Source organism: Pseudomonas sp. S2_B07 (genome assembly GCF_054668435.1).
This window is the reverse complement of sequence record NZ_CP162769.1, coordinates 5,526,796-5,584,141: the sequence shown is the minus strand read 5'-3', so window position 1 is coordinate 5,584,141 and position 57,346 is coordinate 5,526,796. Positions and strand designations below refer to the sequence as shown.

The 57,346-nt window shown below is 59.1% G+C and carries 55 protein-coding genes (1 of these 55 cut by a window edge); 32 read left to right on the top strand and 23 right to left on the bottom strand.

Features of this window, described 5'->3' with window-relative positions; genetic code table 11:
• From AB4N43_RS25800 to AB4N43_RS25790, 3 genes are all read right to left on the bottom strand, one after another.
• Positions 1–476, bottom strand: the start of a protein-coding gene (locus AB4N43_RS25800; RefSeq protein ID WP_027925769.1) for a GNAT family N-acetyltransferase. Its footprint begins 538 nt before the window's first position; 476 of the gene's 1,014 nt are visible here — the first part of the coding sequence; the start codon lies at positions 474–476; its stop codon lies beyond the left edge, outside the window.
• 94 nt (positions 477–570) lie between these two features.
• On the bottom strand, positions 571–1,365 hold the full coding sequence (locus tag AB4N43_RS25795) for a substrate-binding periplasmic protein (protein WP_027925768.1): 795 nt from the start codon (positions 1,363–1,365) through the stop codon (positions 571–573).
• Between the two features lie 92 nt (positions 1,366–1,457).
• Complete coding sequence (locus AB4N43_RS25790) at positions 1,458–2,084, bottom strand: TetR/AcrR family transcriptional regulator (protein ID WP_027925767.1); 627 nt, start codon at positions 2,082–2,084, stop codon at positions 1,458–1,460.
• A gap of 191 nt (positions 2,085–2,275) precedes the next feature.
• Here AB4N43_RS25790 and AB4N43_RS25785 point away from each other — a divergent pair, with 191 nt between their 5' ends.
• From AB4N43_RS25785 to ppnP, 8 genes are all read left to right on the top strand, one after another.
• Entirely contained in the window at positions 2,276–4,066 is a 1,791-nt protein-coding gene (locus tag AB4N43_RS25785; protein ID WP_460154234.1) for an acyclic terpene utilization AtuA family protein, read from the top strand.
• Positions 4,067–4,078: 12 nt separating this feature from the next.
• On the top strand, positions 4,079–4,948 hold the full coding sequence (locus AB4N43_RS25780; protein ID WP_059182418.1) for an SDR family oxidoreductase: 870 nt from the start codon (positions 4,079–4,081) through the stop codon (positions 4,946–4,948).
• A gap of 3 nt (positions 4,949–4,951) precedes the next feature.
• A complete protein-coding gene (gene atuC, locus AB4N43_RS25775) occupies positions 4,952–6,568 on the top strand; it encodes a geranyl-CoA carboxylase subunit beta (RefSeq protein ID WP_059182417.1) in 1,617 nt (538 codons plus the stop codon).
• Positions 6,569–6,593: 25 nt separating this feature from the next.
• Positions 6,594–7,751, top strand: coding sequence for a citronellyl-CoA dehydrogenase (atuD, locus tag AB4N43_RS25770; RefSeq protein ID WP_027925763.1), 1,158 nt, complete (start codon positions 6,594–6,596; stop codon positions 7,749–7,751).
• Entirely contained in the window at positions 7,748–8,545 is a 798-nt protein-coding gene (locus AB4N43_RS25765; RefSeq protein ID WP_460152161.1) for an enoyl-CoA hydratase/isomerase family protein, read from the top strand. Before atuD ends, AB4N43_RS25765 begins: the two co-directional genes overlap by 4 nt.
• 109 nt (positions 8,546–8,654) lie before the next feature.
• On the top strand, positions 8,655–10,616 hold the full coding sequence (locus AB4N43_RS25760) for an acetyl/propionyl/methylcrotonyl-CoA carboxylase subunit alpha (protein WP_460152159.1): 1,962 nt from the start codon (positions 8,655–8,657) through the stop codon (positions 10,614–10,616).
• A 71-nt stretch (positions 10,617–10,687) separates the two neighbouring features.
• Complete coding sequence (locus AB4N43_RS25755; RefSeq protein WP_460152158.1) at positions 10,688–11,230, top strand: 3'-5' exonuclease; 543 nt, start codon at positions 10,688–10,690, stop codon at positions 11,228–11,230.
• Between the two features lie 69 nt (positions 11,231–11,299).
• Positions 11,300–11,584, top strand: a complete 285-nt coding sequence (gene ppnP / locus AB4N43_RS25750; RefSeq protein ID WP_007940055.1) for a pyrimidine/purine nucleoside phosphorylase — start codon at positions 11,300–11,302, stop codon at positions 11,582–11,584.
• A gap of 72 nt (positions 11,585–11,656) precedes the next feature.
• On the opposite strand, the gene AB4N43_RS25745 is transcribed toward ppnP, so the two are convergent.
• Both AB4N43_RS25745 and AB4N43_RS25740 read right to left on the bottom strand, forming a co-directional pair.
• A complete protein-coding gene (locus AB4N43_RS25745; protein WP_059182415.1) occupies positions 11,657–12,463 on the bottom strand; it encodes an MOSC domain-containing protein in 807 nt (268 codons plus the stop codon).
• A 149-nt stretch (positions 12,464–12,612) separates the two neighbouring features.
• Entirely contained in the window at positions 12,613–13,548 is a 936-nt protein-coding gene (locus AB4N43_RS25740) for a chemotaxis protein CheV (protein WP_027925758.1), read from the bottom strand.
• A gap of 462 nt (positions 13,549–14,010) precedes the next feature.
• On the opposite strand from AB4N43_RS25740, the gene AB4N43_RS25735 reads away from it, so the two are divergent.
• The 3 genes from AB4N43_RS25735 (at position 14,011) to AB4N43_RS25725 (ending at position 16,447) form a co-directional block, all read left to right on the top strand.
• On the top strand, positions 14,011–14,481 hold the full coding sequence (locus AB4N43_RS25735; protein WP_027925757.1) for a hypothetical protein: 471 nt from the start codon (positions 14,011–14,013) through the stop codon (positions 14,479–14,481).
• Between the two features lie 416 nt (positions 14,482–14,897).
• Positions 14,898–15,791: a sensor histidine kinase gene (locus AB4N43_RS25730; protein ID WP_460154233.1), complete on the top strand. Its 894-nt coding sequence runs from the start codon at positions 14,898–14,900 to the stop codon at positions 15,789–15,791.
• Positions 15,788–16,447, top strand: coding sequence for a response regulator transcription factor (locus AB4N43_RS25725; RefSeq protein WP_027925755.1), 660 nt, complete (start codon positions 15,788–15,790; stop codon positions 16,445–16,447). The genes AB4N43_RS25730 and AB4N43_RS25725 overlap by 4 nt, the downstream gene beginning before the upstream one ends.
• Here AB4N43_RS25725 and yegS read toward each other — a convergent pair.
• Positions 16,431–17,348: a lipid kinase YegS gene (gene yegS, locus AB4N43_RS25720; RefSeq protein ID WP_027925754.1), complete on the bottom strand. Its 918-nt coding sequence runs from the start codon at positions 17,346–17,348 to the stop codon at positions 16,431–16,433. The genes AB4N43_RS25725 and yegS overlap by 17 nt on opposite strands.
• Before the next feature lie 319 nt (positions 17,349–17,667).
• On the opposite strand from yegS, the gene AB4N43_RS25715 reads away from it, so the two are divergent.
• Positions 17,668–17,976 carry a hypothetical protein gene (locus AB4N43_RS25715; RefSeq protein ID WP_027925753.1) on the top strand — a complete coding sequence of 103 codons (309 nt, stop codon included), beginning with the start codon at positions 17,668–17,670 and terminating at the stop codon, positions 17,974–17,976.
• A gap of 62 nt (positions 17,977–18,038) precedes the next feature.
• Here the strand turns inward: AB4N43_RS25715 and AB4N43_RS25710 are convergent, their stop codons facing one another.
• Together AB4N43_RS25710 and moaB are read right to left on the bottom strand one after the other, a co-directional pair.
• Positions 18,039–19,226: a molybdopterin molybdotransferase MoeA gene (locus AB4N43_RS25710; RefSeq protein WP_460154232.1), complete on the bottom strand. Its 1,188-nt coding sequence runs from the start codon at positions 19,224–19,226 to the stop codon at positions 18,039–18,041.
• A 22-nt stretch (positions 19,227–19,248) separates the two neighbouring features.
• The gene (moaB, locus tag AB4N43_RS25705) at positions 19,249–19,788 is read right to left on the bottom strand and encodes a molybdenum cofactor biosynthesis protein B (RefSeq protein WP_027925751.1); all 540 of its coding nucleotides are present in this window, start codon (positions 19,786–19,788) and stop codon (positions 19,249–19,251) included.
• 81 nt (positions 19,789–19,869) lie between these two features.
• Here moaB and mobA point away from each other — a divergent pair, with 81 nt between their 5' ends.
• Positions 19,870–20,469: a molybdenum cofactor guanylyltransferase MobA gene (gene mobA, locus AB4N43_RS25700; protein ID WP_027925750.1), complete on the top strand. Its 600-nt coding sequence runs from the start codon at positions 19,870–19,872 to the stop codon at positions 20,467–20,469.
• Positions 20,470–20,548: 79 nt separating this feature from the next.
• Entirely contained in the window at positions 20,549–20,770 is a 222-nt protein-coding gene (locus AB4N43_RS25695) for a YgdI/YgdR family lipoprotein (RefSeq protein WP_027925749.1), read from the top strand.
• 67 nt (positions 20,771–20,837) lie between these two features.
• Here AB4N43_RS25695 and AB4N43_RS25690 read toward each other — a convergent pair whose 3' ends face one another.
• The 3 genes from AB4N43_RS25690 to AB4N43_RS25680 form a co-directional block, all read right to left on the bottom strand.
• Positions 20,838–21,728, bottom strand: a complete 891-nt coding sequence (locus tag AB4N43_RS25690; RefSeq protein ID WP_027925748.1) for a pseudouridine synthase — start codon at positions 21,726–21,728, stop codon at positions 20,838–20,840.
• Between the two features lie 71 nt (positions 21,729–21,799).
• Positions 21,800–22,117 (bottom strand): transcriptional regulator, encoded by a 318-nt coding sequence (locus tag AB4N43_RS25685; RefSeq protein ID WP_027925747.1) that lies wholly within the window; start codon positions 22,115–22,117, stop codon positions 21,800–21,802.
• Between the two features lie 170 nt (positions 22,118–22,287).
• Complete coding sequence (locus AB4N43_RS25680) at positions 22,288–22,524, bottom strand: glutaredoxin family protein (RefSeq protein ID WP_027925746.1); 237 nt, start codon at positions 22,522–22,524, stop codon at positions 22,288–22,290.
• Between the two features lie 207 nt (positions 22,525–22,731).
• On the opposite strand from AB4N43_RS25680, the gene AB4N43_RS25675 reads away from it, so the two are divergent.
• A complete protein-coding gene (locus tag AB4N43_RS25675; protein WP_460152154.1) occupies positions 22,732–24,444 on the top strand; it encodes a cation:proton antiporter in 1,713 nt (570 codons plus the stop codon).
• Between the two features lies 1 nt (position 24,445).
• On the opposite strand, the gene AB4N43_RS25670 is transcribed toward AB4N43_RS25675, so the two are convergent.
• A complete protein-coding gene (locus tag AB4N43_RS25670; RefSeq protein ID WP_194940717.1) occupies positions 24,446–25,654 on the bottom strand; it encodes an ammonium transporter in 1,209 nt (402 codons plus the stop codon).
• Positions 25,655–25,959: 305 nt separating this feature from the next.
• On the opposite strand from AB4N43_RS25670, the gene AB4N43_RS25665 reads away from it, so the two are divergent.
• From AB4N43_RS25665 to AB4N43_RS25630, 8 genes are all read left to right on the top strand, one after another.
• Positions 25,960–26,274 carry an ElaB/YgaM/YqjD family protein gene (locus AB4N43_RS25665; RefSeq protein ID WP_007943326.1) on the top strand — a complete coding sequence of 105 codons (315 nt, stop codon included), beginning with the start codon at positions 25,960–25,962 and terminating at the stop codon, positions 26,272–26,274.
• 1 nt (position 26,275) lies between these two features.
• Entirely contained in the window at positions 26,276–26,665 is a 390-nt protein-coding gene (locus AB4N43_RS25660) for a phage holin family protein (RefSeq protein WP_027925743.1), read from the top strand.
• Positions 26,662–27,003 carry a hypothetical protein gene (locus AB4N43_RS25655; RefSeq protein ID WP_027925742.1) on the top strand — a complete coding sequence of 114 codons (342 nt, stop codon included), beginning with the start codon at positions 26,662–26,664 and terminating at the stop codon, positions 27,001–27,003. The genes AB4N43_RS25660 and AB4N43_RS25655 overlap by 4 nt, the downstream gene beginning before the upstream one ends.
• Before the next feature lie 125 nt (positions 27,004–27,128).
• Positions 27,129–28,292 (top strand): EAL domain-containing protein, encoded by a 1,164-nt coding sequence (locus AB4N43_RS25650; RefSeq protein ID WP_027925741.1) that lies wholly within the window; start codon positions 27,129–27,131, stop codon positions 28,290–28,292.
• Positions 28,293–28,327: 35 nt separating this feature from the next.
• The gene (locus AB4N43_RS25645; RefSeq protein ID WP_027925740.1) at positions 28,328–29,656 is read left to right on the top strand and encodes a deoxyguanosinetriphosphate triphosphohydrolase; all 1,329 of its coding nucleotides are present in this window, start codon (positions 28,328–28,330) and stop codon (positions 29,654–29,656) included.
• 406 nt (positions 29,657–30,062) lie between these two features.
• The gene (locus AB4N43_RS25640; RefSeq protein ID WP_027925739.1) at positions 30,063–30,689 is read left to right on the top strand and encodes a response regulator transcription factor; all 627 of its coding nucleotides are present in this window, start codon (positions 30,063–30,065) and stop codon (positions 30,687–30,689) included.
• Between the two features lie 8 nt (positions 30,690–30,697).
• Entirely contained in the window at positions 30,698–34,339 is a 3,642-nt protein-coding gene (locus AB4N43_RS25635; protein WP_460152152.1) for a transporter substrate-binding domain-containing protein, read from the top strand.
• 50 nt (positions 34,340–34,389) lie between these two features.
• Positions 34,390–37,338: an HD domain-containing phosphohydrolase gene (locus AB4N43_RS25630; RefSeq protein ID WP_460152150.1), complete on the top strand. Its 2,949-nt coding sequence runs from the start codon at positions 34,390–34,392 to the stop codon at positions 37,336–37,338.
• On the opposite strand, the gene AB4N43_RS25625 is transcribed toward AB4N43_RS25630, so the two are convergent.
• Together AB4N43_RS25625 and AB4N43_RS25620 are read right to left on the bottom strand one after the other, a co-directional pair.
• Positions 37,339–37,821 (bottom strand): GAF domain-containing protein, encoded by a 483-nt coding sequence (locus tag AB4N43_RS25625; RefSeq protein ID WP_460152148.1) that lies wholly within the window; start codon positions 37,819–37,821, stop codon positions 37,339–37,341. It lies immediately after the preceding gene.
• Positions 37,818–38,708: an ATP-binding protein gene (locus tag AB4N43_RS25620; RefSeq protein ID WP_059182408.1), complete on the bottom strand. Its 891-nt coding sequence runs from the start codon at positions 38,706–38,708 to the stop codon at positions 37,818–37,820. Before AB4N43_RS25620 ends, AB4N43_RS25625 begins: the two co-directional genes overlap by 4 nt.
• A gap of 166 nt (positions 38,709–38,874) precedes the next feature.
• Between AB4N43_RS25620 and AB4N43_RS25615 the strand changes: the two genes are divergently transcribed.
• On the top strand, positions 38,875–41,196 hold the full coding sequence (locus AB4N43_RS25615) for a hybrid sensor histidine kinase/response regulator (protein ID WP_460154231.1): 2,322 nt from the start codon (positions 38,875–38,877) through the stop codon (positions 41,194–41,196).
• On the opposite strand, the gene AB4N43_RS25610 is transcribed toward AB4N43_RS25615, so the two are convergent.
• From AB4N43_RS25610 to msrB, 3 genes are all read right to left on the bottom strand, one after another.
• Positions 41,180–41,641, bottom strand: a complete 462-nt coding sequence (locus AB4N43_RS25610; RefSeq protein ID WP_059182407.1) for a MarR family winged helix-turn-helix transcriptional regulator — start codon at positions 41,639–41,641, stop codon at positions 41,180–41,182. The genes AB4N43_RS25615 and AB4N43_RS25610 overlap by 17 nt on opposite strands.
• Positions 41,638–42,123 carry a glutathione peroxidase gene (locus AB4N43_RS25605; protein ID WP_027925732.1) on the bottom strand — a complete coding sequence of 162 codons (486 nt, stop codon included), beginning with the start codon at positions 42,121–42,123 and terminating at the stop codon, positions 41,638–41,640. Before AB4N43_RS25605 ends, AB4N43_RS25610 begins: the two co-directional genes overlap by 4 nt.
• A gap of 163 nt (positions 42,124–42,286) precedes the next feature.
• Positions 42,287–42,685, bottom strand: a complete 399-nt coding sequence (gene msrB, locus AB4N43_RS25600) for a peptide-methionine (R)-S-oxide reductase MsrB (protein WP_027925731.1) — start codon at positions 42,683–42,685, stop codon at positions 42,287–42,289.
• Between the two features lie 226 nt (positions 42,686–42,911).
• Here msrB and AB4N43_RS25595 point away from each other — a divergent pair, with 226 nt between their 5' ends.
• Together AB4N43_RS25595 and htpX are read left to right on the top strand one after the other, a co-directional pair.
• On the top strand, positions 42,912–44,123 hold the full coding sequence (locus tag AB4N43_RS25595) for a pyridoxal phosphate-dependent aminotransferase (protein WP_027925730.1): 1,212 nt from the start codon (positions 42,912–42,914) through the stop codon (positions 44,121–44,123).
• Positions 44,124–44,441: 318 nt separating this feature from the next.
• Positions 44,442–45,332, top strand: coding sequence for a protease HtpX (gene htpX / locus AB4N43_RS25590; protein WP_027925729.1), 891 nt, complete (start codon positions 44,442–44,444; stop codon positions 45,330–45,332).
• Between the two features lie 170 nt (positions 45,333–45,502).
• Here the strand turns inward: htpX and AB4N43_RS25585 are convergent, their stop codons facing one another.
• On the bottom strand, positions 45,503–46,159 hold the full coding sequence (locus AB4N43_RS25585; RefSeq protein WP_027925728.1) for a thiopurine S-methyltransferase: 657 nt from the start codon (positions 46,157–46,159) through the stop codon (positions 45,503–45,505).
• 103 nt (positions 46,160–46,262) lie between these two features.
• Between AB4N43_RS25585 and AB4N43_RS25580 the strand changes: the two genes are divergently transcribed.
• Positions 46,263–47,030 carry a DODA-type extradiol aromatic ring-opening family dioxygenase gene (locus tag AB4N43_RS25580; RefSeq protein ID WP_027925727.1) on the top strand — a complete coding sequence of 256 codons (768 nt, stop codon included), beginning with the start codon at positions 46,263–46,265 and terminating at the stop codon, positions 47,028–47,030.
• A gap of 117 nt (positions 47,031–47,147) precedes the next feature.
• On the opposite strand, the gene AB4N43_RS25575 is transcribed toward AB4N43_RS25580, so the two are convergent.
• Positions 47,148–48,821 (bottom strand): DEAD/DEAH box helicase, encoded by a 1,674-nt coding sequence (locus AB4N43_RS25575; RefSeq protein WP_007943712.1) that lies wholly within the window; start codon positions 48,819–48,821, stop codon positions 47,148–47,150.
• Positions 48,822–49,242: 421 nt separating this feature from the next.
• Between AB4N43_RS25575 and AB4N43_RS25570 the strand changes: the two genes are divergently transcribed.
• The gene (locus AB4N43_RS25570; RefSeq protein WP_027925726.1) at positions 49,243–50,034 is read left to right on the top strand and encodes a crotonase/enoyl-CoA hydratase family protein; all 792 of its coding nucleotides are present in this window, start codon (positions 49,243–49,245) and stop codon (positions 50,032–50,034) included.
• Between the two features lie 112 nt (positions 50,035–50,146).
• Here AB4N43_RS25570 and AB4N43_RS25565 read toward each other — a convergent pair whose 3' ends face one another.
• Entirely contained in the window at positions 50,147–50,902 is a 756-nt protein-coding gene (locus tag AB4N43_RS25565) for a spermidine synthase (protein WP_027925725.1), read from the bottom strand.
• Between the two features lie 162 nt (positions 50,903–51,064).
• On the opposite strand from AB4N43_RS25565, the gene AB4N43_RS25560 reads away from it, so the two are divergent.
• The gene (locus tag AB4N43_RS25560) at positions 51,065–52,411 is read left to right on the top strand and encodes a class II 3-deoxy-7-phosphoheptulonate synthase (RefSeq protein WP_027925724.1); all 1,347 of its coding nucleotides are present in this window, start codon (positions 51,065–51,067) and stop codon (positions 52,409–52,411) included.
• A 106-nt stretch (positions 52,412–52,517) separates the two neighbouring features.
• On the opposite strand, the gene AB4N43_RS25555 is transcribed toward AB4N43_RS25560, so the two are convergent.
• A complete protein-coding gene (locus tag AB4N43_RS25555; protein ID WP_194940716.1) occupies positions 52,518–53,747 on the bottom strand; it encodes a winged helix-turn-helix domain-containing protein in 1,230 nt (409 codons plus the stop codon).
• Positions 53,748–53,811: 64 nt separating this feature from the next.
• Positions 53,812–54,027, bottom strand: coding sequence for a DUF1127 domain-containing protein (locus AB4N43_RS25550; protein WP_027925722.1), 216 nt, complete (start codon positions 54,025–54,027; stop codon positions 53,812–53,814).
• Positions 54,028–54,123: 96 nt separating this feature from the next.
• On the opposite strand from AB4N43_RS25550, the gene AB4N43_RS25545 reads away from it, so the two are divergent.
• A complete protein-coding gene (locus AB4N43_RS25545; RefSeq protein WP_027925721.1) occupies positions 54,124–54,978 on the top strand; it encodes a LysR substrate-binding domain-containing protein in 855 nt (284 codons plus the stop codon).
• On the opposite strand, the gene AB4N43_RS25540 is transcribed toward AB4N43_RS25545, so the two are convergent.
• Positions 54,968–55,717, bottom strand: a complete 750-nt coding sequence (locus AB4N43_RS25540; protein ID WP_027925720.1) for a sulfite exporter TauE/SafE family protein — start codon at positions 55,715–55,717, stop codon at positions 54,968–54,970. The genes AB4N43_RS25545 and AB4N43_RS25540 overlap by 11 nt on opposite strands.
• 107 nt (positions 55,718–55,824) lie before the next feature.
• Here AB4N43_RS25540 and AB4N43_RS25535 point away from each other — a divergent pair, with 107 nt between their 5' ends.
• Positions 55,825–56,781, top strand: a complete 957-nt coding sequence (locus AB4N43_RS25535) for a LysR family transcriptional regulator (RefSeq protein ID WP_027925719.1) — start codon at positions 55,825–55,827, stop codon at positions 56,779–56,781.
• 70 nt (positions 56,782–56,851) lie between these two features.
• On the top strand, positions 56,852–57,313 hold the full coding sequence (locus AB4N43_RS25530) for a MarR family winged helix-turn-helix transcriptional regulator (RefSeq protein WP_027925718.1): 462 nt from the start codon (positions 56,852–56,854) through the stop codon (positions 57,311–57,313).
• Positions 57,314–57,346 lie beyond the last annotated feature (33 nt).

Genomic DNA, 57,346 nt, shown 5'->3' with positions numbered 1-57,346 from the left:
CGCGCATCAAAACGCCGATAGACTTCGCCCCGCGGCTTCGGTGGGCGCAGCGGATGACGCTTGCCGTTGCTGATGACCCTATGCTGCGGATAACTGACGACCAGCGATTCACCCAGCCATGGCTGAGGTATTTGCCAGAACAGGGTGCGCAAACAGTGATATTGGCCGGCGATTTCGGTGGGAATCAGCAATCCGCTGAGCAGTACATCGGTGGGCACTTCATCGAGTTGCCAGGTCAGGCACTGGCAAGCGGGATCACGAGCAAACAGCCAATAACACGCCGCCCGGATGCCGTGTTCGAGCGGTTGGCCAAAATGCTCTTCCACTTGCACCTGTAACTCGGGCTCGCGGGTCAGGCGCAGCTGGATCAACGGCTGACCTTGCAGGCTGAGGTGCAGGCGGTTTTCGCTTTCATCCGCTACAAGCGGCCCTTCGGCAGGCAGGGCCAGGCCAGTCAGGTCATTCAAATCGGGCATGGGTCGGGCTCACGTTAGTCGTCGACAGTTCAACGATGTGACGTGAGCCGGGCCCGGAAATTTAAGACACGTGCGTAAATACTGTGGCGCGATATCAGTTTCGCGGTACCGGCACTACGGCGATTTTGTACGGATCAAAAATCTTCAGCATCTGGCCGTTGTCGCGCAACCCTTGCAGCAATTTGCCGAACGCTTCGCCAGTGATCGGCGCGGAGGGGCGGAGGATGGCGTAGTGGTGATAGACCTGATCGATGCGCTGGGACACCAGCAGTTGATCGCCGACCTTCTCATTACGCAGCAGGTAATCGCTCAGGTACGAGCGCGTCACCAAGGCAATGTCCGCCCGCCCGCGCAACACCATCAACAAGTTGCTGTCGTGGGAATAGGTCAGCGTCGCGTTGTAGTTTTGCGCGAGGAATTTCGGGTCGGCATTGAAATTGGCGAATTCGTAGTGATAGCCGCTGAACAGGGCCAGGCGCTTGCCGGTGAGGTCGACAAAATAGTTCTGCAGTCGTTCCGGCAGGCGTTGCGCGACGAAAATCTCGGCGTCTTCAAGCCCCATGTCAACGCTGGTGTGGGGAATGTCCTGCCAGCCCCAATCCGGGTTTTCGAAAATCGCCATGTCGACCCGGCCCTGTTTGAAATCACCGAAGCGCCGGGGAATGGAGGTGGGCACCAGGACAAACTGGTAATCGCTTTGCTCGCGATTCAACGCCTCGACCAGCTGAGGCAGCAGGCCGGTGTCGACACCGGTTTCCGGGCGAATGGTGTAGGGCGGAAAATGCGCCGCCCCCACTCGCACCAGTTGTGCAGCGTGGGACGGCAATACCCAGAGCGCCGCAAGCGACGCCAGCAAAAGCCGCGAAGCCGTCCTGATTGGCGAAGACATCAAAACAACCCACTCCCCAAAAAAATACGCATCAATGCATTCAAGCTAGGCGGTTTCGGCCACTTAGCCAGTTTCCTTAGATTGGCACAACCTTATTGTTTTTCTTCCAGCACGAGAATCAAGGCTTCCTCGGCCAATTGATCGAGGCTCATGCTGCCGTCAGCGCGAAACCAGGTGGTGGTCCACGACAATGCACCCGTCAGGAAACGCCGCGTGATGAACACATCGCCGCGAATGAAACCCGCCTCTTTGGCTTCGCCCAACACCTGCAGCCAGAGTTCTTCATAAATATCACGCAGTGCCAATACCTGCGCCTGCCCGTCTTCGGACAACGAGCGCCATTCATACACCAGCACCGCCATGGCTTCGCCGCTGCCACCCATGATCGACTGCAATTCACAACGAATCAGCGCCAGCACTCGCTCGCGGACGTTGCTGGACTCGGCCAGGGCCGCCCGCATCAACGCAGTGTTGTAGCGGATGGTCTCTTCCATCACGGCGCGAAGGATTTCGTCCTTGCTTTTGAAGTGATGAAAAATGCTGCCTGACTGGATGCCCACGGCGCCCGCCAGATCGCGCACCGTGGTGCGTTCATAACCTTTGTTGCGGAACAGGTGAGCCGCCACTTGCAGCAGTTTGCCGCGGGCGCTGTCCGGGTCGGTCAACTGGCCGTTGTCGACCAATTCGCGCATGACCCTCAGGGCTTTTTGCTCGTCCACCCGTTCTCTCCTACAGTCGATCAATCAAATACGCCGCTCGCCGCTGAAACAACGGGGGTTGCGCGGGCAATTTAAGCTGGCAACGACCACCAAGCAAGCGCTCGGGCAGAAGATATTTCAGGCGTTTACAAACCAAGCGCTTGCTTGGTAGTCTCGATGCACTTCACTGGGAGGTGGCTATGCAGTTGACTGTGCCTAAAACGATTCGCATCGGCTGCGCCAGCGCCTTCTGGGGCGACACCTCGACCGCTGCCGCGCAACTGGTGGAAGGTGGACGCCTGGACTACCTGGTCTTCGACTACCTGGCCGAAATAACCCTGTCGATCATGGCCGGCGCACGGATGAAAGACCCGCAGGCCGGCTATGCGGGGGACTTCATCGAAGTCCTCAGCCCATTGCTGGGGCAACTTGCCGAACAGAAGATTCGTGTCATCAGCAACGCTGGCGGCGTCAATCCACTCGCCTGCGCCGCCGCCCTGCAAGCCGCCTGCGACAAGGCCGGTGTGGCGCTGAAAATCGCCGTGTTGCTGGGCGATGACCTGCAACCGCAATTCAAACAGCTGAGTAGCCTCGGCCTTCATGAAATGTTCAGCGGCGCGCCGTTACCGCCCCTGTGCGTATCGACCAACGCCTACCTCGGCGCGCCGGGCATCGTTGAAGCCTTGCGCCTGGGTGCGGACATCGTGATCACCGGGCGCGTGGTCGACAGCGCCGTGGTCAGCGCGGCACTGGTGCATGAATTCGGCTGGTCCTGGCACGACTACGACAAACTCGCCCAAGCGGCGCTGGCCGGCCACATCATCGAATGCGGCGCCCAGTGCACCGGCGGCAATTTCACCGACTGGCGCGAAGTGCCCGACTACGAACACATCGGCTTCCCTATCGTCGAGGTCAGCGCCGACAGCCAGTTCATCGTCAGCAAACCGGAAGGCTCCGGCGGCCTGGTCACGCCACTGACCGTCGGCGAGCAGATGCTTTATGAAATCGGCGATCCACGGGCTTACCTGCTGCCGGATGTGGTCTGCGATTTCACTCAGGTCAAACTTCAGCAACAGGGCAAAAACGCGGTTCAGGTGCATGGCGCGAAGGGCTTGCCGCCAACCGATCAGTACAAGGTCAGCGCGACGTACCCGGACGGTTTCCGCTGCACCGCCAGTTGCTTGATTGCAGGCATCGATGCGGTGGACAAGGCGCGACGGGTCAGCGAAGCGATCATCAACAAGACCTCGGATATTTTCCGCCAGCGCGGCTGGGCGCCCTACAGCGAAGTGAACATCGAACTGCTCGGCAGCGAGGCCACCTACGGCCCCCACGGCCAGCGCACGGACAGCCGCGAAGTGGTGATCAAACTCGCTGTGCGTCACCCGAGCAAACAGGCCTTGATCGTGTTCTCCCGGGAAATCGCCCAGGCTGCAACCGGTATGGCGCCGGGGCTGACCGGGATCGTCGGCGGGCGGCCAACGGTGTATCCGCTGATCCGGCTGTTCTCCTTCCTTATCGACAAAACCGCCTGCACGCTGGACATTGATTTCAACGGCCGGCGCCACCCCTGCGCGCTGCCCGCCGTCGATGTGCTCGACCCGGATGACTTGCCTGTCCCGTTCGACCCACCGCAGCCCAGCGACCGCGCCGACGCCAGCGTGGCCCTGATCAGACTCGCGGTCGCGCGCTCCGGCGACAAGGGCAATCACAGTAACATCGGCGTCATGGCCCGCGAGCCCGAGTACCTGCCGTGGATCGCCGAAGCGCTGACGCCGGAGGTCATGGTCGACTGGATGAGCCACGTCCTCGACCCCGTTCACGGGCGCGTGGAGCGCTGGTATTTGCCGGGCACCCACAGCCTGAATTTTCTACTGGAGAACGCCCTCGGCGGCGGTGGCGTGGCCAGCCTGCGGATCGACCCGCAAGGCAAGGCCTTCGCCCAGCAGCTGCTGGAAATCCAGATTCCGGTGCCGCAGCGCATCGCCGACCAGGTCAACTAGAGGACTGCCGCCATGGCTTACGATTCGATCTTCAAAACCGATCTGTTTGCGGGCCAAACCATTCTTGTCACCGGTGGCGGCAGCGGCATCGGCCGTTGCACCGCCCATGAACTGGCAGCGCTGGGCGCGCATGTGCTGCTGGTCGGGCGCAAGGCCGACAAGTTGAAAAGCGTTGCCGCCGAGATTGCCGAAGACGGCGGCAAGGCGGATTGGGCCGTGTGCGATATTCGCGAGGAAGATGCAGTCAAGCATCTGGTCAGCGAACTGATTCGCAAATACGGGCCGATCCACGGTCTGGTCAACAACGCCGGCGGGCAATTCCCGTCACCGTTGGCCTCAATCAATCAGAAAGGTTTCGAAACCGTGGTCCGCACTAATCTGGTCGGCGGTTTCCTGATGGCCCGGGAAGTGTTCAATCAATCCATGAGCAAGCATGGCGGCGCCATCGTCAACATGCTTGCCGACATGTGGGGCGGCATGCCCGGCATGGGCCATTCAGGCGCGGCGCGCGCGGGCATGGATAACCTGACCAAGACTGCCGCCTTCGAATGGGGTTACGCCGGGGTGCGGGTCAACGCGGTGGCGCCGGGGTGGGTCGCGTCCAGCGGCATGGACACTTACGAAGGCGCTTTCAAAGCGGTAATACCGACCTTGCGCGAACACGTGCCGCTGAAACGCATCGGCACCGAATCGGAAGTCAGCGCTGCAATTGTGTTCCTGCTCAGCCCGGCCGCGGCGTTTGTCAGCGGCAGCACCTTGCGCATCGACGGTGCCGCCAGCCTCGGCGGGCGCGCGTGGCCGATCCACAAGGCTACGAACAGCGAGTCGTACAACGGTTTTCACCGCGCGTACTTACCTGACGTGCTCAAGGACAAGGAATAAGCCATGCCGGTGATTCAATCGCAAGTGGACCCGTTCAGCGCGCAGTTCGCCCAGAACCGCGACGCGATGCTGGCCGTGATCGAACACGTGCGCCAGCTCGAACAGAACCTGTTGAACAAGGCAGCCGAAGCCAAGCCGAAATTCGACAAGCGTGGCCAACTGCTGCCGCGTGAACGCCTCAACCTGCTGCTCGACCCCGGCGCGCCGTTCCTCGAACTGGCGAGCCTGGCGGGCTACAAGCTGCACGACGACAAGGACGGCAGCGCGGCCGGTGGTGGTTTGATCGCCGGGATCGGTTACGTGTCCGGCGTCCGCGTGCTCGTGGTGGCAAACAACAGCGCGATCAAGGGCGGGACCATTTCCCCCAGCGGATTGAAAAAGTCCCTGCGCCTGCAGCAGATCGCCATGGAGAACAAACTGCCGGTGATCACCCTCGCCGAAAGCGGTGGCGCCAACCTGAATTACGCCGCGGACATTTTCGTCGAAGGCGCGCGCAGCTTTGCCAATCAGGCGCGGATGTCGGCCATGGGATTACCGCAGATTACCGTGGTGCATGGCTCGGCCACTGCGGGCGGCGCTTATCAGCCGGGATTGTCGGATTACGTGGTGGTCGTGCGCGGCAAGGCCAAGCTGTTTCTCGCCGGCCCGCCACTGCTGAAAGCGGCAACCGGGGAAGTCGCCACCGACGAAGAACTCGGCGGCGCCGAGATGCATGCGCAAACCGCTGGCACCGCCGAGTACCTGGCCGAGAACGATGCCGACGGCGTGCGCCAGGTGCGCGAGATCGTCGGCCTGTTGCCCTGGAACGATCAGTTGCCCTGGCGTCCGGTACATCGCTGGGAAGAACCGCTCTACCCCATCGACGAGCTGCTGGGCCTGATCCCGGACGACCCGAAAAAACCCTATGACGTGCGCGAGATCATCGCCCGTATCGCCGACGGTTCGAACTTCCTCGAATTCAAGGCTGAGTTTGATCAGCAGACCGTCTGCGGCCACCTGAAAATCCAGGGCCGTGCCTGCGGCTTCATCGGCAACAACGGCCCGATCACGCCCAAGGGTGCGAGCAAGGCCGCGCAGTTCATTCAGCTGTGCGACCAGAGCCAGACGCCGCTGCTGTTTTTCCACAACACCACCGGGTTCATGGTCGGCACCGAATCGGAACAGCAAGGCGTGATCAAACATGGCGCGAAGATGATTCAAGCAGTGGCAAATGCCCGGGTGCCGAAACTGACGATTGTCGTCGGCGGCTCTTATGGTGCCGGCAACTATGCGATGTGCGGGCGCGGCCTCGACCCGCGTTTCATCTTCGCCTGGCCCAACAGCCGCACGGCCGTGATGGGCGGTGCCCAGGCCGGCAAGGTGCTGCGGATTGTCACCGAAGCCAAACAGCTCAAGGACGGTCTGGTGCCGGACCCGAAAATGCTCGACATGCTGGAACAGGTCACCGCACAGAAACTCGACAGCCAGTCCACCGCCCTCTACGGCAGTGCCAACCTGTGGGACGACGGGCTGATCGATCCGCGGGACACGCGGACGTTGCTCGGTTACGTGCTGGATATCTGTCACGAGGCCGAGGTGCGGCCGCTGCAAACCAACAGTTTTGGCGTCGCCAGGTTCTAGACCGGCCTTTAGGAGAACAATAAAAATGATCTTCACCCAGGAACACGAAGCACTGCGCCGCACCGTCCGCCAGTTCGTCGATCACGAGATCAACCCCCACGTCGAGGAATGGGAAAAGGCCGGTCGTTTCCCCATCCATGAAATCTTCCGCAAAGCCGGTGACCTCGGCCTGCTGGGAATTTCCAAACCGGAAAAATTCGGTGGCATGGGGCTGGATTACAGCTATTCGATTGCCGCGGCCGAAGAGTTCGGCACCATCCATTGCGGCGGCATTCCGATGTCCATCGGCGTGCAGACCGACATGTGCACGCCCGCCCTCGCCCGCTTCGGCTCCGATGAATTGCGTGAAGAATTCCTGCGCCCGGCGATTACCGGCGAACAGGTCGGTTGCATCGGCGTTTCCGAAGTCGGTGCCGGCTCCGACGTCGCCGGGCTGAAAACCACTGCCCGCAAGGATGGCGACGATTACGTGATCAACGGCAGCAAGATGTGGATCACCAACTCGCCCAGCGCCGATTTCATCTGCCTGCTGGCCAACACCTCGGACGACAAACCGCACATCAACAAGTCGCTGATCATGGTGCCGATGAACACCCCCGGCATCAGCCTCAGCTCGCACCTGGACAAACTCGGCATGCGCAGCTCGGAAACCGCCCAGGTGTTTTTCGACAATGTGCGTGTGCCGCAACGCAACCGCATCGGCCATGAAGGCGCCGGGTTCATGATGCAAATGCTGCAATTCCAGGAGGAACGGCTGTTCGGCGCGGCGAACATGATCAAGGGCCTGGAGTATTGCGTCGACAGCACCATCGAGTACTGCAAGGAGCGCAAAACCTTCGGCAATGCGCTGATCGACAACCAGGTGATCCACTTCCGTCTGGCCGAGCTGCAAACCGAAATCGAATGCCTGCGGGCGCTGGTCTATCAGGCCACCGAGCAATACATCAAAGGCCAGGATGTCACTCGCCTGGCCTCCATGGCCAAGCTCAAGGCCGGGCGTCTGGGCCGTGAAGTCAGCGACAGTTGCCTGCAATATTGGGGCGGCATGGGTTTCATGTGGGACAACCCGGTGGCCCGCGCTTACCGCGATGTGCGGCTGGTGTCGATTGGCGGTGGCGCCGATGAAATCATGCTGGGGATCATCTGCAAACTCATGGGTATTCTGCCGGGGAAAAAGAAATGAGCACCCTGCCCGATTGCCAGGCGCTGCTGTTGGAGTCGCATAACGGCGTGCTCCACATCACCCTCAATCGTCCGCAAAGCCGCAATGCGATGAGTCTGCACATGGTCGCCGAACTGCGCGCGGTCCTTGCGGCGGTGCGTGATGATCGTGCGGTTCGGGCCTTGGTGATTGGCGGTGCCGGGGGACATTTCTGTGCCGGTGGCGACATCAAGGACATGGCCAACGCACGCGCTCAAGGTTCGGACGCCTATCGCGAGTTGAACCGGGCCTTTGGCGCACTGCTGCAAGAGGTGCAACACGCGCCGCAAGTGGTGATTACGGTGCTGCAAGGCGCCGTGTTAGGCGGTGGCCTGGGGCTGGCGTGTGTCAGTGATGTCGCCCTGGCCGATCACCTGGCGCAGTTCGGATTACCGGAAACCAGCCTTGGCTTGCTGCCCGCGCAAATCGCCCCGTTTGTGGTCCAGCGCATCGGCCTGACCCAGGCCCGGCGCCTGGCGCTGACCGCCGCGCGTTTCGACGGTACTCAGGCGCGGCGCATGGGCCTGGTGCACTTTGTCGAGCATGACGCGCAAGCGCTGGCCGAACGCCTCGATGAAGTCCTCGCCCATGTGCTGTGCTGCGCGCCGGGGGCGAATGCGACGACTAAAAAACTGTTGCTGGCGAGTGCCGGGCAACCGTCGGATGCACTGTTGGATGACGCGGCGCAGTGGTTTAGCGAAGCGGTGACGGGCGCAGAAGGCATCGAAGGGACGATGGCTTTTGTGCAAAAAAGAAAACCGGGGTGGGCCTCTTAAAAGCATCGCGAGCAGGCTCACTCCTACAGGGGAATGCATTCCAAATGTGGGAGCGGGTTTACTCGCGATGAGGCCATCACATTCACCGCACATATCAAGGAAAGCCTTCATGCCCGCACTCAGAAAAATCCTGATCGCCAACCGCGGTGAAATCGCCTGCCGCCTCCAGCGCACTGCCCAGGCGCTGGGCTATCGCACTGTCGCCATCTTCAGCGACGCCGACGCCGATGCCCTGCACGTACAAATGGCCGACGAAGCCGTCAACATCGGCGCGGCCCCGGTGCAGCAGTCTTACCTGAACATCCCGGCCATCATCGACGCGGCCCGGCGCACCCGTGCCGATGCGATCCACCCCGGCTACGGCTTCCTCTCGGAAAACGCTGGCTTCGCCCTTGCCTGCCGTGACGCGGGTATTACCTTCATCGGCCCCAGCCCCGAAGCCATTGAGCTGATGGGCAGCAAACGCCTGTCGAAAATCGCCATGATCGATGCCGGAGTGCCCTGCGTTAAAGGCTATCAAGGCGCCGAACAGGACGATGCAACCCTGAGTCGTGAAGCTGAACGCATCGGATACCCACTGATGATCAAAGCCAGTGCGGGCGGGGGCGGACGAGGCATGCGCCTGGTACAGGATGCCAGCCAGTTACTGGAACAACTGCGTACTGCACGCTCCGAAGCGCAGCATGGTTTCGGCAGCGACGAACTGATTCTCGAACAAGCCTTGATCGACCCGCGCCACGTCGAGATTCAATTGTTCGGCGATCAGCACGGCAACCTGATCTACCTCGGCGAACGCGACTGTTCGATCCAGCGCCGCCATCAAAAAGTCATCGAAGAAGCGCCCTGCCCGGTGATGACCGACGAGTTGCGTCAGGCCATGGGCGAGGCTGCGCTCAAGGCCGGCCGGGCGGTGAATTACGTCGGCGCCGGCACGGTGGAATTTCTGCTGGATGCACACGGGCAGTTCTACTTTCTGGAGATGAACACCCGGCTGCAGGTGGAACATCCGGTGACCGAACTGATCACCGGGCTGGACCTCGTGGCCTGGCAACTGCTCGTCGCCGAAGGACAACCGCTGCCATTGCGACAGGAGCAGGTTCAGCTCAGCGGGCATGCCATGGAAGTACGTTTGTACGCCGAAGATCCCGCTCACGACTTTCTGCCGCAAACCGGTCAAGTCAAGGCGTGGGAGCCGGCGTTGCACAATGGTGTGCGGATCGATCATGGCCTGATTGAAGGCCAGGACATCAGTCCGTTCTATGACCCGATGCTGGGCAAAATCATCGCCCACGGTGCAACCCGCGAAGAGGCCCGACGCAAGTTGTTGCGGGCGGTGCAGGACAGCGTGCTGCTGGGCGTACAGAGCAATCAGCGCCTGCTTGCCAGTCTGCTGCAACACCCGCAATTCATCAGCGGCGAGTTCAACACCGGGTTCATCCCGACTTGCTTTGCTGACGATCCGTGCTTGCAGGCGCATGTCCCGAGCGCTGCGGAGCTGGCCATCGCTGCGGCGCTGTTCTATCAAGCGTCGGCACAGGCTCACGCGGCACCGCTGAAGGGCTGGCGCAACAATGCCAGCGTGCCCTTGCATTACCGCATCGGCCTGAATGACCAGGATTGGCCGGTGGAATTGAACGCCTCGCCTGACGGGGCGTTTCGGATTCAAGTCGCCGGGCAACTGCTCACATTGAAGATCATCCGTAGCGATGGGCGCTGGGCAATGCTGGAGATTGACGGTATCCACCAGCGTCATGCCTATCGACTCGAAGCCGGGCACCTGTGGTTGTTCGCGCGGCCCGGCAGTTTGAAACTGCTGGATCGGACCCAGGCGCTGGTCAGCAGTCAGGCCAGCGTCAGTTCCGGCACGCTCAAGGCACCGATGGACGGCGCCATCGTCGACGTACTGGTCAGTGAGGGCAGCACGGTCAGCAAAGGCCAGCTATTGGTGGTGCTCGAAGCCATGAAAATGGAGCATCCGCTCAAGTCGGGCATCGACGGCGTGCTCAAACGCTTGCAGGTTCAGGTCGGCGATCAGGTCAAAAATCGTCAGATTTTGTTGGAGGTCGAATAAGCCGCTAGGCGGATCCGCCGGGTTTGGCTACGCTCAAGCCCTATCAGGACGCGGATACCAGGAAACCTGCGATGCCTCACTGGCTGGTGATAGATCTGGAAGCCACCACCGATGAAGGTGGCTGGCCAGTTACGGAAATGGAAATCATCGAAATCGGTGCCACCCTGGTGGACCGCAAAGGTCGCGAACTGGACCACTTCCAGCGTTTCGTGCGGCCACAGCGGCGGCCCTTGCTGACACCGTTTTGCCGGGAGCTGACGCACATCACCCAAGGCAATATCGATACTGCGCAACTGCTGACCGAGGTCTGGCCGGCGTTCGAGCGTTGGCTGGGCCAGCATCATTCACGCCTGGAAGGTTGGGCGAGCTGGGGCGACTACGATCGCAAACAGTTGGTTCAGGAGTGGGAGCGCCTGCAACTCGACAGCGCCTTGAGCCGCGTGCCGCACATGAACCTCAAGCAGCGCTTTGCCAAGGCCAGGCGCCTGGAACGCCCGCTGGGGCTCAATGGCGCCCTGCAACTGGCAGGCATGCAGTTCACCGGACAGCAACACCGGGCACTGGAAGATGCGCGCAATACCGCTCGCTTATTACCGCTGGTTCTCCCCTCCTAGAGAGGTGACGACGCTCAAGGCCTTGTGCATACTGGCCGGCCCTTTTTAGCCCTTTTCGAGGAATCGCCCATGTTTAAAGTCAACGAGTACTTCGACGGCACCGTCAAGTCGATCGCCTTTGGCACCGCTGAAGGTCCTGCGACTATTGGCGTCATGGCTCCGGGCGAATACGAATTCGGCACCAGCCAACGTGAAATCATGCACGTGGTCAGCGGCGCCCTGACCGTCAAACTGCCTGACAGCAGCGACTGGGAAACCTTCGCCGCCGGTAGCCAGTTCAACGTGCCCGCCAACAGCAAATTCCAGTTGAAAGTGGCCGTCGACACCGCTTACCTGTGTGAATACCGCGGCTAACCCCCCCGGGTTTTCATCGCGATAAAAAAATGCCCGTGTCTTTGGACACGGGCATTTTTCATTCCGGGGCTTTTATTCGAGAATCGTCACCGGCATTCCGACTTCAAGACGACCATTGCTGTCGTTGACCAGATTCTGTCCAAACATCGCGCCGTCGGCCTCGGCACGGTATTTCTGCAACGTGGCCAGCGGTTCCCGGTCATCGCTGCGCTCACCGGTTTGCGGATCGATGGTGGTCAGAATGCACCGAGAGCAGGACTTGACCACCCGAAACTCGACCTCGCCGATGCGAATACGCTTCCAGCTGTCTTCGGCATAGGCTTCGCTGCCCTCGATCACCAGGTTCGGTCGAAAGCGCAGCATTTCCAGGGAACGTCCGACCTTTTGCGACAAATCTTCGAGGGACGCCTGCCCGATCAGTAACAATGGATAACCATCGGCGAACGCCACCTGATCATCGTCCTTGCCGTAACCGGCCTCGGTCATGCGCGCACGATCAAGGGGAACCTGCACCAGGCGTGTAGGCTTGCCGATGAACTCACTGACCCAGGCACCCGCCTCGTCACCGGCATCCGGCACGCGCAAGGTGTCGCGCCAGAGGGTGACGCCACGCAGTTCAGCGTTGCTGGAGGGCAAGGCGATGTCGATCGGCGAGCGGCCCGGGGCGCTGAGGGTCAAGCCGCCTTCGGCATTCCACAACGCCGACAACTGGCTCATGGACGGGACGGCGCGCTGGGTCAGGAAACGTCCGCTGGCCTCATCTACCAGCATCCAGCGTCGATCACCGTCCAGCCCCAGTTTGTCGAGGCCGACCTGTTGCAAGGTTTCACCCTTGCCGGATTTCAACGGATAACGGTAAAGCGCGCTCAGACGCAACATGGCCAGCTCCCTGATGGTCAAAAAAGGCCACCCTATACGAGCTTGGTCACCGAATCAAAGGCTGAAAACAGAGCACTGCCCCCTTGTAGGAGCGAGCCTGCTCCGGGCGGCTCGCTCCTACAGGGAAAGTGGCCAGTCCTTGATCGTGATCAGGCCGGGACTTCGTCGAGCATCAGGCGCTGGCGCACCACGTCGACGAGTTTGTCCGGCTGGAATTTGGAGAGGAAGTTGTCGCAGCCGACTTTCTTCACCATCGAGTCGTTGAAGCTTCCCGACAGGGAGGTGTGCAGGACCACATAAAGGCCGCGCAGACGCGGGTCATTACGGATTTCGGTGGTCAGGCGATAGCCGTCCATTTCCGGCATTTCGGCGTCGGTGAACACCATCAACAGCTTGTCCGTCATGGACACGCCCGTGTCCGCCCAGGCCTTGAGCATGTTCAACGCCTTCAAGCCGTCGCTGGCAATGTGCATCTTCACACCCAACTGGCCCAGGGTGTCACGCAATTGCGACAGTGCGACATTGGAGTCGTCGACCAGCAGCACTTCACGGCCACGGGCGCGTTCGAGTACCGGATCGTCGAGTTTTTCGCGCGAGACTTTGGCGTTGTACGGCACGATTTCGGCCAGGACTTTCTCGACGTCGATGATTTCCACCAACTGGTCATCGACCTTGCTGATCGCCGTGAGGTAATGCTGGCGACCGGCGCTGGTCGGCGGCGGCAGAATGGCTTCCCAGTTCATGTTGACGATGCGATCCACACCGCCAACCAGGAATGCCTGCACCGAGCGGTTGTACTCGGTGACGATGATCGTGCTGGTCGGGCTCGGGATCAGCGGACGCATGCCGATGGCCTGGGACAGGTCGATCACCGGCAACGTCTGGCCGCGCAAATTGACCACGCCGCAGACGAATGGATGACGCTGTGGCATCAGGGTCAGCTTGGGCAGTTGCAGCACTTCCTGCACTTTAAAGACGTTGATCGCAAACAATTGCCGGCCAGCCAGGCGAAACATGAGAATTTCCAGGCGATTCTCACCCACCAGTTGCGTGCGTTGGTCTACCGTGTCGAGAATGCCGGCCATTAATGACTCCTGGGCTTGTTCTGATTAATTCACTTAAAGAGGGTTATCGGCTGTTATTGCCAAATCTTGACCCTGAGACAAAATGCCACGATCGAGCATTGATGTCACATTAACATCATGGTTTACTGCATCCGCGATTCATCTGCTTCACTCCCGACGGCGCGACCACGGTTTGCACGTTAGGTTCCCTCGTGTAAGGGATTCCCCTATTAACAATCAGGTCCAACCTGATATTCGCGATATCCAATAGCCATTAATGTGACGCCATTCTCATTGCATGAACGGAGTCAGGCTTTTGTGTGCGATCGCAGGTAAGTGGCCATCCACCCTCTCGAGTTCCCAAGCCTGCACTCAGGCCTGCAGGAGCGCGATCTCATGCCGGCATGGCAGCGTCGGGACGTTGGACGTCCTGGTCGACATACGCGACATCCCCTCATTTGACATGACGTTGTGGAGATAAGCATGCCGAAGAAACCCAAGCAGTGGGCTCAGCGTTTGCCAGAGTTTCTTGTCGAGGCGGAAACACTTCTGGCCAAGTCGGAGGAGTGCCTGAGCCATCTGCAGTTGATCAGCAATGACAAGGACGCAATCGATTGCATGCTCAGCAGCCTGCTCAAACTGGCAAGCCGGGCCGATGCCCTGGCGCTGGAAGCCGTGTCGGAGTTTTCCCTGCATATTCACGGTTTACTGAACCACGCCCACCCCCACATTGACCTGCACGAGCACGCCTTGGGCGCGTTGAAGGATTGCTTCACGCTGATGGCCTGGCAACTCGAACTCATCGATCAGACCACCGGGCAGCTCAGCCTGGATGACAGCGAACAGACCTCCCTGATCGAAGCCTTTGCGCTGCAGGTCGGACAGAGTCATTTTCAGTTACCGGTTAATTCCAAACCGTTTACGCTCGTTTCCTATTCGGAACGGCAGGCTTGAATGAGTCTGACAACTTAGCCATGTGTATTCTTATTGCCATGCAGCCGCTCTATAAATGAGTGGGCTCATGTCGCAATTGAATATTTCATGCCTTTGCGCGACAACTCGATATTAATCGTTACTCCCCTTCGTAAAACTTTTCCATAGTGGAACTCTCGTCCATCGCGTTATTGCCTGACGCTATGGGCATATATACCAAACGCGACCAACGGTATCTTAAGTGGTATTATGCCGCCCATTAGTTGACGCCAATTAATGGCAAAGTGGACTTCAGATCAGAGCAAGCCGCTAAAGGCTGTGGTTCCACCAGAGGAGCCCGCTCTGCTCAAGACGAGTCACTACAGCTTTTCAGACAGAGACCCGTCAGCCACTATGGCCGGTCTGCCCGCAGCGAACATTCATTGGCTCCATCCGCTATGTACGCCAGCCTCAAGTCAGTCACCTCATGGCCACCGTCCCAGAAAAACGCTCGACGGCTCACGCTATTGCTGTGCACCTGTTCGGCACTTGGCAGCCTGCTGGTCTTCGGTTTCTCCACCTCCCTTGCACTGAGCTTGTTGGCGTTCAATCTCGCGGCACTGGCCTGCATCCGGGTCCAGGATCGCCTCTCGAGCCAGTCGATAAAATTTGAACCGCAAGAGCTGGCGGACCGCTTGTTGGAAGTACAGGAAAATGAACGTCATCGTCTGAGCAGAGAATTGCACGACGATATTGGCCAGTTGCTGACCGCCGCAAAACTGCAAAGTGAATGGCTCAAACGTCGGATGCCTGATGAAATGCAGGGCCAGTGTTCGGTGCTCTGCGACACGCTGGAAGAAACCCTGACCAAAGTTCGTGACGTCTCGGCCATCCTTAATCCCAGGCAATTGACGAGTCTCGGGCTGGAGGCCAGTCTGCGTGCGCATCTGCTCAAGACCCTGGCCAACACCTCGCTGCACTGGAGCCTGGAATGCCATCAACGGTTGACCGGCGTGCCGGAAGAAATGGCGGTGGCAGCCTTTCGAATCACCCAGGAAGCAGTGACCAATATTTTGCGCCACGCCGATGCAAAAAATCTTCTGGTCCGACTACAGCGCATGCCCCAAGGCCTGACACTATTGATCAGCGACGACGGCCAGGGTTTCGCACCCGCGGTTGATCCCGGTCGAGAGGGACAGCGGGGGATGGCCGGGATGCAGGAACGGATCGATCAGTTGGGCGGGACCCTGGCCGTGAGTAGCGTGCTGGGCAAAGGCACTCAAATCGAAGCACTTTTCCCCTGGGCGCCCCGTGCGCTCGAACGGGCCAGTACGAATAAGGTTTTGCATTGACTTGTAATTTACTTCTGGTGGATGACCACTCGCTGATCAGGGCTGGCGTACGCGCCCTGGTGTTGGACATTCCCGGCTATGCGGTAGTTGGCGAGGCCAATGACGGCTCGCAGCTGCTCGAAATGGTCGAGAAACTGTCCCCTGACATCGTCCTACTGGATATCTCCATGAAGGAGACCAGCGGTCTTGAAGCCTTGCAGCGACTCAAGCGGGTACGCCCGCAAAGCAAGGTACTGATTCTGTCGATGCACACCGATCCCGCGCTCATCATGCAAGCGCTGGAGTCCGGTGCTCATGGCTATTTACTCAAGGACACCACGGCCACCGAGCTGGAACATGCGCTGGATGCCCTGCGCAACAACGAACGCTACCTCAGCCCTGCCATCGCCCACACGGTCATCAATCAGGCGCTGATCCGGAACCAGAAGCAGCAGCCGGAAACGCAAGAATCACATAACCTGACAGCCCGGCAACTGGAAATCCTGCGACTGATTGTTCGCGGAAAATCCACCCGGGAAATCGCCAATGGCCTGAGCCTCAGTATCAAGACGGTTGAAACCCACCGCTCGCAGATCATGAAGCGCCTGCAGATCTACGATGTCGCCGGCCTTGTCCTGTTTGCCGTACGCGAGCAAATCATCAGCCTGGACGATTAGCTGACTGCAATGTACTCAACAGGGGTGAATTTTCCGGCAAATGCACGCGCAACGCTGCGGCACGCGCCGTAAAGCGCAGGTTGTCGCCCTCCAGAGGTTCGCCATCAAGGTTGATGTGCAGACCTTCCGAGACCTTGATCTCGACCCAGGGCAAACGAGCGCGCACGAACATGTTATCGATGCCAAAGCCATCGGCCAGCAGGTTTTTCAACGTACCGACCACTTCCTGCGGTGCCGGTAAAATACTGATATCCAGCAGACCATCGTCAGCCAGCGCCTCCGGACATAGCACATGCCCGCCTCCCGCCTGCCGACCATTGCCGATACCGAGCGCCAATAGCTCGCCGCTCCAATGAAAGTCCGGCCCCTGCAACTCGCCATAAGCCGCATGCAACTCGCTGAAGCGTGATAAGCCGGTAAACAGATACGCTGCGCCGCCGAGGACTTTTTTCAGGTCTTCTGACGTATTGGCCGTGACCTGACTGCCGAAACCGCCCGTGGCCATGTTCAGAAAGACCTGGCCTCCTACTTCCCCCAGATCGATAGCGTGTGGCGCAACCTCCAGAAGATCCAGTGCCAGCGCCGGTGCTAAAGGCACGCCAGCCGCGCGAGCAAAATCATTGGCCGTACCCAATGGCATCAAGACCAGGCTGGCCTGATTCGGGTGCGCCGCCAGGGCCTCGGCAATATCGCGTAACGTGCCGTCGCCGCCGCCGGCAATCAGTTGCGTATAGCCTGCGCTCAACGCTTCTTCCACCCAGCGCTGCGCGTCCCCCGCTTCCCAGGTCAACCGCACGGCCAGTGTCCACCCTTGCTTGCGCTTGCCTTCGACAGCCGCGCGGACCTCCTCGTTGAGTGCCTGCTTGCCATGCAGAATCAACAGCGCCTTGCGCTCACTCATTGTCGTAGCTCCTGATTGGAATTCATTCAGGAGATGTTGACCTCACTGCCCCCTATAAAGGTCGCACGACGTTGAGATTTTTCGAGGCATGCTGGTTTGCGGTCCTACAGGTCGGGATATTTTCTTACGATATATGAGGAATCGGCTTAATTGACCCGCCAGGGCGAATGGTTCACCTTGGTTTCGGCGGCTATACGTCATCAAAAGCAACCACACAGGGATGTGCAGGCAATGAGTAGACACTCACCAAAGGTTACAAAAGCAAATTATATGAGCTTCGGCTATTCAAAGGGCATAGATGCAAGGAGCGTCTTTCTCCATGCAAACCCATGACATCAAGTTGCCGCTCCCTCCGGTAAAGCCGTTCTCGGAAAATCGCACCAATCATCAGGCTGAATTCAACAACAACGCAAAACCCGCTGCAGGAGTTGACATGGAACCTCGCGTCATTGAACTGGAAACTCATCTGAAATACATCCGAAGAGACATGGATGAAGTGCGCAATGACGTCAAATCCATCAAACACAGACTTGCCTATTCGGCAGGCGGGGCAGCGGTCGTCCTCGGCCTGTTGGGTTGGGTTGCCAACAGCCGCTTTGATCAGGTCGTGACACTTCTGGTTCGTTAAGCGTCAGCCATGCACGCAAGACCCGGCGCTTTACCGGGCTTGCGGCAACTGAGCCCTACGCGTCAGTTCAGAACTTCGCTCAGAGGAATGAACACTACATATTCACCCTCGATCAACGTGCGATCTTCCAACACTTCAACCAGGCCATCGGCCCAGGCGGCACTGCGAAGTACGCCGGAGCTCTGATTCTTGTAAATGATCGCCCGACCATTCTCCAGGCGACCACGCAAGTATTCCCGTCGATTGCCCGCCTTTGGCCAGACAAACCCGGCCGGCACCTGGAACTTCAATGGCTCGACCTCTTTTACACCCTGACGGCGCAGAAGATAGGGCTTTGCCAATAACGCAAAAGTGACCAATGTCGACGCCGGGTTGCCGGGCAAACCAATCACGGGCACACCGCGATAATGCCCGAAAGTCAGCGGCTTACCCGGTTTGATGGCGAGCTTCCATAGCGTCAACTCGCCCGCTTCGCGCAAGGCCATGCCGAGGAAATCGGCTTCGCCAACCGACACTCCGCCAGTTGAGAGGATCAGATCAACCTCGTTCAACTCAGCCAGGCGAACACGAGTGGTCTCCAGATCATCTGGAAGAATACCGGCATCGATGACTTCACAACCCAGGCGTTGCAACCAACTGCACAGCAACACGCGATTGCTGTTGTAGATTTGTCCTGGGCCCAGGGCCTGGCCCGGTTCAACCAATTCATCTCCGGTAGAGAGAACCGCAACACGGACCTTGCGAACAACATCGAGCTCAGCGCAGCCCAGCGATGCCGCCAAACCCTGTTCGATTGATCCAAGGCGCGTACCGGCCGGTAAAACAAGCTCGCCCACCGTTGTCTCCTGACCTTGTGGCCGGATGTTCTGACCGGGGGTCATGGGCTCGATGAAACGGACTCGATCATCCGCCTGAATCTCGGCATTTTCCTGCATCTCGACACAGTCGGCACCTGCTGGCACCGGTGCACCGGTAAAGATGCGGGCACAGGTGCCGGGTTGTAGCGGTTCGGGCGCCTGACCTGCAAAGATCTTCTGACTGACCACCAACGGTTCACCCGTCCAGTCAGCGGCCCGCAGGGCGTAGCCATCCATGGCGCTGTTTGGCCAAGGTGGCAGATCAAGGGTTGAAACCAGGTCATCGGCGAGCACGCGCCCCTGAACTAGCGCCACAGGCAAACGCTCACGCTCGCGGATGGGCGAGGCCTCTGCCATTTCCAGCAAGCGCGCCAGCGCCACCTCGACCGGCATCAGGCTGCCGGTTTTACCTGGCTTACCCACGGGATTCACAGGGTTGCGCCTGCTTCAAGTGAGCGACGAAATTGCAGGGACGATGCCGGGAATCCAGCTGTTCGGCGAGAATCCCATCCCAGCCAGTGCGCACGGCATTGGTTGAACCGGGCAAGCAGCAGACCAGCGTACCGTTGGCCAAACCGGCCAGCGCCCGGGACTGGACGGTCGAGGTACCAATGTCCGCAACGGAAATCTGCCGGAACAGCTCACCAAACCCATCTACCTGCTTGTCCAACAGGCAACTCACCGCTTCTGGCGTGCTGTCACGCCCCGTGAACCCGGTACCGCCAGTGATCAGAACCACCTGCACCACCTCATCGGCAATCCAGTTGGCGACTTGCGCGCGGATTTTGTAGAGATCATCTTTAAGCAGAACCCGAGCGGCCAGGTTGTGGCCGGCGGCGCTCAAGCGGTCGACAAAAACCTGACCTGACGTATCGGTTTCCAGGGTTCGGGTATCACTGACAGTCAGCACCGCAATGTTAAGCGGCGCGAAAGGTACATCAGCCTTGGCTTTCATAGGCTCGTCCAGTTGTAGGAAAAACAGCTCGGTGTTATATCACAGCGCTTCACTTTTTCAGCGCCCCCATGGAGACCCGCCATGACCTCGAACCCGGCATTGCCACCCTGCTCCATTCTGCTCCTGGCAGGTGGCCGCGGCCAACGCATGGGCGGTCAGGACAAGGGTTTGCTGGAATGGCACGGCGCGCCGCTGATCGCGCACCTACATCGCAAGACCCGCGACCTGAGCAATGACCTGATCATCTCGTGCAACAGGAACCTGGACAAATACGCGCCCTACGCTGATCAGTTGGTCCATGACGACGAAGGCGATTTTCCCGGCCCCCTCGCCGGGATTCGCGCCGGCCTCAAGGCTGCCCGTCATCCTTATTTGTTGGTCTTACCGTGCGACGTGCCCCGCATCGACGATGCCCTGCTCCTCAGCATGCGCGAAATGGCCAGCCAGCATCCGGACAAACCGCTGATGCTGCGCCAGGGTGCACATTGGGAACCGTTGCTGTGCGTTATCCCTGTCGCTCTCTGCGCCGCGTTCGACACGGCATGGAATGAAGGTGAACGCAGCCCTGGACGCATCATGCGTAAACTGGAGGCAACCGCCCTGCAATGCGCAGACAACGACCCTCGACTGGCCAACCTGAACACCCCGGAATTGCTAAGCGCGCATACCGTGTCAGAATGACACTAGCCAAGGAACTTGCGTGCGTTGTGTACGTCTACAAGCTCAGTAACCAAAAGAATTCTTATTCGGAGATACACTCATGACCCATCGGACCCTCGCCACTCTCATGCTCGCAGCAGGCCTCGCGACCTTGGCGGGCTGCGCATCGCCGACAGTGATCACCTTGAATGATGGCCGCGAAATCCAGGCAGTCGACTCGCCAAAGTACGATGAAAAATCGGGCTTCTACGAATTCGAACAGCTGGATGGCAAGGAAACCCGCATCAACAAGGATCAGGTTCGTACCGTTAAAGAGTTGTAATCTTTACTGCACCGGCCAGATAAGACAAAGCCCGCTTGACGCGGGCTTTTTCGTGGCCGGGATTTTTTCACCACTGCAAGATGAGGGTGCTTTCAAACGCTCTTTCCTGGCCGGTGACCGGATCCACAAACCGCAATCCCTGCGCGAGCAGTTTCAGCGGATTGGCATAATCATCTTCAACGTCCTTGAGCACCTGCGGGTAAAACGGGTCGTTACAGATACTGGCGCCCAGCGCAGTCATGTGCACCCGTAATTGATGTTTCTTGCCCGTCACCGGGTAAAGCGCATACCGCCAGAGATCTCCGTTCTTTTCCCGAACCTCGACCGCTGTCTCGGTATTGCTGATACCCGGACCTTCCTGCATGCGGAAAAACGGCTCGCCATCGATGAGCCGGCTTTTATGCACCAATGGAAAGGTCAGATCAGGCAATGCAGGGGCGATTGCCTCGTAGTACTTTTCAATCTGCCGTGTCGGAAACAACGATTGATACGCAGAGCGGCTCTTCGGGTTGGCGGAAAACAGCACAAGCCCCGCGGTATGCCGATCAATGCGATGCAACGGCACCAGGTGTGGGTTGTCCAGACGACGGATCAATCTCCTCAGCAACGTTTGTTCAACGTACTCGCCTGCCGGAGTCACCGGCAAAAAATGCGGTTTGTCAGCGACCACCAAATGCTCATCGGCATAGAGGATCGACTCGACCACCGGGATCGGCTTTTCGTCCGCAACCTCACGAAAATAATGAATCCGCAGCCCTTCCTTGTACGGCAGATCGAATGCAATCGGCATTCCGTGCCCGTCGAGCACGCGACCGCGGGCCACCCTGTCCAGCCATTGTTCGCGACCGATAGCGCTGAAATGCTCGCACAGGCAATCGATAACGGTCAGCCACGAACCCGGCGGCAAGTAGAGTGTGCTGGCCTGGCTGTGTGCGGCAGAAAAAGATGAAGTGGACATACGAAAGCTCTAACCCTCAATACAGGGCAGCATTATCCAACAGTGGCCGAATCGAACCTAGCGGAGAATCCTCATGCCGGAATCTGTGTACGCGCCGCCGCTTCGGTGAATTCCTTGAGCCAGCGCAACACATCGACGGCTTCCCAGCGAGCCGGGTCGTAAAGTGCGTACAACAACCCCTGATAGCCCACGACATCCAGCTGCCGGTGGTAACCCGCACGCTGGAACAGCGCCTCGATCTCGGCAAAACAGGTGTTGAAGTGCAATTTGTTAAAAGGCGTTTTTCCTTCCGTCACCAAACCGTCCAGACGCAATTCGAGGACAGCCTCGCGCACAACATCGACCGACATCCGGTTCACGCTGTTTTTCAATTGTTCGACATTGACCACGATTCATCCCTCTCACGCCTGGAACTGCCTGCTCAAACCCGGAAACCCGGGACGTCAAGGCAGCACTCCGAATAACTGTATACGCATACAGTATCCGAAGAGCATCGGTTAAGCCAAGGGGATCAGTCGCAAAGTTCGACAGACGGGACCATCGCCAGCACAAAAACCGCTTAACGCAAGAACGCCACCACCTCGTCGGCACTGAATGGCCAACCGAGTTCCGCGCCGGTATCGACTCGTCGCAGGACCGGAATGCGCAGACTGTAGGCGGCGAACCAGGTTTCATCGTCAGCAATATCTACCAGCTCGACCAGCAGACCGTGTTCAACCAACGGCATCAGCTCGGCTTCGGCCACTTCACAGAGATGGCACCCCAGGGTGCCGAACAGCTGACATTCAGGAGGCATGAGCGCTCAACCGAAAAAATTAAGTAACTATTCTAGGCCTGCCCCGAAAAGCCGTCGAGCCGTCGAATTTTCTGCCCGACAACATGAATCGCCATGATGGCGGAATAACCCTGACGCAAATCAGGCGTCGTTTGTGCCATTTAAGCAATGCTCACGTTTTTTTTGCTTCTACGCTTGAGTAGCCAGCGTCTGTCAGCGGAGCTTTTAGTGTTTGCCAATCTCTTGATTATTCTCGTTTCCTCTCTAGTGGTCATCGCGTTGTTCCAGCGCCTGCGATTGCCCCCGGTCCTCGGCTACCTGTGCGTGGGGTTGATGATTGGCCCGACCGCGTTCAATTGGGTAGATGAGAGCGAAGGGTTGCCACACCTTGCCGAATTAGGTGTGGTGTTCTTGCTGTTCTCCCTCGGTCTTGAGTTTTCCCTGACGAAAATGATCGCACTGCGACATGTGGTGTTCGGCCTTGGCAGTTTGCAAGTGTTGGCCTGCGGACTGTTGCTGGGTGTTTTACTGATGATGTTCGGGATGCCGGTCACTCCCGCGCTGTTGCTGGGCGCGGGGCTGGCGCTGTCGTCCACGGCCATCGTCAGCAAGGAGCTGACCAGCCTTGGCGAAATTTTCAGCAGTCATGGCCAGAATGCCATCGCCGTATTGCTGTTCCAGGACGTGGTGGCCGTCTTGCTGCTGACACTGGTGCCCGTGTTCGCCGGAAACAGTGATCAGGCCTGGTATTGGGCGCTGCCCCTGACCCTGATAAAAACCGTGGTGTTGTTCGGCGGGTTGCTATTGGCCAGCCGCTGGTTGTTGCCAAGACTGTTCCATGAAGTCGCCGCCGCCCGCTCCGCCGAACTGTTTGTACTGCTGGCTCTGGTGATTGTCCTGCTGACCGCCTGGCTGACTCACTTGCTGGGGCTTTCCCCTGCCCTGGGCGCGTTTCTCGCCGGCATGCTGCTGGGCGAAAGTCATTACCGGCATCAGGTCGAGGCCGATATCCGACCGTTTCGGGACATTCTGCTCGGGTTGTTTTTCGTCACCATCGGCATGCTGATCGACTTGAATCTGTTCGCCAGCCACACGCTGCTGATCCTTGGCCTGACCCTGGGATTGCTGCTGATCAAGGGCACCGTGGTGGCGCTGCTGGTCAAATGGCGTGGCAGCGATGGCGAAACCGCCTGGCGCAGCGGTCTGGCACTGGCCCAGGGAGGTGAGTTCTGCTTTGCGCTGATGGCGCAGATGCAGCAAAGCGATCTGATGCCCGCGCAACTCGGCGGCTTGCTGCTGGCTGCGACGTTCTGTTCGATGCTGGTCACGCCACTGATGCTGCGCGCGGCCCCATCCATCGCAAAACATCTGCATCGAAAATCCAACAAGGAGGCCCAACTTGAAGAGATCAGCGCGCTGAACGCGGATCTGGACAAGCATGTGGTCATCTGTGGTTACGGGCGCGTCGGCCAGTCCATCGGTCGCTGCCTGAGTCATCAGCAACAACCTTACATTGCACTGGACCACGATCCGGTCAGGGTTGAGGAAGCGGCTGTCAGCGAAAGCAGCGTGCACTATGGAGACTCGCGTCGAGGTGAATTACTGCTTGCCGTCGGACTGGCGCGTGCCGGGTTGCTGGTAATTGCGGTGGACCAACCTGACATCGCGCTGGCGATCCTCAAGGAGGTTCGCCGGATCAATTCAAGAGTGCCGATTCTGGTTCGTACCCGCGATGACAGCCAACTGGCCGAGCTGAAAGAAGCCGGCGCCAACGAAGTCGTACCCGAGTTGCTGGAGTCCAGCCTGATGCTCGCCTCCCATGCACTGATCATGCTGGGACTGCCCGCCCATCAGGTACAGGAGCGGGCCGATCAGATCCGGCATGATCGCTATCGGATGCTCCACGATTTTTATCCCGGAGCTGAAGATGCGGAAAATTGATTCAGTCCTGACTGACGGCGCCGATCTTATGCACCGACAAATCCGCGCCGTAGTACTCCTCTTCCTGGCTCAAGCGCAGTCCATGAAACGCCTTGATCGTTCCATACACCGCAAAACCACCAGCCAGCGCCACGACCACACCCAGCGAGGTGCCGATCAACTGGCTGATCAGACTTACACCGCCCAGGCCGCCCAACGCACTCTGGCCAAAAATGCCGCACGCGATACCGCCCCACACGCCACACAGACCGTGCAAAGGCCACACGCCCAACACATCGTCGATATGCCATTTGCCCTGCGCCGCGGTAAAGCACCAGACAAACAGCGCCCCGGCGATGGCGCCGGTCACCAGTGCGCCCACCGGGTGCATCAGGTCGGAGCCTGCGCAAATGGCCACAAGCCCGGCCAATGGGCCGTTGTGCAGAAAGCCTGGGTCGTTGCGCCCGACGATCAGCGCCGCCACGGTTCCGCCGACCATGGCCATCAACGAGTTCACTGCCACCAGTCCGCTCACGCCTTGCAGGGTCTGGGCGCTCATGACGTTGAAGCCGAACCAGCCAACAATCAGGATCCACGAGCCCAAGGCGAGGAAGGGAATGCTAGACGGAGCAAACGCCACCAGGCGGCCATCGCGATAGCGTCCTTGTCGCGGCCCGAGCAACAACACCGCCGCGAGGGCCAGCCAGCCGCCCATGGCATGCACCACCACGGAACCGGCAAAGTCATGGAAGCTGGCGCCGAATCGCGCCAGCAACCAGGCCTGCAAACCATAATTGCCGTTCCAGATCATCCCTTCGAAAAAGGGATAGATGAACGCCACGATCAGCGCGGTCGCGCACAATTGCGGGACGAACCGGGCGCGTTCGGCAATGCCGCCGGAAATGATCGCCGGGATGGCGGCTGCAAAGGTCAGCAGGAAGAAGAATTTCACCAATCCATAACCATGGTCGGCATTGATCACCGCCGCCGGTTGCAGGAACGTCACCCCGTAGGAAATCCAATAGCCTATAAAGAAGTAGGCCAGGGTCGAAATGGCGAAGTCGCTGAGAATTTTCGACAAGGCGTTGACCTGGTTCTTTTGCCGAACCGTGCCAACCTCAAGAAAGGCGAAACCGGCGTGCATGGCCAGCACCATGACCGCGCCAATGAGGATGAACAATGTATTGGAGCTATGGACCAGACTGTCCACAGCGCTTTGCAGATTTTCCATGGAATGGCAGACCTAAAGGCTAAAAAAGCACCAAAGCAGTTCACGCAGACTGCTGACGCACCAAGTTGCAGCTTATGCGGATCGAATCACTGATCCCCATGAACCGCTTTGGCGCATCAGAGCGAAATCATCGCGCGAGTTTTTATTGTTTGAGCCGAGGTTTTCCTGAAATCATGCCCGGCAACAGCGCATCGGCGCCGGCAAACGCACCACGACACAGCAAAAGTTGTACCAGTCATTTGTACTGAACCTTCGCACAAGGCTCATACTCGAACCCATCAGAAGCCACTTACGGAGATCCACCCATGGCCAGCATCAAGGCAAAGACTGCTCAAGAAATCCTGATGAACGATTTTCAGACCCTGGTCAGTGACACAGAGCGGTTGCTGGAGCACACCGCGACCCTGGCCGGCGATCAGGCAGATGAACTGCGCACCCAGATCCACGACAGTCTGTTGCGTGCCCGGGAAACCCTGAAGCTTACCGAAGACTCGTTGCGCGAACGCGGTCAGGCCGCTGTCACCGCGACCGAAGATTACGTGCAGGCCAACCCATGGCAATCGGTCGGCATCGCCGCTGGGGTAGGTTTCCTCATTGGCCTGCTAGCTTCTCGGCGCTGATATGTCTATCGGCGAATCCGGCTCGTCGGCGACGGGCACAAGCGCTTCATCGCGGCGCCTGGGTGCCGCGTTTCTCGGACTGTTGCACAGCCATGTCGAACTGTTCGGCATCGAGTTGCAGGAACAAAAAGCGCGCACCGTAAGCCTGCTGCTGTTTGCAGGCCTGGCGCTGGTCTTTGCATTGCTGTTGCTGGTGGGGTTGTCGACGCTGGTGTTGATTGTGTTTTGGGACACCTATCGCCTCGCCGCCATCATCGGGCTCTGCGTGTTCTATACCCTAGCCGCGATCTTCTGTGGATTGCGTTTGAAAGCAGCGGTCTTCGATGAGTCCTCGCCCTTCCATGGCACCCTGGAAGAATTGGCCAACGATCGGGAGCGCCTGTTGCCATGAGCCTGCCTCAACTGCCCAATAACAGCTCGCGCGCGGAAATGCGCAAGGCACTGATTCGCCTGCGCATGGAAATGCACCGTCAGGAAATCCGCCTCGAGTCCCGGGAACTGCTACAACCCTTGCAGCGGATTCGCGGAATGAAGCAAGACCTGCAGGACAGTTTTGGCATCAAGCACGCCCCGCTCTGGGGCGTGGCAGCTGTCACCTTGCTCGGCTTTCTGACCGGCAAGAGTACCCGCAACGGCGGCGCCAGCAGCCTGACTCGGCTGGTTCGTCTGGGCACCAGCCTGGGGCCCTTGATCAAGCTGGTCCTGCAAAGCAACTCGCGAAAAGACTAAATAGCCACTCTCTGGCTGCATTCTTGCAATACCACCGGGATGAGCCTCTCTATCGAGGGGTTCAATCCTGTGTGCCTATCCGGTGACCAGGTATCCAAAAACAAGACCTTAACCAAGGAGGCCTCGTGATCGACGGGCAACCGCTCGCCTGCTTTCAACCCTTCATCGATACCGCCACCGGCCGTATCGCCGGCGTCGAGGCATTGGGCCGACTGCAACAGGCCGACGGTCAACTGGCCTCGGTGGGCCCGCTTTTCGCCGACCCGAGGACACCCGCCATCGCGTTGCGGCGTCTTGATCGGCAGATCCGCGACAACGCGCTCAGTCGTTTGCATGAAGCGCCCTCGGACTGGTTTCTCAGCCTGAACATTTCCCCGCGCTGGATCAATCGCCTGCGCCCGGATCAAGCGCTGCCAAGCCTCAAACAACTGCGCAGGCACAACGTCGACCCGCAACGCATCGTCTTCGAAATAACCGAACTGGGCGGCGACATTCAGCGCCTGGCTGACGTCGTGGCTCGCTACCGAGAGGCAGGCGCACGAATCGCCATTGATGATTTCGGCGCCGGTTATTCTCAACTCGATCGCGTACTGGCCCTGCAACCGGACATTCTCAAACTCGACATGCGCTTGTTCCAGGCGGCGGCATTGGGCGGTCCAAGCAGCGATGTGGTGAAGGCGCTGGCGCAGATGGCCGAGAAAACCGGTTGCTGGATCATTGCCGAAGGGGTGGAAACCGAAGCTCAATTGAGTTTTGCCCTGGAGTGCGGCTCCCGGTACGTGCAGGGTTTTCTGTTTGCCAAGGCACAAGCCGACTTCTTTGCCCCGGACGCTTTTGTCGAGCGCTTCGCACAGCTGCGCCAACGGTATGTTCAACAAAAACTGGCTGAGCGTGGGCGGCTGATGGTCATGCGCCAGCAACTCGGCGAGCTGATGACCCTGTTGCAGACATGGGCCCAAGCCCACGCACCGCTCAGCGCCCTGCCCCATCTGGACGCATTCCCCTGGTTGTTGCGCTTCTATCAATGCGATCGCCACGGCACGCAACTGACGCCCAACCTTGAATGGCGAAACAACGCCTGGGAATCGGACACCCGGTACCTGGGTCACAACTGGTCATGGCGTCCGTATTTCTATCACTTGTTGGCAGAGGGTTGGGACGAGCGTCGGCTTACACTTTCCAACACGTACCGCGATGCCACCAGCAACCAGTATTGCCTCACCGCCGGGCAATTTTTCGACAATGGCGAGCGACTGCTGCTCATCGACATCGACGCCGCCGGGCTCTAGGCTAAGGCATCAGTCACCTGACGGAGAGACCAGCCTTGGATTGGCAAACCCTGCTTACCCGCGAACGCCTCGGAAAGCCGCTGCACAGCCCGGAAGAACTCGGCCGCAGCCCTTTCCACAAAGACCATGACCGCATTATTTTCTCAGGTGCCTTTCGCCGGCTGGGACGCAAGACCCAAGTCCATCCGGTCACCAGTAACGATCACATCCACACGCGCCTGACCCACTCGCTGGAAGTCAGTTGCGTCGGGCGCTCGTTGGGCATGCGTGTCGGTGAAACCATCCGCAGCGCGTTGCCAGACTGGTGCGAACCGAGTGACCTGGGGATGGTGGTGCAGTCGGCTTGCCTGGCGCATGACATCGGTAATCCACCCTTCGGTCACTCCGGCGAAGACGCCATCCGTCACTGGTTCCAGCAGGCCGCAGGCCGTGGCTGGCTGGATGACATGAGCGAAGTCGAACGTAATGACTTCCTGAATTTCGAAGGCAATGCCCAAGGCTTTCGTGTGCTCACTCAATTGGAGTACCACCAGTTCGATGGTGGTACGCGGCTGACGTACGCCACGCTGGGTACTTACTTGAAGTATCCCTGGACGGCGAAGCACGCTGACTCGCTGGGCTACAAGAAGCACAAGTTCGGCTGTTATCAGAGCGAACTGCCGTTGCTGGAGCAGATCGCTCATAAACTCGGCCTGCCTCAACTGGAGGAGCAGCGCTGGGCACGCCATCCATTGGTGTACCTGATGGAAGCCGCCGATGACATCTGCTATGCGCTGATCGACCTGGAAGACGGCCTGGAAATGGAGTTGCTGGAGTACGCCGAAGTCGAGTCGTTACTGCTCAATCTGGTGGGCGACGATCTTCCGGAAACCTATCGCCAATTGGGCCCGCTGGACTCGCGCCGACGCAAGCTGGCCATCCTGCGGGGCAAAGCCATCGAACACCTGACCAATGCAGCGGCCCGGGCCTTCGTCGAACAACAGGACGCCCTGCTGGCCGGTACACTGCCCGGCGATCTGGTGGAGCACATGCATGGCCCGGCCAAGCGCTGTGTCCTGAATGCCAAAGACATGGCCAGGAAAAAAATCTTCCAGGACAAGCGCAAGACACTGCATGAAATCGGCGCCTACACCACGCTGGAGATTCTACTGAACGCTTTCTGCGGCGCGGCACTGGAACAACACAATGGTCGAACGCCGTCGTTCAAAAGTCGCCGCATCCTCGACTTGTTGGGCAACAATGCACCCGATCCTCGCGGGCCTTTGCACACTTCATTCCTGCGGATGATCGACTTCATCGCCGGCATGACCGACAGCTATGCCAGTGAAATGGCCCTGGAAATGACCGGTCGCTCAAGCCGCTGACGCCCCCGCCCCGACCCGCTGTTCAGATTGTCCGAACGCGGGTCGAGTGCTGGAATGATCAGGCAATACATTCGAGTAGTCTGACATCCGGCGAAACTGGACACACTTAAAGCTGCCGACCAACAGATCTACCGCGGCCTGGTTACTTGATAAAATCATTGAAACAATCAGACGTTATAAACTTATTGACCCTGACATCTTCCTAAAAACCTATCACTCAACAATCAACTTACTACATACAATACTTCTCTTGATCCTCATTCAAATCCGAACTGGAACGTAGTCCCATTCCTCTTCAATTGTAGGACTTGTCCTATATCACTGCTATCGACCTGTCAGTTCATGCGCCCCCTCAACTATCTGAGCTAAGGTGCGCGCTTTATTTAAGCTCGCATGGGATCTGATTATGAACTCCGTTTTTATTGTCGACGATCACCCCGTTATCCGTCTTGCCGTCCGAATGTTGCTCGAACATGAAGGTTATAAAGTCGTCGGCGAAACGGATAACGGGGTCGACGCCATGCAGATGGTCCGCGAATGCATGCCAGACCTGGTTATTCTCGACATCAGCATTCCCAAACTGGATGGACTGGAAGTTCTATCCCGTTTTAATGCCATGTGTACTCCGTTAAAAACCCTGGTTTTAACGGCCCAGTGCCCGACCTTGTTCGGTATTCGCTGCATGCAGTCCGGGGCGTCGGGATATGTCTGCAAACAGGAAGACCTGAGTGAGCTGGTCAGTGCAATCAAAGCGGTGCTTTCCGGTTACAACTACTTCCCCAGCCAGGCGCTGAACCCCGTCCGTAGCGATGACACGCGATATGCCGACCTGGAGCTATTCAAGTCAGTCAACGACCGGGAATTGATGGTATTGCAACTGTTTGCACAAGGCCGCACCAACAAGGAAATTGCCAAGGGCATGTTCCTGAGCAACAAGACCGTCAGCACCTATAAAAAACGCTTGATGCAAAAACTCAAAGCCAAATCACTGGTTGAACTTATCGATATGGCAAAACGCAACGCCTTAGTGTGAGAGACCGGATGCCCAGTCGTTTAAAGGATTATCTGATACTGATCACTGCCGGCTTGTGCCTGAGCACCTCAGTGTCTGCGACACACTCCGCCAGCGAGCATTACACCCTGCTCAGTCGCTCAATGGTCGGGCACATGGAAGTACAACTGGATAAATCACAGCGACAATGGATCAAAAACAAACGCGAATTGATTCTGGGTAGCTCAGCCCCCGATTACCCGCCTTTCGACCTGACCAGCAGCGGCAGCGACTATGAAGGCTTCACCGCTGATTACGCCGGCATCCTTGGCAAGGCGACCGGCCTGCCAGTCAAGGTTCAGCGCTACGCATCCCGGGAAGATGCCATCAAGGCGCTAGAAAACGGTGAGGTCGACATGCTCGGCAGCGCCAACGGATTTGAGGCCCGTAACGCCGATATTGTGCTGTCGACACCTTACGCCGCGGACCAACCGGTTCTGGTGACACGCGAAGGAGAAACCCGATCCCTGTCCGATGGACTGGCCGGATTGCGGTTGAGCATGGTGTACCACTATTTACCGATGGAAGAAGTCAAAGCCCTGTATCCAAAGGCGATCATCACGGCCTACCCGTCTTACCAGAATGCAATTAACGCGGTTGCGTTCGACCAGGCGGACGTCTTTCTCGGTGACACCATTTCGACCCACTACCTGATCAACAAGGGTTACCTGAACAACGTCCGGATGGCCAACTTCGGTAAACACGAAGTCCACGGCTTCAGTTTTGCCGTGCACCGCAACAACCCGGAACTGCTTGGGATCATCAACACGATACTGAATGCCACGCCCACCCATTCGCGGGAAGAGATTGCCAAACGCTGGAGTGCAGGCAGCGACATTCTTCTCACCGATCACAAACTGCAACTTACCACTCGCGAAGAACGCTGGCTGGCGCAACATCCGGTGGTTCGCGTGGTGGTCAATGAAGCGTTTGCGCCGCTGACATTTTTCGATAACGACGGCAACTTTCGAGGTGTCGCTGCCGATCTGCTCGAACTGATCAGGTTGCGCACCGGTTTGCGCTTCGAGATCCAACGCAGCCGAAGTGATGACGAGATGATTGATCGTATCGGTCAGCATCAGACCGACCTGATTGCCGCCCTGCTGCCCAGCGCACACCGTGAAACGCTGCTGAATTTCAGCCGCCCTTATCTGGAAAACTCTTTTGTCCTGCTGACGCGCAAAGTGGCCGGCAGTCCGAACGACCTCACACAGTTTTCGGGTAAACGCCTGACGATTGCCCAGGGTAATCCGATGGTGGATTACCTGCGTCTCGAGTTCCCGAACCTCACTCTGATCGAAACCCCCGACACCTTCAGTGCCGTGCAACTGGTGTCAGAGGGCAAGGCTGAAGGCTCCGTAACCTCGCTGGTGATTGCGAACTACTTCATCTCATCCAGAGTCTTCGAGCAGACACTTCAGATCAGTTCCACCGTTGGCACGCAACAGGCTGCGTTTTCCCTCGCAACCGGACGCGACGCCAAAGAACTGAGCGCCATCCTCGACAAGGCGTTGCTGAGCATTACCCCGCAAGAACTGGGCATTATCAACAGCCGCTGGCGGGGTTACGCCTCGACATCGCAAAACACCTGGCGCAACTACCACCGGGTGTTCTATCAGGTGGTGCTGGGGGTTGGCGTGCTACTGCTGATGTCTGTTGCCTGGAACGCTTACATGCGTCGTCAGATCAAACAGCGTCAGGCGGCTGAACTCGCATTGAATGACCAACTTGAGTTCATGCGATCACTGGTCAACGGCACGCCGCATCCGATCTACGTGCGGGACCGTCAGGGGGTGCTGCAAAGCTGCAACGACAGTTACCTGGAAGCCTTCAGCGCAAAGTACGAAGACGTGATCGGTAAAAGTGTCATTCAAGGCAACTTGAGCAACGCGTTCGAGGCACGGGAGTTTGAGTCTGACTATCAGCGAGTCGTAAACGAAGGTGCACCGTTGATTCTCGATCGCACGTTGCAAATCGGCAGTCGCAAACTGACGATTTACCACTGGGTGTTGCCTTACCGGGACTCGAAGGGTGAAGTACAGGGCATCATTGGTGGCTGGATTGACATCAGCGAGCGGCGACAACTGTTTGATGACCTTCGAGCCGCCAAGGAACGCGCCGATGAAGCGAACAGAGCCAAAAGCACTTTTCTGGCGACCATGAGCCATGAGATTCGCACCCCGATGAATGCAATCATCGGCATGCTGGAGCTGACCCTCAAACGTATCGAACCCGCTCATCCGGACCGACCCGCCATCGACGTCGCATACCACTCGGCGAAGGACCTGCTGGAACTGATCGGGGACATTCTCGATATTGCGCGCATCGAATCCGGGCATTTGAGCCTGAATCCGGAGCGCGTCCATCTGGGTGAAACGGTAGCGTCGGTGGTGAGGATCTTCGACGGCCTCGCCCGACAGAAACACCTGCATCTGTTACTGGACTTGAGCCCCGCCCATCCGCCACCCGATGTGTTGCTGGACCCGATGCGCTTCAAGCAGGTGCTTTCCAATCTGGTCAGCAACGCCATCAAGTTTACCGAACAGGGTCAGGTGCGGATTGTGGTGGAGTGGCAGGCCACAGACGAGCCCGAGCGGGTTTTGTTGCGCGTGCAGGTTCAGGACAGCGGAATCGGCATCAGCGAGCAGGATCAACAGCGTTTGTTCGAGCCATTCACTCAGGCAACCCACAGCGCGCAGTCGACCCGAGGAGGCGCCGGGTTAGGCCTGGTGATCAGCCGTACGCTGTGCGAGATGATGGGCGGCAGTCTGCAGTTGCGTAGCCAGGTCGGTGCCGGTACGCAGGTCGAGATAGCGCTGCACCTGACAACATTGCCGCCAGACCTGAGACCGAAAACCGTCGAAGCGACTGTTCACCCTACCTCAACTCCGTTGAACGTCCTGGTGGTCGACGATCACCCGGCCAATCGCTTGCTCATGTGCCAGCAACTGGAGTTTTTGGGGCACCACCACTGCGCTGAAACGGATGGCGAAACCGGGTTCGAGGCATGGAAGCACGGGCTGTTCGATCTGGTGATTGTCGATTGCAACATGCCGGTCATGAATGGCTACGAACTGGCCCGCCTGATTCGCCAATACGAACAGCAACAGTCGCGCGAGGCGTGCACCCTGCTGGGCTTCACCGCCAACGCACAACCGCAAGAAGTACAACGCTGCAAACACGCGGGGATGGACGACTGCCTGTTCAAGCCCCTCAGCCTCGCGGCCTTGAGACTGTGGATTGAACGCGTCAAACCGATCGCCCGCCCCGCATTCAGCCTCGAAGGACTGCAGCTGCTCACCGGCGGCAATCCAAAGCTGGATCAACGTCTGTTGCTCGAAGTGCTGAACAGCAATCGTCTGGACCGCCAGGAATTGCTGGATTTGTCCCCCTGCAAAGACCCCCAGTCATTCCTCGATATCGCTCACAAAATCAAGGGGGCGGCGCGCATCGTCCAGGCGAGTCGATTGATCGACAGCTGCGAAGCGCTCGAAAGCGCCTGCCGTGAAGCGTTCCACCCCGAAAACGTAGCCGACTGCACCCAAGCCATCAAGCACGCCATGCTCGAGCTGGAGCACGCCTTGCAACAACAAATAGGTCACAACGACAGGAGCAGAACGATGGAGCCTTAACTATGCTTGGACGGCTGAGCAGTGTGTTAACCATCACGGAGAGACCAGTAATGTCCAACCCACTGCGCCCCGATCCACGCAGGTTTCCGCTGCACGTCCATATCAGCGTGATGTTTACCTTCCTGCTGCTACTCACGGGCGTGGTGCTGGGCATTTTCAATTACCGGCAAACCACGCAGATCATCTTGTCCAGCAGTGAAAAACTGTTCAACCGCATCGAACAGGATGTCCGGCTGGATCTGCAGGGCACTTATGAACCGATTCGCCATCTGTTGAGCCTGCTGGCGGACAACCCGGCGACCGAGGCGCCCGCGCTGGAGCAACGGCTCGCGCTGCTGAAACCCTTTAGCCAGTCGCTCAAAGACAATCCCAACCTGGCCTCGCTGTACCTGGGATACGGCAATGGCGACTTTTTCATGGTACGCCCCCTGCGCACCCCCGCCCTGAGAACGCTCACCAATGCCCCGGAGAATGCGGCCTATCAGGTCTGGAGCATTGAACACCCTTCCGGTGCCGGGAAGGTGCGGTCCCAGTCGTTGTTTTTTGATCAAAACCTGGCGCTCGTCAGCCGCCAGGATAACCCTGAAGAAACCTACGATCCGCGCACACGCGCCTGGTTTACCAGTGCTCGCAGCGATGAGGGCCAGATCACCACCGAACCCTATGTCTTTTTCTCCACTCACCATGTCGGGACGACGCTAGCCCGGCGCAGCGGCAAAAATGCGGTGATGGGCGCCGACCTGACCCTCGCCGAACTGTCGGCGACGCTTGCCAAACATGTGGTGACCCCGCATACCGAAATCGTGCTGTTCGATGCCGAGGGCAATGCCGTTGCCTATCCCGACAGCAGCCGTCTGATCGTCGACGACCAGACCGCACGCTTGATCAAGGCGGCCGATCTGAATCCGGCACTCGGTGCCCTGCTCACCCATCCGTCCGAGGGAAATCGCCTGGACGCTGCCGGTCGCGAATGGATTGTGGCCCGCAGCAGCATGCAGGAAGGCGGGCCGCAAGGATTGCAGTTGGCGCTGTTAGTGCCCGAAGATGAATTACTGGTCGATGCCTACCGCATGCGCTGGCAAGGGGCGTTGATCACGCTGGCAACGTTGTTGCTGTGCCTGCCGCTGGGGTGGCTCACCTCCAGAATTCTGGTCAAACCCTTACGTTCACTCGTGCAAGAAGCCGATGCGATCCGCAGTTTCAACTTCAACTTTCCCGTCAGCCGACGCTCCCCCGTGCTGGAAGTCGACCAACTGAGCGTGTCGATGACGCGCATGAAGGACACCCTCGCGAGCTTTTTCCAGATCTCTGACAGCTTGAGCGCCGAGACTCGTTTCGCCCCGTTGCTGCAACGGGTGCTGTTCGAAACCGTGAAGATCGGGCAGGCCCAGGCGGGCCTGATTTACCTGCGCGAGCAGGACGGCGACCGCATGGAGCCCCACGGTCTGGTGATCAACGAGACCTCTCAGGCGTTGTCGACGTTTGGTATTCAAGGTTACGAACTCCAGGGTTCACAGAGCCCTCAGTGGATGCAGCAGTTGTCCAGCGCCGACAATGTGGTCACCAGCCTGGGCTTCGAAAACGCAGCCGATCTGCAAAAGGTGCTGCTGGCGCTGGAATGTCCACGGGTTCACCTGATCGGTATCCGGCTGCACAATCGGCATAACGAAACCGTCGGCCTGCTGGTCCTTTTGCTGGCCGACAGCGGCGCACAAAGCGACCTGGAAAAGCTGCGCCCGGACCGTATCGCGTTTCTCCAGGCGGTGTCTGGCGCGGCGGCGGTAAGTATTGAAAGCCAGCGTTTGCAAGCCAGGCAGAAGCAGCTGCTGGACTCTTTCATTCAACTGCTGGCTGGCGCCATCGATGCCAAAAGCCCTTACACCGGCGGGCATTGTCAGAGAGTGCCGGAATTGACGCTGATGCTCGCCGAGGCTGCCGCGGCCAGTCAGGAGCCGGCCTTCAGCGGTTATCACCCGACGGAAGATGAATGGGAAGCCCTGCACATCGCGGCGTGGCTGCATGACTGCGGCAAGGTCACCACCCCGGAATATGTGGTTGATAAAGCCACCAAGCTTGAAACCCTGAACGACCGCATCCACGAAATCCGCACGCGTTTCGAGGTGCTCAAGCGCGATGCCTGGATCAACTACTGGCAGGCCATCGCCCAGGGCGGTGACGAACGTCAGCTGGCGGAATTACGCAATGCGAGCCTGGCGGGGCTGGACGATGATTTCGCGTTCGTCGCCCACTGCAATCTGGGCGGCGAGGCCATGGCCGAAGCCGACCTGCAACGCTTGCGCGGCATTGCTCAACGCACCTGGACCCGTACGCTGGATGATCGACTTGGGGTTTCATGGGAAGAGAATCGCCGCCAGGCACGCACACCGGCCCCGACGCTGCCGGTCAGCGAACCCTTGTTGGCGGACAAACCCGAACACCTGCTCGAACGCGCCGAAAACGAGCTGATTCCGGCTGACAATCCGTGGGGTTTCAAGCTCGATGTACCGCCGTACAAATACAACCGGGGCGAACTCTATAACCTGAGCATCACCCGAGGCACGCTGACTCGCGAGGAGCGCTACATCATCAATCATCACATGGTGCAGACAATCCTGATGCTCAGCCGCCTGCCCTTCCCCAGCCACCTCGACAACGTCGCGGAAATCGCCGGCGGTCATCACGAGAAAATGGACGGTACCGGTTATCCCAAACAGTTGAAGCGCGAAGAAATGAGTCTGCCGGCGCGCATGATGGCGATTGCCGATATCTTCGAAGCGCTGACCGCCGCCGATCGCCCGTACAAGAAGGCCAAAACCTTGAGCGAGGCCTTGGGCATCATGGCCAACATGTGCCGTGACGCCCACATTGACCCGGAACTGTTCGGGCTGTTCGTCCAGGCGCGCATTTATCTGCAGTACGCAGAACGATTCCTCGATCCGCAGCAGATTGACGCCGTCGACCCGACCAGCCTGCTGGTCAAGGCAGGCTTGAGTGCTTGATCAGCAATCGGTCAGGCGCAGGAAAATCGCCGCCAGGCGCTCGATACCGGCCTGATCTTCTGCGGTAAACCGCGCCAGTTTCGGGCTGTCGAGGTCGAGCACGCCGATCAGTCGACCGTCCTTGACCAGCGGCACAACCAGTTCGCTGTTCGATGCGCTGTCGCACGCGATATGTCCGGGAAAAGCATGCACGTCTTCAACCAATTGAGTCTGCAAGGTCGACGCTGCCGTCCCGCACACACCGCGGCCGAACGGAATCCGCACGCAGGCGATTTGCCCCTGGAACGGACCGAGTACCAGTTCTTCGCTGCGGTTGAGGTAGAAGCCGGCCCAGTTCAAATCGTCGAGCTGGTTGAACAGGAACGCCGAGAACTGTGCAGCGTTGGCAATGAAATCACGCTCGTCCGCCAGCAACGATTCCAGCTGCGCCCACAACATGCCGTAACCATCCAGCCCTTGGCCGCTCTTCTGTAAATCAATCATGCTTTGTGCTCCAACAGCTTGAGCCCGACCCAATAGCGGGCAAATTGATAAGCGCAACGTCCATTGCGATTGCCTCGGCCTCCTGCCCAACGCACCGCGAGGATGTCCAGCTCGTCGTCACGCTGCCACTCAAGCCCGGCCTTGCCGGCCAGTTGACCGATCCAGTGTTCGACGACGTTGAGGAAATGTTCCTGAGTAAACGGATAAAACGACAGCCACAGGCCGAAGCGGTCCGACAGCGCGATCTTGTCTTCCACCGCCTCGCTGGGGTGCAGTTCACCGTCGACGCGTTTCCAGTTTTCGTTATCGCTTTCCTTTTCCGGCACCAGGTGACGGCGGTTGGACGTGGCGTACAGCAGAACGTTGTCCGGCGCTTGTTCGAGGGAGCCGTCGAGCACGCTCTTGAGTACGCGATAATCGCCCTCGCCCGCCTCGAACGACAGGTCATCGCAGAACAGCACAAAGCGCTGCGGCAACTTGGCGATTTGCTCGACCACACGCGGCAGGTCCGCCAGGTGATCGCGCTCGATCTCGATCAGGCGCAAACCGGCCTGGGCGTGTTCGGCCAGCAAGGCCCGCACCAGCGACGATTTACCGGTGCCGCGCGAGCCCCAGAGCAACGCGTGGTTGGCCGGCATGCCGTCGAGGAACTGTTGGGTATTTCGCCCCAGTTGCTCCAGTTGCCGGTCGACGCCGATCAGGTCAGACAGGCGCATGTCGAGGCTGACGTGCAGCGGCAGCAGAAAACCGCTGCGCCCCTCGCGTTGCCAGCGCGCGGCCAGGCATTGATTCCAGTCGATGGCTTGCCGAGGTGCGGGCAGCAGCGGCTCGATACGGGCCAAAACAGCATCGGCGCGTTCAAGAAAAGCATTCAATCGGGCGTCCACGTCTTCTCCTCGGGCACATTCACAGTGATGATGGCGATACAGCGACGAATACACAGCGTTCAGTGCCCGGTTCATCCCCTGCTCAGGGGTTCGCGAGAACATCGGAATCCATGCATGATCGACTATGCTTGAGCAGCGAAAGGAAACGGAAGTGGTTCAACACCCCATGGACATCAAATTCACCCACCGGCTGTCATACAAGCAAGCCAGGCTTACTGTGCTGGTCGGTTTCATTCTGGGCACGCTGCTCAGCCTGCTGCAAATAGGCATCGATTATGCCAGCGAAGACGCCTCCATCAACCGCGAAATACTGTCTTTGCTGGAAATCAGCCACAACCCTGCCTCGCGCATCGCCTACAACATCGACGCCGAACTCGCCCAGGAACTGACCATGGGCCTGGTGCGCTCACCGGCGATCCTCAGCGCGAAACTGACCGACAACAACAATACCGTGCTGGCCAGCGTCAAACGCCCAAGCGCGCAAAGTGGCTATCGAGTCATCAGCGATTTCCTGTTCGGCGCCAATCGGCAGTTCGAAGACCGTCTATTTCTCGATCACCTGCCCAACGAATCACTCGGGACCTTGCAACTGGAAGTCGACACCTACGCCTTCGGCAGCCGCTTCCTGCGCCGGGCCGAAGTGACGTTGCTCAACGGCTTCGCCCGAAGCCTGATCCTGACAGGCATTCTGCTGGCGCTGTTCTACGTGATGCTGACCAAGCCCCTGGTGCGGGTCATCCGCGAACTCAGTGGCCGCGATCCGCGCAGTGCGGAGCCGACCTGGCTGGAATACCCGGCGGGGCATGAAAACGATGAAATCGGTGTGCTGGTCAAAGTCGCCAACCAACAATTCGAAAACATCGCCACCGAGATCCAGCAACGACGCAACGCCGAAAACCGTCTGACCGACTACCTCAGTCAACTGGAAAACATCGTTTCGGCACGCACGGCCGAACTCAAGGCGATCAATGCCCGGCTCAGCCAATCCAATCAGGAACTTGAAGTCGCGCGCACCACGGCCATCGAGATGGCTGAAGCACGCTCGGTCTTTCTGGCCAACATGAGCCATGAAATCCGCACCCCTCTCAATGGTCTGTTGGGAATGATCGCGCTGTCGCTGGACGGCCCGCTCACGGCCGAACAGCAGCAACAACTGTCGATCGCCCACGACTCGGGCAAAGTGCTGGTGGAGCTGCTCAACGATATTCTCGACCTGTCGAAATTCGATGCCGGGCAACTGGAACTCGAACACATTCCGTTCGATCTTGGCGCGCTGGTTGAAGACACCGCCAACCTGCTCTCCCAGAATGCGGCGCCGAGCGTGGAGTTGACGTGCCTGATCGATCCACAATTTCCGGCACTAGTGCTGGGAGACCCGACCCGGGTGCGGCAGATCGTCAGCAACCTGTTGTCCAATGCGCTCAAGTTCACTCGCTTCGGTCGGGTCGATTTGCGTCTGTCTGCCTTCGAAGAGGGGGTCAGAATCGAAGTCTGCGACACCGGCATCGGGATCGCCCACGATGCCCAGGTCAAGATCTTCCAGCCCTTTACCCAGGCCGGCGCCGGTATTACCCGGCAGTTCGGCGGTACAGGGCTGGGCCTGGCCCTGACCTATAACCTCTGCGAAGCCATGCAGGGACGCCTGACGATCAGCTCGGAAGCCGGTTTTGGCAGTCAGTTCTGCGCCGAGCTGCCGCTGTCCGCTCACACTCGCGCCGTATCCCCGGCACCGCTGTCCGGCAAGATCATTGCGATCACCGCGGCCAGCAGCGGTCTGGCCGAGCTGCTGAAAACCCTGCTGCCGGCGTGGGGACTCGACTATCAACAGCGTTCCATCGATGACTCGCTGCTCGGACTTGAACCTGATGTCTTGATCACCGACTGCCCCGAATGCCTGTTTGGCCTGCGCCCCACCCTTGACGCGCCGATTCTGCTGGTGACCGCTTATGGCAACTTCATGCCCAGCGAACAGGCGAGTGCCCTCGCGCCCTTGCAGCAACAGGCTCGGCCGCTGGCACGCAATGCGCTGTACCAGACCTTGCGGCGGATCTTGCAGCCAGAAACCACGATGATCAATGGCGCGCGGATCGAAGCCCTTCCCCACCAGCGGCGCGGACGGGTATTGCTGGTCGAGGACAACCCGGTCAATCAATTGGTCGCCAAAGGCATGCTCGGCAAATTGGGCTGCGAGGTCATCGTCGCCGCTCATGGGGCCGAAGCGCTGGATCAACTGGAGCAAAGCGACTTCGATCTGGTGCTGATGGACTGCAACATGCCGGTGATGGACGGCTACGAAGCCAGCCGGCAAATTCGTCGCAGCGGACGCTGGCCGCAACTGCCCATCGTCGCGCTGACCGCCAACGCCATGTCCGAGGAACGCGAACGCTGCCGCGCGGCGGGCATGAGCGACTACCTGGCCAAGCCTTTCCGCCGAGAAGAACTGGCCGCGCTGCTTGATCTATGGGTTCCAGCTACGACAGTGCCTTGATCTGCCCCAGCAAATGATCGAGACCATTACGCAGATCACTCAGGCGATCCAGATCCACCCCGCTGTCGCACAACAGGCGCGCCTTGAGCGGGCCGACTTGATCACGCAGCGCCTTGCCGGCCGGTGACAGGCTCAGGTGCACCTCACGCTCATCGCGAGCCGAACGCTGGCGCTGCACCAGTTGCAGTTGCTCAAGTCGCTTGAGCAACGGCGTCAGGGTGCCGGAATCCAGCGCCAGACGTTCGCCCAGCGCCTTGACCGTCGGTTGCTCAGGAGCGGCCTCCTGCCATTCCCACAACACCAGCATGGCCAGGTATTGCGGATAGGTCAGGCCGAGCTGGTCGAGCATCGGCTTGTAGGCTCGAATCACCGCACGGGAAGCGGCGTACAGCTTGAAGCAGAGCTGACTGTCGAGCTTCAGCGAATCGACTGACAGGCTATTCATTTGAGCAGGGCTTCAATCTCGCGGCTCAGGTCCTGCGGTTTGGTCGCCGGGGCAAAGCGCTTGACCAACTGACCGTCTTTGCCGATCAGGAACTTGGTGAAGTTCCACTTGATGCCCTGCGAACCCAGCACACCCGGTGCGCGTTTTTTCAGCTGAACGAACAACGGATGCGCACCGGCACCGTTGACGTCGACTTTCTTGAACAGCGGGAAGCTGACTCCGAAATTCAATTCGCAGAATTCGGAAATGGCGCCTTCATTGCCGGGTTCCTGCTTGCCGAACTGGTTGCACGGAAAGCCGAGCACTACCAACCCTTGGTCCTTGTAGGTCTGCCACAACTCTTCCAGACCTTTGTATTGCGGAGTGAAGCCGCACTTGCTGGCGGTATTGACCACGAGTACGGCCTTGCCGGCGTAATCGGCCAAGGTCTTTTGCTCACCCTTGATGGTGGTGCACGGGATGCTCAGCAGGTTGTCGGTCATGACTTGCACTCTTGATGAAAGAAGATGAGACAAACATAGCGAGCAATTGAATTGTGTGCAATTTAATAAATCAATGGAAGCAGGACAATCCCTGTAGGAGCACGCCTTGCCGGCGATGGCGTCCTTGAGATTGCCACGCCGGCAAGCCGTGCTCCTACAGGGCTCACACTATTCGCGGCACCAGATCCAGGCACACCGAGTTGATGCAATAACGCAGGCCGGTCGGCGGCGGACCGTCCGGGAACACGTGCCCCAGGTGTGCATCGCATTTGGCACAGACCACTTCGGTGCGGATCATGCCGTGACTGACATCACGGATCTCGACCATGGCGCTGTCGCCGATCGGCGCGTAGAAGCTCGGCCAGCCGCAACCGGAGTCAAATTTGGTCTTGGAGTCGAACAGCGGCTCGTTGCAGCAGATGCAGTGGTAAACGCCGTCAGTCTTGGTGCCGTTGTATTTACCGGAAAACGGCCGTTCGGTGCCCTTGAGGCGGCACACGTTGTACTGCTCCGGATCGAGCATTGCCTTCCATTCTTCCAGGGTTTTTTCCAACTTTTCCATCTTCACACCTCAGCAACTGAAAAAGCCCGATCTGTACCTTTTCCACGGATCGGGCGGCACGTATGATTGCGCCTCGTCAAACGCCAGTCTGGCAGCCAGACCACGCGCATTCAAACGGATTTATGGGTGCTGCATCTCAAGGCGTCAGGCCTGTGTGAATACGCAGGATTCCCAGTACGGTAGTTCATACACCGCCTGGATCGTTCATTTTCGGGAACACATCGCCATGCAGGTCAGCAAATCGAACAAGCTCGCCAACGTCTGCTACGACATTCGCGGCCCAGTGCTCAAGCACGCCAAACGCCTGGAAGAGGAAGGTCATCGCATCCTCAAGCTGAACATCGGCAACCCGGCGCCTTTTGGTTTCGAAGCGCCGGACGAAATCCTCCAGGACGTGATCCGCAACCTGCCGACCGCCCAGGGCTATAGCGACTCCAAAGGCCTGTTCAGCGCGCGCAAGGCCGTGATGCAGTATTACCAGCAGAAGCAGGTTGAAGGCGTCGGCATCGAAGACATCTACCTGGGCAACGGCGTTTCCGAACTGATCGTGATGTCGATGCAGGCCCTGCTCAACAATGGCGACGAAGTGCTGGTGCCGGCCCCGGATTATCCGCTGTGGACGGCCGCGGTCAGCCTGTCCGGCGGCAACCCGGTGCATTACCTGTGCGACGAACAGGCCAACTGGTGGCCGGACCTGGCGGACATCAAGGCCAAGATCACGCCGAACACCAAGGCGCTGGTGATCATCAACCCGAACAATCCGACCGGTGCGGTGTATTCCAAAGAAGTGCTGCTGGGCATGCTCGAACTGGCGCGCCAGCACAACCTGGTGGTGTTCTCGGATGAGATTTACGACAAGATTCTGTACGACGACGCCGTGCACATTTGCACCGCGTCCCTGGCCCCGGACCTGCTGTGCCTGACCTTCAACGGTCTGTCCAAGTCCTACCGCGTTGCCGGTTTCCGTTCCGGCTGGATCGCCATCTCCGGCCCGAAACATCACGCACAGAGCTACATCGAAGGCATCGACATGCTGGCCAATATGCGCCTGTGTGCCAACGTGCCGAGCCAGCATGCGATCCAGACCGCACTGGGCGGTTATCAGAGCATCAATGACCTGGTGCTGCCGCAGGGCCGCTTGCTGGAACAGCGCAATCGCACCTGGGAATTGCTTAACGACATTCCGGGCGTCACCTGCGTCAAGCCGATGGGCGCGCTGTATGCGTTCCCGCGGATCGACCCGAAAGTCTGCCCGATCCACAACGACGAGAAGTTCGTGCTCGACCTGCTGCTCTCCGAGAAGCTGCTGGTGGTTCAGGGCACAGCCTTCAACTGGCCTTGGCCGGATCACTTCCGCGTGGTGACCCTGCCGCGTGTGGATGAACTGGAGATGGCCATCGGGCGGATCGGTAGCTTCCTCAAGTCCTACCGTCAGTAAAGGGGTTCGTCACCGTGCGACTTTTTGCGAAAGTCGCGCGGTGATTAATTCAGCAACACATCTCTGCATCCCGCCGCACTTCCTTGTTTCAAGTCATGCCTGGTCACTGGTTGGGTGCTCGCGTCTAACGACGGCGGGGCCTACGCCGCGCTTTGCCTGTCAAACATTTCCCATGCCCGCATCGGAAAAGGCCTGCAAACGGCTAGACTGTTGCCGTAGGACACAGTTTGAAATAGTCACCCGGTTGAATAGCCCGGTGCAGCACCTTATATACCCCGCAGTACGCTACATCTTTAGCACGAGGAGATTTCTACAACCATGATGCGCATCCTGCTGTTTTTGGCCACTAACCTGGCGGTCGTGCTGATTGCCAGCATCACCCTGAGCCTTTTCGGCTTCAACGGGTTCATGGCGGCCAACGGGGTTGATCTGAACCTCAATCAGCTGCTGATTTTCTGTGCGGTCTTTGGTTTTGCCGGTTCGCTGTTCTCGCTGTTCATCTCCAAGTGGATGGCGAAGATGAGCACCAGCACCCAGATCATCACCCAGCCACGCACCCGTCACGAGCAATGGCTGCTGCAAACCGTCGAGCAACTGTCCCGGGAAGCCGGGATCAAGATGCCTGAAGTCGGGATTTTCCCGGCCTACGAGGCGAACGCGTTCGCCACGGGCTGGAACAAGAACGACGCACTGGTCGCGGTCAGCCAGGGCTTGCTGGAGCGTTTCTCGCCTGATGAAGTGAAAGCCGTGCTGGCCCACGAAATTGGCCACGTGGCCAATGGCGACATGGTCACCCTGGCGCTGATTCAGGGCGTGGTGAACACCTTTGTGATGTTCTTCGCGCGGATCATCGGCAACTTTGTCGACAAGGTGATCTTCAAGAACGAAGAAGGCCAGGGGATTGCCTACTACGTGGCAACCATCTTCGCCGAGCTGGTCCTGGGCATTCTGGCCAGCTCCATCGTCATGTGGTTCTCGCGCAAGCGTGAATTCCGTGCCGACGAAGCCGGTGCACGCCTGGCCGGTACTGCCGCGATGATCGGCGCCCTGCAACGCCTGCGCGCCGAACAAGGCCTGCCGGTACACATGCCGGACACCCTGAACGCCTTTGGCATCAACGGTGGCATCAAGCAAGGGTTCGCCCGGATGTTCATGAGCCACCCGCCGCTGGAAGAACGTATCAACGCGCTGCATCGACTTCAGCGCTGATTGTTCAGCAACAAAAAAACAAGGCCCGCAGTGATGCGGGCCTTTTTTATTTGCCTGGTTGATGCGGTGTTCTTCCTGTCCTCATCGCGAGCAAGCTCGCTCCCACAGGGGAATGCATTCCAATGTGGGAGCGAGCTTGCTCGCGATGGGGCCAGCAAACTCAACACACCTTAATGGCTGGAAACCCGATACACCCGCTCCTCAAGCCGGGTAACCCCCGCCTCCAGGAATTTCCCGCTCGAACTCAGAACATCCTGATCCTCTAGAATCTTCAGCGCCCACGAGCTACCGAACAACCGCTGCACTTCATCATCCAGCACGGCAAACGGCGGGCCGTCCATTTGCGTCTGGTCGTAGTCCAGGGTAATCAGCAACCCCAGCGACTTCTTCGGCAAAATCCGCGTCAGATGCGCGGCGTACTGCTCGCGCATCATCGGTGGCAAGGCTATCAACGCTGCGCGGTCGTACAGTGCGCTGCAGTCGGCGACATCACCGGCCGTCAACGCGAAGAAATCACCACACCAGATCTCGATCGAGCCCGCTCGATAGACCGTGAAAGGGTCTTGGTCGCTGACGTCCGGATCAAATTGATGCTCGTGGAAAAAGTCTTCCACCGCTTTTTCCGACAGCTCGACGCCCAACACCTCGTGACCGCACTTCGCCAGCCACAGCAGATCCAGGCTTTTCCCACAGAGCGGCACCAGTACGCGCGAGCCTTCTTCCAGCCCCAGCTGCGGCCAGTACCGTTGCAGATAAGGATTCACTTTCGGCAGGTGAAAGCCGATCTGATTCGTCGTCCACCGCTTGTGCCAAAACTCCGGCTGCATAATTAATCCCGAAAATTCGATCAAAAGACCCTAAAACTTATATTAGATTTAGATCAATGATCTGACTGAAGATGACGCCATCTTACCCCTCAGGAGCTCTTTCATGTTCCCCAGCCTGTACATATCCCATGGCTCGCCCATGTTGGCACTGGAACCGGGGGCCAGCGGACCGGCTCTAGCTCGATTAGCCGCCGAATTGCCGAAACCGAAAGCCATCGTGATCGTATCGGCGCATTGGGAAAGCAATGAGCTGCTGGTCAGCGGCAATCCCCGGCCGGAAACCTGGCACGACTTCGGCGGCTTTGCGCAGGCGTTGTTCGACGTTCAGTACCCCGCACCCGGTAATCCCCATTTGGCGGCGGAGGTTGTCGATTTATTGAAGGCCGCCGATCTGCCAGCACGCATCGATGCCAAGCGCCCGTTCGACCACGGTGTCTGGGTGCCTTTGACGTTGATGTATCCGCAAGCCGATATCCCCATTGTGCAAGTCTCGCTGCCCACCCGTGGCGGTCCTGCCCTGCAAACCCGCGTCGGCCATGCCTTGGCCAGCCTGCGTGAGCATGGCGTGCTGTTGATCGGCTCTGGGAGCATCACGCACAACCTGCGTGAACTGGATTGGCATGCGGGCCCGGAAAGCGTCGAGCCGTGGGCCAAATCCTTCCGCGACTGGATGATCGAGAAACTCGCGGCCGACGATGAAGCGGCGCTGCACGATTACCGTCAGCAGGCGCCCAATGCCGTGCGCAATCACCCTAGCGATGAGCATTTATTGCCGCTGTATTTTGCTCGCGGGGCTGGAGGCGAGTTCAGCATTGCGCATCAGGGGTTCACCATGGGCGCGCTGGGCATGGACATTTATCGTTTTGGCTGACCGGTAGACCGCGATGGGTGCGACGCTGCAGGACAGGCAGGGCACAAACAGCAGGCATAAAAAATCCCCGAACCAGTCGGGGATTTTTTATGTGCGATCAATCAGCTCAAGAGCGGATCAATCTTCGCGATAGCGACGCAGCTTCAACTGCTTACCGGCAACGCGAGTGTCCTTCAGTTTGGTCAGCAACTTCTCCAGACCATCTTCCGGCAGCTCGACGAGGCTGAAGCTGTCACGTACCTGGATGCGGCCGATGGCTTCACGAGCCAAACCGCCTTCATTCAGGATAGCGCCCAGCAGGTTCTTGGCAGCGATACCGTCACGCGCACCCAGCGCGGTACGGCAACGAGCACGACCTTCAGCCAATGGAACCGGAGCACGACGCTCGCGATCACCACGGTCCGGACGATCACCGGTACGCTCTGGACGATCGCCACGCGGTGCATTGTTCGGCACCAGTGGACGTTCTTTCTCGATCGCAGCCAGGGTCAACGCCTGAGCGTTGGTTGCCTTGCGCAGCAGAGCAGCGGCCAGTGCACGCGGAGTGCAACCGATGTCGGCAGTCAGACGATCCAGCAGATCACCGTGGGTCGATTCGGCATCAGCTACCAGCGGCGACAGGCTGTTGGTCAGTTTCTTGATGCGGGCATCGAGAACGGCCTGAGCGTCCGGCAGGCGAACTTCGGCAACCTTTTGACCGGTTACACGCTCGATCACTTGCAGCATGCGGCGCTCACGCGGAGTCACCAGCAGCAGTGCACGACCTTCGCGACCGGCACGGCCGGTACGGCCGATACGGTGAACGTAGGACTCTGGGTCGTACGGCATGTCAACGTTGAACACGTGAGTGATGCGCGGAACGTCCAGGCCACGAGCAGCAACGTCGGTCGCCACAACGATGTCCAGACGACCATCCTTGAGGGATTCGATCACGCGCTCACGTTGGTTCTGAGCAATGTCACCGTTCAGCGCAGCGGCTTTGTAGCCTTTGGCTTCCAGGGCACTGGCCAGGTCCAGGGTCGCTTGCTTGGTGCGCACGAACATGATCAGGGCGTCGAAATCTTCCACTTCCAGCAGGCTCAATACAGCCGAGGTCTTCTGGTCAGCGTGAACCAACAGGTGAGCCTGTTCGATCGCGGTAACGGTCTGAGTCTTGGTCTGGATCTTCACGTGTTGCGGATCGCGCAGATGGCGTTCGGCAATGGCACGGATCGACTGTGGCAGAGTGGCCGAGAACAATACGGTCTGACGGGTTGCTGGCAGAGCCTTGAAGATGACTTCGAGGTCGTCCATGAAACCCAGTTTGAGCATTTCGTCCGCTTCGTCGAGAACCAGGTGGTTCACGGTAGCCAGGACTTTTTCGTCACGACGCAGGTGGTCGCAAAGACGGCCCGGAGTGGCGACAACGATCTGTGCGCCATTACGGATTGCTTTCAGTTGTGGACCCATAGGGGCGCCGCCGTAAACGGCCACAACGGTAACGCCCGGCATTTGCTTGGCGTAGGTTTCGAAAGCGGTTGCTACTTGCAGCGCCAACTCACGGGTTGGCGCCAGGATCAGGGCTTGCGGTTCGCGCTTTGCAGGATCGATGCGATGCAGGATTGGCAGGGCGAACGCGGCGGTTTTACCGGTACCGGTTTGCGCTTGGCCAATCATGTCGTGGCCGGCCATGATGATCGGGATCGATTGCTGCTGAATAGCCGAAGGCTCTTCGTAGCCGGTCGCAATGACGGCTGCAAGGATATTCGGATTAAGATTAAAAGCGGCGAAGCCGCCGGTTTCCTGGGTCATGGGTCTGCCTCTAAGTGCATCCGCAAAGACCCATGCTCCAAAGCTGCGCATGCCGTGTAAGACTCAAGAGTCGCCCTGGCTGCTTTGTCGGCGGGGATTTGCGAAAACGAATGAATGAAAAAGATTCGTCAAGGGAGAGTCCGCTGTGCGGACGTGCAGCCGAAGCTGACTTCGGGGAATTGCGCTACCTAAACGCGGCCCGGTTAAAGGCCGGCGCGCACTATACCGGAATTCGCCCAAAAAGGGAGCATTATTTGTCGGAAAACTGACGGATACACCGTTGTGTCACAGGCTTTGCGGATAATCCTGACACGGTCTATTTTTCAAAGGCCCGGCCCTGCTGGTGATGGCGCTAAAACGGTTCATCGTTAGCAAGCAGACCTGCGGTCTGACACACCCTTCCCGCCCGAGGAATTGTTCCATGAATCAGCCCGCTTGCAGTCGCGTCACCCGCGAACGACACGGTCATGTCCTGATGATCGGCCTGGATCGGGTGGCCAAGCGCAACGCCTTCGACCTTGAACTGCTCAACGAACTGAGCCTGGCCTACGGCGAATTCGAGGCCGATAACGAGGCGCGGGTCGCGGTGGTGTTCGGTCATGGCGAGCATTTCACCGCCGGGCTCGATCTGGTCAGTGCCAGCGCGGCGTTGGCCGAAGGCTGGCAGGCCCCGCCGGGTGGCTGCGATCCGTGGGGTGTTTTTGCCGGCCCCCGCGTCAGCAAACCGGTGATTGTTGCCGCGCAAGGCTACTGCCTGACCATCGGCATCGAGTTGATGCTGGCCGCTGACATCAACCTGTGCGCCAGTAACACCCGCTTTGCCCAGAAAGAAGTGCAGCGCGGGATTTTTCCGTTTGGCGGCGCCACATTGCGCCTGCACCAGGTTGCCGGTTGGGGCAATGCCATGCGCTGGCTGCTCACCGGTGATGAGTTTGATGCGCATGACGCGTTGCATCTGGGCCTGGTGCAGGAAGTCATGGCCAGCGAGGATCTGCTGCCAAGGGCGATTGAATTGGCGGAACGGATTGCCCGGCAGGCGCCATTGGGCGTGCAGGCGACGTTGATGTCGGCGCGGCAGGCGCGCTATGAAGGGGAAACGGCGGCGGCGCAGGGATTGCCGCCGCTGGTGAAGAAGTTGTTGGCGAGTGAGGATGCCAAGGAGGGGGTGCGGTCGATGGTCGAGAAGCGGCCCGGTATCTTCAAAGGGCTTTGATTTTGTGTTGGTTTTTCGGACTTAATCGCGGGCAAGCCTTGCTCCTACAAGGGTTATCCACAACCTGTAGGAGCAAGGCTTGCCCGCGATGAGGCCATTACAGGCAACACATTTAAGTCGCCGGGCGAATCGCCTTGATCAGCGACTGCAACGAATACCCCAATCGCGGCGCCAGCCCTTCGGCCCGGGCGAGCAAACCGTCCATGTCCAATTCCTGATCCAGCTCCGAAGGCACGATCAAAATCACATTGCCCTCCTTCACCGGCAGCTCCCAGTAATGCCGGTGATAAAGCCCGCGCAACAACGCCGCGCCCAACGGTTTCCCATCATCGGTGGCCCATTGATTGATCACCAGCCAGCCCCCCGGATTCAAGCGCTTCTGACAGTTTTCCAGAAAGCTCCAGGCCAGATGCCCGACACCCGGACCGACATCGGTGTAAAGGTCGACGAAAATCAGGTCCGCCGGCTCAGCGGTGTCGAGCAATTCCAGCGCATCACCCACCCGGATATACAACCGAGGATCATCATCCAGCCCCAGGTATTCAATGGCCAGGCGCGGTACGTCCGGGCGCAATTCAATCGCTTCGACATCTTCCAGCGGCAGAAACTTCAGGCAGGCCTGAGTCAGCGTGCCCGCGCCAAGCCCCAGAAACAGCGCGCTTTCCGGCTGCTCGTGGCACAGCGCACCGATCAGCATCGCCCGGGTGTAGTCGTACTCGAGCCAGCTCGGATCAGCGGTGAAGACGCAGCTCTGCTCGATGGCATCGCCGAACTCCAGAAAACGGTAGTCGGCGACTTCCAGCACGCGTATCACGCCGAACTCATCCTGTACCTCGGCGAGCAGATGCTCGACGCGCTCCTCAGTCATTTCGTCTCCTGATTGCTGCCGCGCCGACCTGTGATAAACAGCAGCGCAATAAAACCGCGAGGGGGCGCGGCAAAGGCGCGATTGTCCGCGAAGCGACGGGAACAGGTCACGCACTAATTGCTGATAACATAACCGTCCGAGCGTAAAACACTAGAGAACGTGATGAGCCAACCCTGGAGCCCTGACAGCTGGCGCGCCCTGCCGATCCAGCAACAACCTCAATACCCCGACGCCGCTCACTTGCAGCAAGTCGAGCAAACCCTGGCCGGTTATCCGCCGCTGGTGTTTGCCGGTGAGGCCCGGGAGTTGCGCCGTCAGTTTGCCGAAGTGACCCAGGGGCGCGCCTTCCTGTTGCAGGGCGGCGATTGCGCCGAGAGCTTTGCCGAGTTCTCTGCCGCGAAAATCCGCGACACCTTCAAAGTCCTGCTGCAAATGGCGATCGTCATGACCTTCGCCGCCGGTTGCCCGGTGGTCAAGGTCGGGCGCATGGCCGGTCAGTTCGCCAAACCGCGTTCGGCCAATGACGAAACCATCGACGGCGTGACCCTGCCCGCCTACCGTGGCGACATCGTCAACGGCATCGGTTTCGACGAGAAAAGCCGCGTGCCGGACCCGGAACGCCTGCTTCAGTCTTACCATCAGTCCACCGCCACCCTGAACCTGCTGCGGGCATTCGCCCAGGGCGGGTTTGCCGATCTGCATCAGGTGCACAAGTGGAACCTGGACTTCATCGCCAACTCGGCACTGGCGGAAAAATACAGCCACCTGGCCGACCGCATCGATGAAACCCTGGCGTTCATGCGCGCCTGCGGCATGGACACTTCGCCGCAATTGCGCGAAACCAGTTTCTTCACCGCCCACGAAGCGCTGCTGCTCAACTACGAAGAAGCCTTCGTACGGCGCGACAGCCTGACCAACGATTACTACGATTGCTCGGCGCACATGCTGTGGATCGGCGACCGCACCCGCCAGCTCGATGGCGCACACGTCGAATTCCTGCGTGGGGTGAACAACCCGATCGGGGTCAAGGTCGGCCCGAGCATGAACCCTGAAGACCTGATTCGCCTGATTGACGTGCTGAACCCGGACAACGATCCGGGCCGGCTGAACCTGATCGCGCGAATGGGTGCGAACAAGGTTGGCGATCATTTGCCGGCGCTGATCCGCGCAGTGCAGCGCGAAGGCAAGCAGGTGCTGTGGAGCTCCGACCCGATGCACGGCAACACCATCAAGGCCAGCAGCGGCTACAAAACCCGCGACTTCGCGCAGATCCTTGGCGAGGTGAAGCAATTCTTCCAGGTTCACCAGGCGGAAGGCAGTTATGCCGGCGGTATCCACATCGAGATGACCGGGCAGAACGTGACTGAATGCATTGGTGGGGCGCGGCCGATTACTGAGGATGGGCTGTCGGACCGGTATCACACCCATTGTGATCCGCGGATGAATGCGGATCAGTCGCTGGAATTGGCTTTTCTTATTGCGGAGACACTGAAACAGGTTCGGCGTTAAGCCAGCAGGTTCTTTATTGCTTGACTGGCCGCCATCGCGGGCAAGCCCGCTCCCACAGGGTTTAGGTGATCCATGTGGGAGCGGGCTTGCCCGCGATGGCGGCCGCTTAAACACCAGAGAATTGAGCCAATGCCACTCTTAACCTGTCGGCACTCACCCGCTGACAATTCAACTGCACCCGCTCAAGCCCCAACCAGTCCGCCATCCGCTGCAGATTGACTGCCAAAGCTTGCATCCCTTCATCATCCAGCCCCGGCTCTTCCTCGTGTACCGCGTGCACCGCCAACCGCCCCAACGCCCGCTCCGCCCGCAGATCCACCCGCGCGGCAATCCGTTCGTTGTGCAAAAACGGCAACACGTAATACCCGTAAACCCGCTTGTCCTGCGGCGTATAAATCTCCAGCCGGTACCGAAAATCAAACAACCGCTCGGTACGACTGCGTTCCCAGATCAGCGAATCAAACGGTGAAAGCAATGCACTGGCCGCAACCTTGCGCGGCACTTTCGGCTCGGGCAGGCAATACGCCGCTTGCCGCCAGCCTTGCACTTCGCAGGTCAGCAACTCACCGGCCTCGACCAGTTCTGCCAGACGCGGGCGACTGTCTGCCGGGTTCAAGCGAAAATAGTCCCGCAGGTCTTTTTCCGTGCCGACACCCAATGCCGTCACCGCATGCAATAACAGGCCGCGCTGAGCCTCGGCCTCACTTAATTCCGGCTGCTGCAAAATGGCCGAAGGAATCACCCGCTCCGGCAAATCATAAAGTCGTTCGAAACCACGCCGGCCGGCCACCGTCACTTCGCCAGCGGCAAACAACCATTCCAGCGCATGCTTTTCCGCGCTCCAGTCCCACCACGGCCCGGCCCGTTCCTCGCGGGTCGACAGGCTTCCGGCACCCAGCGCGCCGAGTTCTTCGACCGAGGCCAGCACCCGGCGAATGGTGTCCTGTTGTTCACGCCCGAAACGCGCCAGTTGCTGATAGATATCTTCGCCACGCGTAGCGCGCTGCATGCGCCAACGCATCAGGGGATACATCGACAACGGCAGCAACGAGGCTTCGTGCCCCCAGTATTCAAACAACGTGCGACGTCGGCCCTGACTCCAGGCAGCCTGATCGAGTAAGTCGGATGAGTAATTTCCAAGGCGGGAAAACAAGGGAAGGTAGTGCGAACGCACTAACGCGTTGACCGAATCGATCTGCAAAATACCCAGCCGTTCGATCAGTCGATTGAGTTGAACAGGCGTGATCGTCGCTGGCGGCTGGCGCCCGTTGAACCCTTGGGCAGCCAGTGCCAGACGTCGAGCTTGTCGGTTGGAAAAGGACAGCGTTGCGGGCATGAATACCTCCGTGTCTGCTCGCAACCTACCTCACCAGAGAGGGGTTTGTGTAGCAATGGCCTCATCATTTATGCATCGGATCATCCCAGAAGGGTCTGACCGATTCATGTTCGACATCGGCACGACTGACGCCTATGTCCTTGAGTGCTTCATCGCTCAGACTCGCCAGCAATTCGCGCTCACGATGAAGTTCGTACCAGCGGGTAAACTTGTGCAGCAGATCGGATACCGCATGAATGGAGAATCTTTCTTCCGTTACGTGTTGATGTTGACCTTTCATCTCGTTGTCCTCCGTTGGGGATGGCTCAAGTCTCGCTCGAGGGATAAGATCAATCCAACGAATGTTTCTGATGGTAACCATCTCGGAGATTGATGGATGTCAGCTTTCCCCAGTATCGATACGGATGTCCTGCGTACCTTTGTCGCCATCGCCGACCAGGGCGGTTTCACCCGCGCCGGTGAATTGGTCAATCGCACGCAGTCGGCGGTGAGCATGCAGATGAAACGTCTGGAAGAGGACGTGTTGCAGCGCCAACTGTTCGAACGCGATGGGCGACAGGTCAAACTGACCGCCGAAGGCCAGGTTTTGCTGGGGTATGCGCGGCGCATCCTCAAACTCCACAGCGAAGTGTTCAACACGCTGCGGGAGCCGCACATGGTCGGCACCGTGCGCATCGGCACACCGGACGATTACGTGATGCGCTTTCTGCCGGGGATTTTGTCGCGCTTCGCCAAGAGCTATCCGCTGATCCAGATCGAGGTTCACTGCGAATCATCAAAACAATTGCTGCAACGTCAGGACCTGGACCTGTCCATCGTCACTCGCGAGCCCGGGACCGAGATTGGCCAGTTGTTACGCAAGGAACGTTTCGTCTGGGCCGAAGCGCAATGCTTCAGCGCCCATGAGCAGACGCCATTGCCTCTGGCGATGTTCAACAGTGATTGTTTCTGCCGGCTGTGGGCGTGTAACGCACTGGATGCGATGGGCCGTGATTACCGGATTGCCTACAACAGTTCGAGCCTGTCGGCATTGATGGCCGTGGTCAGCGCCGGGCTGGCGGTGACCGCGCAACTGGAAAGCCTGATCACCCCGGACATGCGCATCCTCGGTGAGGCCGAAGACCTGCCGCAATTACCGGAAGCCTGCATCATGCTCGTGCGCAATCTGCACAACCCGTCGCCGATCACCGAGTGCCTGGCCGAGCACATTGTCGAAGGCTTCAAACTTTAAGCGCGAGCATCACCGCCGAGCACACCAGAAAACCGCAGAACAACCCGCGCAGCAGACGCTCCGGCATTGCGTGGGCGATCTTTACGCCCCAACTGATGCTCATCAACCCGCCGATGGCCAACGGCACGCCAATCAGCCAGTCGACCTGATGGTGCGCCGCGTAAGTCACCAGCGTGACGCCGGTGCTGGGTAACGCCAGCGCCAGCGACAACCCTTGGGCCACCACCTGGCTGGTGCCAAACAGGCTGGTCAACACCGGCGTCGCCACCACTGCCCCGCCTACACCAAACAAGCCGCCCATGGTCCCGGAAGCCGCGCCGAGCACACCCAGCCATGGCCAGCCGTAATGCATCTGCGCCGAGGCGGGGGTATTGGCGATGAACATTCGGAACAGGTTGTAGGCCGACAGCGCCACCAGGAACGCGACAAAGCCGCTGCGCATGGTTTGCGCATCGATGCCGACCGCCCAGATCGAACCGATCCAGGCAAAACAGAAGCCCATCGACGCCAAGGGCAGCGCGTGACGCAATTCAATGCGATTGCGCTGGTGATAGCGCCACAGCGCCAGCATGACGTTGGGTACGACCATCACCAGCGCGGTGCCTTGGGCGATTTGTTGATCAAGCCCGAACAGGACGCCCAGCAACGGGATCGCGATCAAACCGCCGCCGATCCCGAACAACCCGCCGAGGGTGCCGAGGGCCGCGCCAAACACCAGATACATCACAAACTCGATCACGGGCGATTCCTCTTTTGTCAGGGTGTTCATGCTACGCAGTCCGCGATGGCGCGGAAACGCACAGCACCGCACAATGGCTGTGCCAACTTCGCATAGCCGTGATCACCATGAACCCTAATCAATTGACCGAACAGCTTGGGCTGTTTCTGGATGTGCTGGAATCCGGAAGCTTCTCCGCGGCCTCCCGCCGCCATCCCCTGACCCCATCGGCCGTGGCGCGGCGCATCGATAGTCTGGAAAAGGCCGTCGGCAGCCAGTTGTTCACCCGCAGCACTCACGCCGTGATGGCGACCCCGGCGGGCCTGGCCTTTGCCGAGCGCGCCCGACGAATCGTCGCCGAGCTTCGGCTGGCACGGGCCGAAGCGGTGTCCCTGAGCAGCGCGCCGGAAGGCTTGATCAGAATCGATGCGCCCGCGGCATTCGGGCGACGGCATCTGGCCCCGGTGATTGCCGATTTCCTGATGCTGTACCCCGGCCTCGACGTACAACTGCACCTGATCGACAGTTTCGTCGACATGCAAGGCTTGAACCTGGGCAAGGTCGATCTGGTATTGCGCGCCGGACAGATGGCCGACACCCGACTGGTGGCCACGCCACTGGCGAGCCTGGTGCGCATTGCCTGCGCCAGCCCGGACTATCTGCAACGCCGCGGTGTGCCAACCGAGCCCGCACAGTTAGTCGATCACGAAGGCCTCGATTGGGATGGACTCGCCCCGCCCTTCGCCTGGCGCTTCGAACGTGACGGGCAAATGCATTTGCATCGCCCGACGCGGATCCGCATGAGCGCCAACAATGCCGAAGCGCTGGTCTGTGGCGCATTGGCCGGGCTGGGCATCGCCCACCTGCCGACCTGGCTGGCCAGTGAATACCTGCTGCGCGGTGAATTGCTGCCGCTGTTCTGCGAAAACGGTCTGCCCAAACCGGAGAGCGCCGGCATCTATGCCTTGCGATTGGCGCAACAGCCCAACTCGCGCAGCCGGTTGTTGCTGGAATACCTCAAGACTCGCTTCAGCCCCATCCCGCCGTGGGACCTGGCACTGCAAAACACGCTGGATCGCCACTAGTCGAAAATTATATGGCGCATTAAAGATTCGCCCGCTAGATTCATGAGGATTACCGATCAAGGCTTTTGAGATGACCACCGAACGCGACACCCCGGATAACTGCGAACAACTGCTGCTGGATAATCAGGCGTGTTTCGCCCTGCACTCGACTTCGCTACTGATGACCAAGGTCTATAAACCGCTGTTGCAAGCGCTGGGCCTGACCTATCCGCAATACCTGGCGATGATGGTGCTGTGGGAACGCGATGGTTTGACCGTGGGTGAAATCAGCACGCGCCTGCTGACCGATCCCGGCTCGCTGACGCCGTTGCTCAAACGCCTGGAGGTCGAAGGCCTGCTCAGCCGCACCCGCAGCCGCGAAGACGAACGGGTGGTGATCGTCGAACTCACTGAACAAGGTCGCGCCTTGCGGGAAAAGGCACGCAGCATTCCGCAGTGCATCCTCGGCGCCAGCGGGATGACCGTGGAGCGACTGAACAAACTGCAAGCGGAGCTGCAAGTGCTGCGCGACAATTTGCAGAACAGCCTCTGATCCCTCTACCACCTGAATCCCTGTAGGAGTGAG

Coding starts and splice junctions, on each gene's coding strand:
- AB4N43_RS25795 (WP_027925768.1), bottom strand. CDS start 1,365: ATGTCTTCGCCAATCAGGACGGCTTCGCGGCTTTTGCTGGCGTCGCTT.
- AB4N43_RS25780 (WP_059182418.1), top strand. CDS start 4,079: ATGGCTTACGATTCGATCTTCAAAACCGATCTGTTTGCGGGCCAAACC.
- atuC (WP_059182417.1), top strand. CDS start 4,952: ATGCCGGTGATTCAATCGCAAGTGGACCCGTTCAGCGCGCAGTTCGCC.
- atuD (WP_027925763.1), top strand. CDS start 6,594: ATGATCTTCACCCAGGAACACGAAGCACTGCGCCGCACCGTCCGCCAG.
- AB4N43_RS25765 (WP_460152161.1), top strand. CDS start 7,748: ATGAGCACCCTGCCCGATTGCCAGGCGCTGCTGTTGGAGTCGCATAAC.
- AB4N43_RS25760 (WP_460152159.1), top strand. CDS start 8,655: ATGCCCGCACTCAGAAAAATCCTGATCGCCAACCGCGGTGAAATCGCC.
- AB4N43_RS25755 (WP_460152158.1), top strand. CDS start 10,688: ATGCCTCACTGGCTGGTGATAGATCTGGAAGCCACCACCGATGAAGGT.
- ppnP (WP_007940055.1), top strand. CDS start 11,300: ATGTTTAAAGTCAACGAGTACTTCGACGGCACCGTCAAGTCGATCGCC.
- AB4N43_RS25745 (WP_059182415.1), bottom strand. CDS start 12,463: ATGTTGCGTCTGAGCGCGCTTTACCGTTATCCGTTGAAATCCGGCAAG.
- AB4N43_RS25740 (WP_027925758.1), bottom strand. CDS start 13,548: ATGGCCGGCATTCTCGACACGGTAGACCAACGCACGCAACTGGTGGGT.
- AB4N43_RS25735 (WP_027925757.1), top strand. CDS start 14,011: ATGCCGAAGAAACCCAAGCAGTGGGCTCAGCGTTTGCCAGAGTTTCTT.
- AB4N43_RS25730 (WP_460154233.1), top strand. CDS start 14,898: ATGTACGCCAGCCTCAAGTCAGTCACCTCATGGCCACCGTCCCAGAAA.
- yegS (WP_027925754.1), bottom strand. CDS start 17,348: ATGAGTGAGCGCAAGGCGCTGTTGATTCTGCATGGCAAGCAGGCACTC.
- AB4N43_RS25715 (WP_027925753.1), top strand. CDS start 17,668: ATGCAAACCCATGACATCAAGTTGCCGCTCCCTCCGGTAAAGCCGTTC.
- AB4N43_RS25710 (WP_460154232.1), bottom strand. CDS start 19,226: ATGCCGGTCGAGGTGGCGCTGGCGCGCTTGCTGGAAATGGCAGAGGCC.
- moaB (WP_027925751.1), bottom strand. CDS start 19,788: ATGAAAGCCAAGGCTGATGTACCTTTCGCGCCGCTTAACATTGCGGTG.
- mobA (WP_027925750.1), top strand. CDS start 19,870: ATGACCTCGAACCCGGCATTGCCACCCTGCTCCATTCTGCTCCTGGCA.
- AB4N43_RS25695 (WP_027925749.1), top strand. CDS start 20,549: ATGACCCATCGGACCCTCGCCACTCTCATGCTCGCAGCAGGCCTCGCG.
- AB4N43_RS25690 (WP_027925748.1), bottom strand. CDS start 21,728: ATGTCCACTTCATCTTTTTCTGCCGCACACAGCCAGGCCAGCACACTC.
- AB4N43_RS25680 (WP_027925746.1), bottom strand. CDS start 22,524: ATGCCTCCTGAATGTCAGCTGTTCGGCACCCTGGGGTGCCATCTCTGT.
- AB4N43_RS25670 (WP_194940717.1), bottom strand. CDS start 25,654: ATGGAAAATCTGCAAAGCGCTGTGGACAGTCTGGTCCATAGCTCCAAT.
- AB4N43_RS25665 (WP_007943326.1), top strand. CDS start 25,960: ATGGCCAGCATCAAGGCAAAGACTGCTCAAGAAATCCTGATGAACGAT.
- AB4N43_RS25660 (WP_027925743.1), top strand. CDS start 26,276: ATGTCTATCGGCGAATCCGGCTCGTCGGCGACGGGCACAAGCGCTTCA.
- AB4N43_RS25655 (WP_027925742.1), top strand. CDS start 26,662: ATGAGCCTGCCTCAACTGCCCAATAACAGCTCGCGCGCGGAAATGCGC.
- AB4N43_RS25640 (WP_027925739.1), top strand. CDS start 30,063: ATGAACTCCGTTTTTATTGTCGACGATCACCCCGTTATCCGTCTTGCC.
- AB4N43_RS25635 (WP_460152152.1), top strand. CDS start 30,698: ATGCCCAGTCGTTTAAAGGATTATCTGATACTGATCACTGCCGGCTTG.
- AB4N43_RS25630 (WP_460152150.1), top strand. CDS start 34,390: ATGTCCAACCCACTGCGCCCCGATCCACGCAGGTTTCCGCTGCACGTC.
- AB4N43_RS25625 (WP_460152148.1), bottom strand. CDS start 37,821: ATGATTGATTTACAGAAGAGCGGCCAAGGGCTGGATGGTTACGGCATG.
- AB4N43_RS25615 (WP_460154231.1), top strand. CDS start 38,875: ATGGACATCAAATTCACCCACCGGCTGTCATACAAGCAAGCCAGGCTT.
- AB4N43_RS25610 (WP_059182407.1), bottom strand. CDS start 41,641: ATGAATAGCCTGTCAGTCGATTCGCTGAAGCTCGACAGTCAGCTCTGC.
- AB4N43_RS25605 (WP_027925732.1), bottom strand. CDS start 42,123: ATGACCGACAACCTGCTGAGCATCCCGTGCACCACCATCAAGGGTGAG.
- msrB (WP_027925731.1), bottom strand. CDS start 42,685: ATGGAAAAGTTGGAAAAAACCCTGGAAGAATGGAAGGCAATGCTCGAT.
- AB4N43_RS25595 (WP_027925730.1), top strand. CDS start 42,912: ATGCAGGTCAGCAAATCGAACAAGCTCGCCAACGTCTGCTACGACATT.
- htpX (WP_027925729.1), top strand. CDS start 44,442: ATGATGCGCATCCTGCTGTTTTTGGCCACTAACCTGGCGGTCGTGCTG.
- AB4N43_RS25585 (WP_027925728.1), bottom strand. CDS start 46,159: ATGCAGCCGGAGTTTTGGCACAAGCGGTGGACGACGAATCAGATCGGC.
- AB4N43_RS25580 (WP_027925727.1), top strand. CDS start 46,263: ATGTTCCCCAGCCTGTACATATCCCATGGCTCGCCCATGTTGGCACTG.
- AB4N43_RS25575 (WP_007943712.1), bottom strand. CDS start 48,821: ATGACCCAGGAAACCGGCGGCTTCGCCGCTTTTAATCTTAATCCGAAT.
- AB4N43_RS25570 (WP_027925726.1), top strand. CDS start 49,243: ATGAATCAGCCCGCTTGCAGTCGCGTCACCCGCGAACGACACGGTCAT.
- AB4N43_RS25565 (WP_027925725.1), bottom strand. CDS start 50,902: ATGACTGAGGAGCGCGTCGAGCATCTGCTCGCCGAGGTACAGGATGAG.
- AB4N43_RS25560 (WP_027925724.1), top strand. CDS start 51,065: ATGAGCCAACCCTGGAGCCCTGACAGCTGGCGCGCCCTGCCGATCCAG.
- AB4N43_RS25555 (WP_194940716.1), bottom strand. CDS start 53,747: ATGCCCGCAACGCTGTCCTTTTCCAACCGACAAGCTCGACGTCTGGCA.
- AB4N43_RS25550 (WP_027925722.1), bottom strand. CDS start 54,027: ATGAAAGGTCAACATCAACACGTAACGGAAGAAAGATTCTCCATTCAT.
- AB4N43_RS25545 (WP_027925721.1), top strand. CDS start 54,124: ATGTCAGCTTTCCCCAGTATCGATACGGATGTCCTGCGTACCTTTGTC.
- AB4N43_RS25535 (WP_027925719.1), top strand. CDS start 55,825: ATGAACCCTAATCAATTGACCGAACAGCTTGGGCTGTTTCTGGATGTG.
- AB4N43_RS25530 (WP_027925718.1), top strand. CDS start 56,852: ATGACCACCGAACGCGACACCCCGGATAACTGCGAACAACTGCTGCTG.